This is a genomic window from Methylobacterium persicinum (assembly GCF_022179525.1).
GTDB classification, from domain to species: domain Bacteria; phylum Pseudomonadota; class Alphaproteobacteria; order Rhizobiales; family Beijerinckiaceae; genus Methylobacterium; species Methylobacterium persicinum.
The window spans coordinates 53,700-102,153 of the sequence record NZ_BPQX01000063.1; the positions used below are offsets into that span (position 1 = coordinate 53,700).

General features: G+C 67.9%; 44 protein-coding genes and 1 tRNA gene (1 of these 45 running past the window's edge). 21 read left to right on the plus strand and 24 right to left on the minus strand.

What is annotated here, in order from left to right; translation table 11 throughout:
- The 3 genes from MFF22_RS22615 to MFF22_RS22625 form a co-directional block, all read left to right on the plus strand.
- Positions 1–933, plus strand: partial view of a DUF3987 domain-containing protein gene (locus tag MFF22_RS22615; RefSeq protein WP_238252894.1) — the end only. 1,656 nt of this gene lie to the left of the window's left edge; only the last 933 of its 2,589 coding nucleotides appear in the window; the start codon falls outside the window, past its left edge; the stop codon is at positions 931–933.
- 216 nt (positions 934–1,149) lie between these two features.
- The gene (locus MFF22_RS22620; RefSeq protein ID WP_238252896.1) at positions 1,150–1,743 is read left to right on the plus strand and encodes an HGGxSTG domain-containing protein; all 594 of its coding nucleotides are present in this window, start codon (positions 1,150–1,152) and stop codon (positions 1,741–1,743) included.
- A 10-nt stretch (positions 1,744–1,753) separates the two neighbouring features.
- Complete coding sequence (locus MFF22_RS22625; RefSeq protein WP_238252898.1) at positions 1,754–2,125, plus strand: hypothetical protein; 372 nt, start codon at positions 1,754–1,756, stop codon at positions 2,123–2,125.
- A gap of 11 nt (positions 2,126–2,136) precedes the next feature.
- On the opposite strand, the gene MFF22_RS22630 is transcribed toward MFF22_RS22625, so the two are convergent.
- From MFF22_RS22630 to MFF22_RS22640, 3 genes are all read right to left on the minus strand, one after another.
- Positions 2,137–2,337, minus strand: coding sequence for a hypothetical protein (locus MFF22_RS22630; RefSeq protein WP_238252900.1), 201 nt, complete (start codon positions 2,335–2,337; stop codon positions 2,137–2,139).
- Complete coding sequence (locus MFF22_RS22635) at positions 2,334–3,047, minus strand: recombinase family protein (protein ID WP_238252901.1); 714 nt, start codon at positions 3,045–3,047, stop codon at positions 2,334–2,336. Before MFF22_RS22635 ends, MFF22_RS22630 begins: the two co-directional genes overlap by 4 nt.
- Before the next feature lie 63 nt (positions 3,048–3,110).
- Entirely contained in the window at positions 3,111–3,392 is a 282-nt protein-coding gene (locus tag MFF22_RS22640) for a hypothetical protein (protein WP_238252903.1), read from the minus strand.
- Positions 3,393–3,861: 469 nt separating this feature from the next.
- On the opposite strand from MFF22_RS22640, the gene MFF22_RS22645 reads away from it, so the two are divergent.
- The 6 genes from MFF22_RS22645 to MFF22_RS22670 all read left to right on the plus strand — a co-directional run bounded on the left by MFF22_RS22645 (position 3,862) and on the right by MFF22_RS22670 (position 9,201).
- The gene (locus MFF22_RS22645; RefSeq protein ID WP_238252905.1) at positions 3,862–4,380 is read left to right on the plus strand and encodes a hypothetical protein; all 519 of its coding nucleotides are present in this window, start codon (positions 3,862–3,864) and stop codon (positions 4,378–4,380) included.
- 13 nt (positions 4,381–4,393) lie between these two features.
- The gene (locus MFF22_RS22650) at positions 4,394–5,014 is read left to right on the plus strand and encodes a hypothetical protein (protein ID WP_238252906.1); all 621 of its coding nucleotides are present in this window, start codon (positions 4,394–4,396) and stop codon (positions 5,012–5,014) included.
- Between the two features lie 78 nt (positions 5,015–5,092).
- The gene (locus MFF22_RS22655; protein ID WP_238252907.1) at positions 5,093–5,788 is read left to right on the plus strand and encodes a hypothetical protein; all 696 of its coding nucleotides are present in this window, start codon (positions 5,093–5,095) and stop codon (positions 5,786–5,788) included.
- A 520-nt stretch (positions 5,789–6,308) separates the two neighbouring features.
- Positions 6,309–6,716, plus strand: a complete 408-nt coding sequence (locus MFF22_RS22660; RefSeq protein WP_238252908.1) for a Ros/MucR family transcriptional regulator — start codon at positions 6,309–6,311, stop codon at positions 6,714–6,716.
- A gap of 196 nt (positions 6,717–6,912) precedes the next feature.
- A complete protein-coding gene (locus MFF22_RS22665; protein ID WP_238252909.1) occupies positions 6,913–7,182 on the plus strand; it encodes a hypothetical protein in 270 nt (89 codons plus the stop codon).
- Between the two features lie 207 nt (positions 7,183–7,389).
- On the plus strand, positions 7,390–9,201 hold the full coding sequence (locus tag MFF22_RS22670) for an RNA-binding domain-containing protein (RefSeq protein ID WP_238252910.1): 1,812 nt from the start codon (positions 7,390–7,392) through the stop codon (positions 9,199–9,201).
- 372 nt (positions 9,202–9,573) lie between these two features.
- Here MFF22_RS22670 and MFF22_RS22675 read toward each other — a convergent pair.
- A tRNA-Arg gene (locus tag MFF22_RS22675) sits at positions 9,574–9,650 on the minus strand.
- A 309-nt stretch (positions 9,651–9,959) separates the two neighbouring features.
- Here MFF22_RS22675 and MFF22_RS22680 point away from each other — a divergent pair.
- Entirely contained in the window at positions 9,960–10,658 is a 699-nt protein-coding gene (locus MFF22_RS22680; RefSeq protein ID WP_238252911.1) for a glutathione S-transferase family protein, read from the plus strand.
- Between the two features lie 55 nt (positions 10,659–10,713).
- Here MFF22_RS22680 and MFF22_RS22685 read toward each other — a convergent pair whose 3' ends face one another.
- Complete coding sequence (locus tag MFF22_RS22685) at positions 10,714–11,733, minus strand: zinc-binding alcohol dehydrogenase family protein (RefSeq protein ID WP_238252912.1); 1,020 nt, start codon at positions 11,731–11,733, stop codon at positions 10,714–10,716.
- A 106-nt stretch (positions 11,734–11,839) separates the two neighbouring features.
- Here MFF22_RS22685 and MFF22_RS22690 point away from each other — a divergent pair, with 106 nt between their 5' ends.
- The 3 genes from MFF22_RS22690 to MFF22_RS22700 all read left to right on the plus strand — a co-directional run bounded on the left by MFF22_RS22690 (position 11,840) and on the right by MFF22_RS22700 (position 14,895).
- Entirely contained in the window at positions 11,840–12,124 is a 285-nt protein-coding gene (locus tag MFF22_RS22690; RefSeq protein ID WP_238252913.1) for a hypothetical protein, read from the plus strand.
- Positions 12,125–12,413: 289 nt separating this feature from the next.
- Positions 12,414–14,057, plus strand: coding sequence for an acyltransferase family protein (locus tag MFF22_RS22695; protein ID WP_238252914.1), 1,644 nt, complete (start codon positions 12,414–12,416; stop codon positions 14,055–14,057).
- Between the two features lie 106 nt (positions 14,058–14,163).
- A complete protein-coding gene (locus MFF22_RS22700) occupies positions 14,164–14,895 on the plus strand; it encodes a DUF3750 domain-containing protein (protein ID WP_238252915.1) in 732 nt (243 codons plus the stop codon).
- Between the two features lie 20 nt (positions 14,896–14,915).
- Here the strand turns inward: MFF22_RS22700 and MFF22_RS22705 are convergent, their stop codons facing one another.
- Positions 14,916–15,839, minus strand: a complete 924-nt coding sequence (locus tag MFF22_RS22705) for a beta-1,6-N-acetylglucosaminyltransferase (RefSeq protein WP_238252916.1) — start codon at positions 15,837–15,839, stop codon at positions 14,916–14,918.
- A gap of 295 nt (positions 15,840–16,134) precedes the next feature.
- Positions 16,135–17,082, minus strand: a complete 948-nt coding sequence (locus tag MFF22_RS22710) for a glycoside hydrolase family 16 protein (protein ID WP_238252917.1) — start codon at positions 17,080–17,082, stop codon at positions 16,135–16,137.
- Between the two features lie 582 nt (positions 17,083–17,664).
- Here MFF22_RS22710 and MFF22_RS22715 point away from each other — a divergent pair.
- Complete coding sequence (locus MFF22_RS22715; protein ID WP_238252918.1) at positions 17,665–18,729, plus strand: glycosyltransferase family 4 protein; 1,065 nt, start codon at positions 17,665–17,667, stop codon at positions 18,727–18,729.
- A gap of 165 nt (positions 18,730–18,894) precedes the next feature.
- Here the strand turns inward: MFF22_RS22715 and MFF22_RS22720 are convergent, their stop codons facing one another.
- The 8 genes from MFF22_RS22720 to MFF22_RS22755 form a co-directional block, all read right to left on the minus strand.
- Complete coding sequence (locus MFF22_RS22720; protein ID WP_238252919.1) at positions 18,895–20,604, minus strand: tyrosine-protein kinase domain-containing protein; 1,710 nt, start codon at positions 20,602–20,604, stop codon at positions 18,895–18,897.
- Positions 20,601–21,509 carry a glycosyltransferase family 2 protein gene (locus MFF22_RS22725; RefSeq protein ID WP_238252920.1) on the minus strand — a complete coding sequence of 303 codons (909 nt, stop codon included), beginning with the start codon at positions 21,507–21,509 and terminating at the stop codon, positions 20,601–20,603. Before MFF22_RS22725 ends, MFF22_RS22720 begins: the two co-directional genes overlap by 4 nt.
- Positions 21,510–21,623: 114 nt before the next feature.
- Positions 21,624–22,778, minus strand: a complete 1,155-nt coding sequence (locus MFF22_RS22730) for a glycosyltransferase family 4 protein (protein ID WP_238252921.1) — start codon at positions 22,776–22,778, stop codon at positions 21,624–21,626.
- Positions 22,775–24,190 carry a hypothetical protein gene (locus MFF22_RS22735; RefSeq protein ID WP_238252923.1) on the minus strand — a complete coding sequence of 472 codons (1,416 nt, stop codon included), beginning with the start codon at positions 24,188–24,190 and terminating at the stop codon, positions 22,775–22,777. Before MFF22_RS22735 ends, MFF22_RS22730 begins: the two co-directional genes overlap by 4 nt.
- A 7-nt stretch (positions 24,191–24,197) precedes the next feature.
- Positions 24,198–25,508: a polysaccharide biosynthesis/export family protein gene (locus MFF22_RS22740; RefSeq protein WP_238252925.1), complete on the minus strand. Its 1,311-nt coding sequence runs from the start codon at positions 25,506–25,508 to the stop codon at positions 24,198–24,200.
- A gap of 7 nt (positions 25,509–25,515) precedes the next feature.
- The gene (locus MFF22_RS22745; protein ID WP_238252927.1) at positions 25,516–26,469 is read right to left on the minus strand and encodes a Wzz/FepE/Etk N-terminal domain-containing protein; all 954 of its coding nucleotides are present in this window, start codon (positions 26,467–26,469) and stop codon (positions 25,516–25,518) included.
- A 30-nt stretch (positions 26,470–26,499) separates the two neighbouring features.
- Complete coding sequence (locus MFF22_RS22750) at positions 26,500–27,672, minus strand: glycosyltransferase (RefSeq protein ID WP_238252929.1); 1,173 nt, start codon at positions 27,670–27,672, stop codon at positions 26,500–26,502.
- A gap of 197 nt (positions 27,673–27,869) precedes the next feature.
- The gene (locus MFF22_RS22755; protein WP_238252931.1) at positions 27,870–28,574 is read right to left on the minus strand and encodes a sugar transferase; all 705 of its coding nucleotides are present in this window, start codon (positions 28,572–28,574) and stop codon (positions 27,870–27,872) included.
- Positions 28,575–29,123: 549 nt separating this feature from the next.
- Here MFF22_RS22755 and MFF22_RS22760 point away from each other — a divergent pair.
- The 3 genes from MFF22_RS22760 (at position 29,124) to gspD (ending at position 34,910) form a co-directional block, all read left to right on the plus strand.
- Positions 29,124–30,854, plus strand: coding sequence for a type I secretion system permease/ATPase (locus MFF22_RS22760; protein WP_370877605.1), 1,731 nt, complete (start codon positions 29,124–29,126; stop codon positions 30,852–30,854).
- Entirely contained in the window at positions 30,854–32,209 is a 1,356-nt protein-coding gene (locus tag MFF22_RS22765) for an HlyD family type I secretion periplasmic adaptor subunit (protein ID WP_238252933.1), read from the plus strand. Before MFF22_RS22760 ends, MFF22_RS22765 begins: the two co-directional genes overlap by 1 nt.
- A gap of 244 nt (positions 32,210–32,453) precedes the next feature.
- Positions 32,454–34,910 carry a type II secretion system secretin GspD gene (gspD, locus tag MFF22_RS22770; protein WP_238252934.1) on the plus strand — a complete coding sequence of 819 codons (2,457 nt, stop codon included), beginning with the start codon at positions 32,454–32,456 and terminating at the stop codon, positions 34,908–34,910.
- A 142-nt stretch (positions 34,911–35,052) separates the two neighbouring features.
- Here the strand turns inward: gspD and MFF22_RS22775 are convergent, their stop codons facing one another.
- The 4 genes from MFF22_RS22775 to MFF22_RS22790 all read right to left on the minus strand — a co-directional run bounded on the left by MFF22_RS22775 (position 35,053) and on the right by MFF22_RS22790 (position 38,587).
- The gene (locus tag MFF22_RS22775; protein ID WP_238252935.1) at positions 35,053–36,012 is read right to left on the minus strand and encodes a DMT family transporter; all 960 of its coding nucleotides are present in this window, start codon (positions 36,010–36,012) and stop codon (positions 35,053–35,055) included.
- A 468-nt stretch (positions 36,013–36,480) separates the two neighbouring features.
- Entirely contained in the window at positions 36,481–36,981 is a 501-nt protein-coding gene (locus tag MFF22_RS22780; RefSeq protein ID WP_238252936.1) for a hypothetical protein, read from the minus strand.
- On the minus strand, positions 36,978–37,508 hold the full coding sequence (locus tag MFF22_RS22785) for a type II secretion system protein M (protein ID WP_238252937.1): 531 nt from the start codon (positions 37,506–37,508) through the stop codon (positions 36,978–36,980). The genes MFF22_RS22780 and MFF22_RS22785 overlap by 4 nt, the downstream gene beginning before the upstream one ends.
- Positions 37,505–38,587, minus strand: coding sequence for a hypothetical protein (locus tag MFF22_RS22790; protein ID WP_238252938.1), 1,083 nt, complete (start codon positions 38,585–38,587; stop codon positions 37,505–37,507). Before MFF22_RS22790 ends, MFF22_RS22785 begins: the two co-directional genes overlap by 4 nt.
- Before the next feature lie 130 nt (positions 38,588–38,717).
- On the opposite strand from MFF22_RS22790, the gene MFF22_RS22795 reads away from it, so the two are divergent.
- Both MFF22_RS22795 and MFF22_RS22800 read left to right on the plus strand, forming a co-directional pair.
- A complete protein-coding gene (locus MFF22_RS22795) occupies positions 38,718–40,448 on the plus strand; it encodes a GspE/PulE family protein (protein WP_238252939.1) in 1,731 nt (576 codons plus the stop codon).
- Positions 40,448–41,662, plus strand: coding sequence for a type II secretion system F family protein (locus MFF22_RS22800; RefSeq protein WP_238252940.1), 1,215 nt, complete (start codon positions 40,448–40,450; stop codon positions 41,660–41,662). Before MFF22_RS22795 ends, MFF22_RS22800 begins: the two co-directional genes overlap by 1 nt.
- Positions 41,663–41,742: 80 nt before the next feature.
- Here the strand turns inward: MFF22_RS22800 and MFF22_RS22805 are convergent, their stop codons facing one another.
- Positions 41,743–42,237, minus strand: coding sequence for a prepilin peptidase (locus MFF22_RS22805; RefSeq protein ID WP_238252942.1), 495 nt, complete (start codon positions 42,235–42,237; stop codon positions 41,743–41,745).
- 5 nt (positions 42,238–42,242) lie between these two features.
- Entirely contained in the window at positions 42,243–42,968 is a 726-nt protein-coding gene (locus MFF22_RS22810) for a hypothetical protein (protein WP_238252944.1), read from the minus strand.
- Positions 42,969–43,259: 291 nt separating this feature from the next.
- Here MFF22_RS22810 and gspG point away from each other — a divergent pair, with 291 nt between their 5' ends.
- Positions 43,260–43,715: a type II secretion system major pseudopilin GspG gene (gene gspG / locus MFF22_RS22815; RefSeq protein WP_238252946.1), complete on the plus strand. Its 456-nt coding sequence runs from the start codon at positions 43,260–43,262 to the stop codon at positions 43,713–43,715.
- Positions 43,716–44,023: 308 nt separating this feature from the next.
- On the opposite strand, the gene MFF22_RS22820 is transcribed toward gspG, so the two are convergent.
- Positions 44,024–44,587, minus strand: a complete 564-nt coding sequence (locus MFF22_RS22820; RefSeq protein ID WP_238252948.1) for a winged helix-turn-helix domain-containing protein — start codon at positions 44,585–44,587, stop codon at positions 44,024–44,026.
- An 82-nt stretch (positions 44,588–44,669) separates the two neighbouring features.
- Positions 44,670–45,782: a replication protein RepA gene (locus MFF22_RS22825; RefSeq protein ID WP_238252960.1), complete on the minus strand. Its 1,113-nt coding sequence runs from the start codon at positions 45,780–45,782 to the stop codon at positions 44,670–44,672.
- A 632-nt stretch (positions 45,783–46,414) separates the two neighbouring features.
- Between MFF22_RS22825 and MFF22_RS22830 the strand changes: the two genes are divergently transcribed.
- Positions 46,415–47,236, plus strand: a complete 822-nt coding sequence (locus MFF22_RS22830; protein WP_238252950.1) for a TrmH family RNA methyltransferase — start codon at positions 46,415–46,417, stop codon at positions 47,234–47,236.
- A gap of 189 nt (positions 47,237–47,425) precedes the next feature.
- On the opposite strand, the gene MFF22_RS22835 is transcribed toward MFF22_RS22830, so the two are convergent.
- A complete protein-coding gene (locus MFF22_RS22835; RefSeq protein WP_238252962.1) occupies positions 47,426–48,304 on the minus strand; it encodes a polysaccharide deacetylase family protein in 879 nt (292 codons plus the stop codon).
- Between the last annotated feature and the right edge of the window lie 150 nt (positions 48,305–48,454).

Genomic DNA, 48,454 nt, shown 5'->3' on the forward strand with positions numbered 1-48,454 from the left:
GGCGGGGGCGATCGAGGACTGCTATTGCGCATCCTCGACGGCGGCGCCGCGAGCCTGGAGCGCAAGTCCGGGTCGACGCACGCGGCGGGCGCGCCGACCGGCATGATCGCCACCACACAGCCTGACAAGATCCGTACCCTCACGCGGGACCTCGGGAGCGACGGGTTTCTGCAACGGCTCATCTTCATCGTGGACGACGGCGTCGAGCGCGAAGGGATCGACGCGCCGACCGACCCGGGGGCGGCGGCCGAGTACGAGCGCGCTGTACGCGGCATGTTCGATATCAGGCGCATTGCCGGCGGGACCGTGTACTTGTCGTCGGAGGCTCGGACAATCCTCACGGCAACATGGCGGCGAATCCGGGCGCTTCAGGCCCTCCCGGGCGCGTCGGCGGCGTGGGAGGGCCACGTGTCCAAATGGGAGGGCTTCCTATACCGGATCGCCCTGACCTTTCACGCGCTCGACACGTGGGCCGTGCTCGACAGCGTTCCGGCCGGGCCGGGCGTGCCGGTAACAGCCGAGACGGCGCGCCGGGCTTCACGGTTCGCTTTGGCCCTCGTAGGGCACGCGCTGCGGTTCTACGGCGAGTACTACGAGCCGGCCGAGCACAACGCCGAAGCCCGAGAGGTCGCCGGATACCTGCTCACGCGCCCGGACAAAACGTCCTTCACGCCGCGGGAGATCGAGAAGGCGCGGCGACCATTGCAGGGCAACCGACGCCTTACTCTCGCAGCGATGGGCGAATTGGAACGCTTCGGGTGGCTCTCCGTCGCCGAGCGCGCGGCTGAAGGTCCAGCGCGGTGGGCCGTCAATCCACGCATTCACGAGAGATTTGCAGAGCGCGCCGCGCGGGAAAAGCTGCATCGATCACAGCAACAAGCGCGTATCTCAGCGGCGTTGTCGGCACGGAGGGGTCTCAACGATGATCTGTAGTCCAATTCCGGGGTCGATTTCCGGCCAAGCGCCGACAACGCCGCTCGCGCGCGTCAGAGATAAATTTCTTTCCGTCCTCTCCTTCTATTACTTCCACACCCCCTACCCCCAATTCTATTCTCTTGCGCGCGTACGAGCGGCGTTGTCGGCGGCGGGCTGGGGCCCCGAAATGGGGGAGTGTGGTCGCCTCCTGTCGATAGTTCACGGGCGAAGCGCATGAGCGACCCATTTCCGCCTAGCCGCGCTTTCTCTGACCGCCGCCGCCCGACCGCCGCCGAGATCGGTACAGCGGCCCTTCACCGGTTCCGCGCGAACCTAACGCCGGACAAGTTGTGCGGCGCCAAGAAGCGGTCCACGGGCGAGCCGTGCCGCAACGTGCCGGCCAAGGGCCGCAATCGCTGTCGGCTGCACGGTGGTGCGACGCCGAAAGGCGACGGCCCGCTCGGCTGGCACACCCGGGCGGTTCCGACCGACAAGCTCCGCAGCGCTAAGATGAAGGCGGCAAAGCGCCGGAAGCAGCAGGCCCGCGTCGAGGCGATGACGCCGGAGGAACGTGCGCGCCACGACGAATGGCACCGCACCCATAAGCCCGGCAGCAAGTCCGCCCGTGCGCAGGGCCGGCAGAACCGCGACGCGCGCCGTTGGCTCGCTTCGCTCGGCCAAGACACGGCCGCTGCGCCAACGCCCGAGATCGCCGAACTACGCGAGGCGCGCGCCAAGATCAGCGCCGAAATCGCGCGCCTCGAAGCCGAGGGCACCGAAACCCCCACCCCCGGTGTGGACGAGCCGACCGGCGGGCTATTCGACTGAGGAGCAATTCATGTTGAACGATACGGACAAGGCGCAGGAGATCCAGCGCATCAGGGAAGCCGCAATGTACCGGCTTCGGACCGAGGGCGTAGCAGTCGCAGTCCAAACGCTCATCGAGATTTCCGGCGACCGCACTGCGCCGAAAAACGCTCGCGTCGTGGCATCCAGAACGCTCGGCGAAATGAACGGTCTCGGAGGCCTCGACGCGCTCGGTATCGAGAAGCCGCTTTCCGAGATGACCCGCGCCGAGCTATCGGCCGCGAAGGATCGGGCGATTGCCTATCTCGCCGAGCTTGAACGTCCGCCCGTGATTGAAGGGATCGCGATTGAGGTGCAGGACGGCGAAGCCGGCGAACCGCCTGAGCTCGGGTTGTTCGATTGAGGCTCGGTTGCTCACATGAAGCGCGCGAAGCCCGCCAGGAAGGCCGCTAGGCCCTGAAAGCCCTCGTCCGGGCCTTCGGGGCGTCTCGATCCACCCTGGCCGCCGGCGGCTGCGTGAGAGTGGCTTGCGCCCCATGCGAGCAATCGGCCGAACCCGAGGGCCGGCAGCGCGAAGAAGGCGCAGCCCGCCAGGAAGCCAAGAATCCAGATCATCGGGCGTTCTCCTTCTGCTGTGTGGCCGTGAGGCGGGCCCGGAGGCGGGCGACGGCGGTAGGGGTCCAGGTGCCGCGTCCGCTAGGCGTGGGAACGCCCTCGGCGATAAGCGCTGCGGCGACCGCCCGCAGCGAGCCGGCGCCGGTAGGGTCGAGGCGCGCCAGGATGGGCGCCAGGGCTTCGGCCTGCGCGTCGGCGTTGCGGCCTCGGGCAGCGCGGGCCTTCGCCGCGTCGTCTGCCGTGCCGGCCCGCCCGCGGAAGCCGCCGAGCGCCTTGCCTCGCGCCTTAGCGGCGGCAAGCGCGGCCTTCGTGCGGGCCGAGATCAGGCCTGCCTCAAGTTCCGCGACGGACATCATCTGCTGCAGCAGGAAGCGGCCGGTCGGGCCTTCAATCTGCGGGAGATCGCAGAAGCGGACATCGACACCTGCAGCGAGAAGGTTCGAGAGGAACGCCTGCGAGCGAGCGAGGCGGTCTACCTTTGCCACGACAAGGGCGGCGCGGTGAGCACGGCACAGGGCTAAGGCGCTCGCCAATTCGGGGCGGTCGGCATTGCGCCCGCTCTCAACCTCGACAAATTCGGCGACGAGCGACCACGAGCCGCCGTTCAGGTAGTCCGTGACGGCGGCTCGTTGCGCTTCGAGGCCGAGACCCGACCGGCCCTGCCGGTCTGTGCTCACGCGCAGGTAGGAGACGAACCGACCGTTTGCCATGACAAGCACCGTATCGCTGTGTGCAGCGGACGTTGCAAACAATGATACGGCGCGGGTTCGACGTCAATAGCCTTTCGTTGACGGCGGCTGAAATGGCAGGACAGTATTGCTGCCGCCGCTTACCGCTTGGCTCGAGCGCTGCGCCGGAATGATCGAGACGTGAATGGGATCGAGGCGCTCAGCGACCTCGCAGACCTCTCTGTGGACTTTCGTGACCAGTGTGTGGATCGCGTCTCCGGCCTCGCCATCGAACACACCTGTCTGCCGCAAAAGCCGGTACAGGGCGTCGAGCAAGTCACCGGTCTCAGCGACGTCTTCGTGCAGCATGGCGATCGGGCGGGTCATGATTAGCCTCCACTTGAGCACCAACATCATAACACATTGATTTTAAAAGCCTAATCAGACAAACATCCGACTTGGCGCTCTGTGTCGCCTGACAGATAAGACGGCTCGCCCTTGCGAATGCCCACGCAGGGAGGGCGGCGGCGTTCACACGGCAGACGGATCAGACAACTTGTCCGCCCGCGGCTGCCGGTTGGCCCGGAGGGCCGGGTATAGGCCCCCGGTACACCCGAAACGCCGAACGCGAACACGCGGCGGGGCCTCATACAAAATTGCACCGCCACGACGAACCGGACATCTTGTCCGTAAATCATGCGCAAACAAGAGCATATCGAAAACACATCGTGCAGCGTCATCGAGAAATCATTGATACGCCACGCCTCGAATGCTTGTAGAAGGCGCGCGTCTGCTCTATCGTCCCGCCCATGCTGGCCGCGACGGCGGCCAAATCTTCCAGACGCGAGGGCTCCCGATGCGGGGCGAGACCACACCGGCAGGCGGCGAGGTCCCACAGGGGGATGTGGACGCCATCCTCGACGACTTCCAAGCGGCATCTGACGGCGAGGGGGCCGCGGAAGTGCTCCCGCCGCTCTGCCGTGCCCTCGCGGTGATCCTCGAAGGGTATCCCCACGCGACGCAGCTTTCACCGGAGGCCCGGCACGCCTTCGGGGCCGCGTTGTTCCGGGCGGAAGCAGCGGCCAAGGCGGTGCTTCAACCCCACTATTTCGACGAGCGTGGGCGCCACGGCTTCGTGGCCGCGTTCGGGTTGCTGAACCGATGGGCCGAAGCGCCGGGCTCGAACGCGCGCGCCGTAGCCTGCCCGGAAGAGCCCAAGGTGGTGCTCATCCTGCGGATCGTGGTGAACGACCTCGACACCTTCTGCGCTGCCGAGGCTCTGGCGCGGCTAGGCCTCGCCATTCGCCCGGAAGACATCCTGTTGACAGGCGGGTTGTCGAGGCCGCGGGCGACGCCTGCCGCCCGGATGAACTGAGGGGGCCGGCAGCATGTCGAAGAAGGACGGCGGCGCGAGCGCGCAGGCGAAGCAGGCCAGGGCCGACGAGGCGACCCGGCAGGCCGGTATCCGTGCGGGCACGGACCAGATCAACACGACCTTCGACAGCCAGTTCAACGACGGATTCTTCGACAAGCAGCGGCAGAACTATCTTAACTTTCAGCTTCCGCAACTCGACGATCAGTACGGCAACGCCCAGCGGTCGTTGACCTACGCGCTCGCCCGCGACGGCAATCTCGATTCCTCGACCCGGGGCTTCCAGACGGGCCAGTTGCAGAAGACCTACGACACGGCCCGGACGAACGTGGCGGACCAGGCGCAGAGCTATGCCAACACGGCGCGCTCGAACGTCGAGCAGGCCCGCGGCAACCTCATCTCGACGCTGAACGCCACCGGGGACGCGACGCAGGCGGCGAACAGCGCGACCTCGCAGGCGGCGATCCTGGCCCAGCCCGCGGCCTACTCGCCGCTTGCGGACGCCTTCTCGGCGTCGGCCTCGGCAATGACGCAGCAGGCCTTGCTCGAGCGCAATCAGGCGATCGGCGGAGCGGGTGGCGCCTACAATACCGGGCTGTTCGGTACGGCCCCGAGCGCCATCAAGACCACGCGATAGAGGAGTGCCCTGGCAACGTGCGACCCCATAACCATTGCCGGCGCCGCGCTCACCGCAGGCGGCATCGCCGCGAATTCCGTGGGCCAGTCCCAGGTCGCCGCGGCTAGCAACCGCGCGGCCGCGGCAGAGCGCGCCCGGCAGCAGCAGTTGCAGCAGCAGGCCGCCGCCGTGCAGCAGCACTCGAATGCCCTGTACGACGGCTTTGCCGGTAAGCAGCAGGCGCGAGCTACAGACCTCGCTGCTGCGCTCCGGTCGCCGCAGACGGGCGCCAGCGGGACTCCACCCCCTGTGGAAGCCCCGGCGACCGGCTCGAACATCACGACGCAAGGCGAGGCCGCGCAGCGCTCAAACGCCAGCGCCTACGGCGCTCAGCAGGCAGACGCCCTCGGCGCCCTGCGCTCATTCTCGGACCTGCTCGGAACGGACACCCGCCTTCAGGCCCGGGACGCGGGCCAGATCGGCCAGGTCGGCAACTTCATGCGCGGGTCCGCCTCCGTCCTGCCGATGGAGCTCAACGCCGCGAGCCACGCGGGCGACACCATGAAGACGCTCGGCGGTCTCGCGGGCGGCCTAGGCAAGGTCGGCGTGGTCGCCGGGCTCAGCGCCAAGCCGGACAGCGGCTTGCCGTCGCTTCCCGTGTTCACCGGCTTCGGCGGCTCACCCACAATCGAGGGTGTAGCCGCCTCGCAGCCCGCGCAGCCGCTCTCGCTGGCGAGTGCCTTCGGCTCGCTGCCGTCGTTCGCCGGCTCCAGCAACCCCTACCGCTCGTTCTGAAGCGCCATTCCTCTGCGCCGACTTTGCGGGACCCCGCAACGGGGTGCCGTGGCGGGCCCTGCTGAGATTGCTACGCTCCGGTTTCGCGCTTGCCCGGGATGTACGGTAAGGCGCCCGGTGTGGCGTGCATCACCCGACCTGCGCTTCCTGCCCTGAGGAGACCAGCTATGGCTCATTCATCGAAGAAGCACGCGCCCTCGCCCGAGGAGCTCGGAGCGAAGGTTACGGGCGATCACCGGAACGCGTCGCCAGGAGAGCGATAAAGTCTCTGCCAAGATCAACGAGGGCTACGAGAAGCTGGCTTCCAAACTGCGGGCCAAGGCGGACAACGCGAAAGCTTCTATGGAATCGAAGAAAGACGGCCCGAAACGCGCTCTACTGCTACGGCGCTTCGAATTGTATGCTGACGCTGCGAACGACATCGAAATACGGCTGGCCGACCGGAAGCGGTCGCTGACTGCTGATAGCGATTGAAGACGGCCAGAACTGCGGACAATGAACGTCTACAAACGGGGGTGGCATGACAAACGAATTCGAAGCACGCGAACGCGCAGTTGTAGACCTCGTGGCCGATATCGTGGCCGCCTATGTTTCGAGCAACAGCGTCGCTTCCGGTGACATGCCGGCGGTGATCGAGTGTGTGCAAGCTGCCATCGCCGGATTGGCGGATCGTCAACCGGTCATAGCCGCCACGCCTAAAGCGACGGGCGCTCAGATCCGTAGTTCAATCACGCATGACGCCCTGATAAGCTTCATCGACGGCAAGCCCTATAAAGCACTGAGACGGCATCTGACCGGACACAGGCTCGATCCTCAAACCTACCGCCAGCGGTACGGTTTGCCGGTTGACTACCCAATGGTGGCGCCGAGCTACAGCGCGCGACGGTCTGAGATTTCTCGGAGCTTCCACATCGGCAAGCGTGGGTAAACACCAAGGACGCGCTAAGCCGGCGTCGGCGCTCGCATTCTCCCACGCCGTCCACAGCGCTCCACTACAACCTGTGGGCGTATGGCCATATAGCTTGAAGCTGTCGGCTTCATCCGCTCTGTTCTCGATGTGTTCCACGGGGCGGACGGATGGCGGCTCAATCGATCAAACCTCATGTGGCCGACCCGGTGCGGTTATGACCGTCCGCCTGTGCGACCTGCGCGGCCGGCGGTTCGTGATCGTCTGCGAACCATGTGGACGGCGCGGCGTCTACAACCTCGACAGGCTGAGACAGCGCTACGGTGAGCACGTCGACCTTTACGACTTGTTCGTGACGCTCACGCAGTCCTGCCGGTATCAGCACCGGACATGGCAGCGGCGGCCGAACCAATACGGTCGAGCCTGCCGGGCTCACGCCGAGATTGAAGGCGCGGATCCCCGGGGCGGCCTGCTATCTCGAACTTGAGGCAGCGAACACGGAGGCGTAGGTCGCAGCCGTGCGGCTCGAGTGCCACGAGATCCGCATCATGCGGCGGTGGGCTGATCGCCTTGGGGGGCCAATGAGCGGCCCAAACGAACTCAGCCCCTTTGACAGCGCTTTGATTTTCTCGCCGTTTATGCAAACTCGTCAAAGAGACATCAAAGGGTAGTTTGACTGCGCTTTGATGCAAGCATGAAAAATGCAGTCGGATCAAAGCAGGATCAAACGGTGGCGCGCTTTACCTCGGAAGTTGATGTGGCATTGGCGCAGATCGCAGCAGGGGCATTGCCGAGTGCCTTCGAGACTGAGACGCTCGATTTTAAAGAGGAGAAGCAGAGTTCAGGCGATACGGAGCGTATGATCGCCGAAGCCGCCATATGTTTTGCTAACGCGGCCGGCGGTATAGTCGCGCTTGGCGTTGCAGATAAAATCAAAGGTAAAGAAGCTCTGATCGGAGCAAAGATTGATCCCGTTAGAGTGAAGCAACGTGTTTATGAATTAACTCGACCTCACCTAAATGTTGAGGCATTCCGACACGAAACACACCCCCAAGTTATAATAATAGTAGTTCCCCAAAGCTCGGATGTTCATTCAGATACGCAAGGCAGAACTACTCGACGAATAAACACGGACTGTCTGCCGATGAGCGCGGAGCAACAGCTCCGATTAAAGGAAGAACGCCGCGGATTCGACTGGTCCTCTGAACCAAGCAACCTAACCATAGCCGACATACCTGACGAAGCCTTTGCTCTAGCCCGCAAGATACTCAGCGGATTTAACGACGATCGGCGAAACCTAGTATCGCTAAGCAACCCGGATTTGCTTTCAGCTCTAGGACTGCTGACTGACCGCATCCGTCTTAACAGAGCCGGCGCGCTTTTGTTTGCGGGACCAGAACCCGGCCAAAGCGAACTTATAGTCTACCAGTATAGAGCGACTCCAGGCGGAGAGCCAACCGGAGTCGGTCGTCTCAACCCGCCTATGGTATTGGCGTTCAGCAGGTTGATGGACTTGGTGTCTGCACGGCAATCTCTAACGCCTGTCACATTGCCGAGTGGGCAGCAGATTGCAATTGAGGATTTTCCGCAGCTTGCGGTGCGAGAGGCGCTATCAAATGCAATGTGCCACCGCGATTACAATTTCAAAAAGCCTGTATTTGTCGACCACTCTCCAGCTGTATTTTTGGTCAACTCCGCAGGACCGCTGGTCTCGGGAGTAACAACTTCTAATATCTTAACAACCACCTCCAGGCCTCGTAACCCTTGCTTAGCTAAGGCTGCCCGCATTATGGGCTTCGCAGAGGAACTTGGGCGCGGCGTTGATAGAATGTACCGTGAAATGATTAGGTCCGGTAGACCATTACCGCGAATCGAAGCAGCGTACGACGAAGTTAAGGTCGCCCTCGTCGGAGGGGCGCCGGACACGAATATAGCTCGTTATGTTTTAACACTACCGGAAGAAGAGCAGAACGACACCGACACTATGCTAGTGTTATTTCGTCTTTGCAGCGTCCGAACCGTTACGGCAAATTCAATTGCTGGCTTCCTTCAGAAAAGCCCGCCCGAGGTTGAAACAATCTTGCGGCGCCTCGCTAGTGACCAAGTTGGCCTCTTAGAGATGACTCGACCCTCGTCAAAGAAATCCGCAAGCGTCTTCAGACTCAAAGCAGAAGCACTAAAGGGTCTCGGCGCGGTCGTGTCGTATCACCGCAAGTCCACTGGAGAAATCGACAAAAAGGTCATAGCTCATGTGCGAGAATACGGAAAACTAACAAATAAAACTCTACAAAATATATTCGATATTCACGTTTACAAGGCACGTGACATCATATCTGATTTAGTTCAGAGAGGCGTTCTCACCCGAGTGTCTGAGCAACAGCGTGGAACTCGGGTAGAGTGGGGCCCCGGTCCGAATTTTCCTTTAGTCCGCTCCGGCAAAGCGCGCTCGCCTAAGGGAGATCAGAGTCTAAGTCTCACACTCTGGGACCTCGACAAAGACGAGTAGGGTATAAATCAAATTCTCTGCTAGAAAACGCCAGATTTAGCTATAGCCGCGATCCGGCCCCCTGCTATTCTCCCTAATGAAGATGGAGCCGACGGCTTCAAGGGCGGATCAGGCACCACCCTCGAAGTGCGGAGGCTCGGTTCACGGCCTCAGTCGTTTAGAGCACTCAGGTTAGATCTTCCGCCATCGCCTCCGGCCATCTCGGCTTAGGCTCGGCCTGGTCGGCGACCAAGCTGTGCGACCGGTCGGCCAAGAGATCACTCAAACGTGAGCAAGGAGCTATCTCACGAGCAAATTTGCCTCGGTGCTTCCGCAGCGCTTCCGCGCCGAGTCGGGCATCTCGCAAACATGGCAACAAGTCATTGAATAGATTGGCGCACCCGACACGATTCGAACGTGTGACCTTTGCCTTCGGAGGGCAACGCTCTATCCAGCTGAGCTACGGGTGCTGACCGTGCCCTTCACGTAGCCCAAGCGCGCGGGGAGCGCAACGGTGGTGTGGGCTTGATCGAACGTCGTGTGAGGCCCAGCGCCACGGGTCATGAAGCGGGATCCTGGGGCCGGACTTCGGCTGCCGTCCGGGCGGTGCCGGCATCCGGGGCAAGGACGAGGGTACCGGTACGAGCCCCGTCTCCTCCCCTCCCCCCTTGCCGGACCGCGACCGCGCTCTTCCTTCTCGTGCAAGGATTCGAGCCGGAGCGGACCCACCGTGTCGGCCCTATCCCACCAGTCCGAATGGCCTCCAGCGGAGATGACTCTTGTCGACGAAAGCGCGCCTCTACACGTCGCCATCCGCCTTCCCCAACCCCCAGCGCCTGCGCCTCTTCCTCCACGAGAAGGGAATCGCGGACGCCTTCGAGGAGGTGATCTACGACATGGCCCCGGGGGGCGAGCAGCGAGGCTGGCGCCACCTCAAGATGAACCCGTGGGGCGAGACCCCGACGCTCGCCCTGCCCGACGGCTCCTACCTTACGGAATCGGCCGCGATCGTGCGCTACCTCGATGCCCTGCATGAGGGACGCAGGATCACCGGTGCGACGCCCCTGGAGCAGGGTTTCGATGCGATGTGGGACGATCGCATCTGGGTGCAGATCCTCTACCGGCTCACCACGCAGTTCCACGTCCTGCACCAGGGCCTCGGCCCAAAGCTCGAGCTGACGAGCAACCCGCAATGGGGCGAGCATTGCCGCAAGGAAGCCCTGTCCCACGCCGCCCTCGTCGACCGACATCTTGCGGATGGGCGCGATTGGATGCTGGGAGGAGACAGCCCGACCTTCGCCGACATCACCCTCTGCACCGCCATCGCCTTCTCGAAATTCGGTCCGGTCGCCACGCCGCTCGATGAGCGCTTCGAGCAGCTGGACCGCTTCTGGCAGCGGTGGAAGGCCCGTGACAGCTTCCGGAAGGCCTACGCCGATGGCGGCGGCCTCGAGGAACTGGCCGGGCTGGCCGGCTAGCAGCGGGCTCCCTCACGGCGGTCCCGGCCCGGCGCCGGGACCGCCTCCGGGATCGTCAGCCGCCGAAGCCTTCGAGCACGACCTTACCCTTCGCCCGGCCGCTTTCGATAAGCGCGTGGGCCCGCGTCAGGTTGGCGGCGTTGATCGGGCCGAACGTCTCGCTCACCGTCGTGCGGAGCTTGCCCCCGTCGATCAGTCGGGACACCTCGGTGAGGATCTCGTGCTGGCGCTCCATGTCGGCGGTCCGGAACAGCGAGCGGGTGAACATCAGCTCCCAGTGCAGCGACAGGCTCTTCGGCTTGAGCGGCATCACGTCCAGGGTCGCGGGGTCGTCGATCGGGCCGAGGCGCCCCTGCGGCGCGAGGAGTTCGATGATCTCCGGGAGATGGGCCCCCGTGCCCGTCGTCGCGAACACGAAGCCCGGCGCACCGAGCCCCAACGCGGCGACCTCGGCGGCCAGGGGCTTGCCATGATCGACGACGTGGTGGGCCCCGAGATCCCGGCACCACTGCGCGGTCTCGGGACGCGAGGCGGTGGCGATCACCGTCAGGCCGGTGAGCTGCCGGGCGAGCTGGATGGCGATCGAGCCCACGCCCCCTCCGCCGCCGACGATCAGGATCGCGGGCGCCGCGCCGGGCACGGGCCTGCCCACGTCGAGCCGGTCGAACAGCATCTCCCAGGCGGTCAACGCCGTCAGGGGAAGGGCCGCGGACGCGGCGAAATCCAGGCTGCCGGGCTTGGGGCCGACGAGACGCTCGTCGACACATTGCAACGCCGCGTTGCTTCCCGGCCTATCGAGGGCGCCGGCATAGAACACCGCATCGCCCGGCTTGAACAGGCGCGCCTCCGGGCCGACGGCGGTCACGGTCCCGGCGGCGTCCCAGCCGAGAACCTTCGGCTCGCATCCCTGCTTGTAGGCGCCCTGCCGCACCTTGGTGTCGATCGGGTTCACCGAGACGGCCTGCACCTGCACCAGCAGATCGCGGCCGCCGGCGACGGGATCGGGGAAGCTCGTGTCCACGAGCGCGCCGGGCGCATCGATCGGTGAGCCTTCGGTGTAGGTGACGGCGCGCATGGTGTTCCCGGAAGGTTCGCTTCGCTCTCGCCCGAAGGCGCATGGCTTTCGAACCGCACCATATAGGCGAAGGGCGGGATCGGATCAGGGTACGGAGACCGGCGCGATGGAGGTGACGATGCAGGCCCTCGACTGGTTCTTCCGTGATCGCACCAGCGGACGCATCGTCATCGGCCAATGGCCGAACCTGTCCCTTTGGGCCTTCGGCCTCGCGGAGGCCGTCGCCTGGATCGCCGGCCCATCCGGCACGGTCGGGTGGTGGGCAACGCTCGTCTCCACGATCGCCCTCGTCGTCTGGGCCGGCGACGAGGTGATCCGCGGGGTCAATCCCTGGCGGCGCTGCCTCGGCGGGGCCGTACTCGCCGGGATGGCGATCCTGCGGATCGGCTGACATGCCGGTCCGATCCACCCGCTGACGTCGCCGTGTGGCCGGAGGACGTTCGGAGGGGCGCTGCCGTTCGGCATCTGCAACACCTCCGGGCGCCCGTCCCGCGCCGGACAGGATGTGTGGACGAAATCAGTCCATCTGGCCTGTGGCTCAATCGCAAGCCTCACGCGAGTTCTCGCCATCCGCGCCGAATGAAATCCCGCCCGTCCTCTCCCGGCCGTATTTCCCGATATTGCTGGAAGGATCCGCGCACGGTGACGCCCCGTGCGCAGCGCCGTTCGACATGTCAGCGATGCCCGTTCGCCTCCATCGAGACCTCCCCTGGATCACCGCGCCACGCCGCGCACTGGAGAGGCCTGTCACGACGACCGTCGGCATCGCCCGGGCGGGCGGCGAACTCACGAACCTGCAGATCCTGCGCGCCCTCGCGGCGAGCCTCGTCCTCGTCCATCACGTCGCCGGCCATGCGCAAGCCCTGCGCGGGGCGGATCGGCCCTTTCCCGCCGTCGACGGCATGTTGGGTGTCTGGGGGGTGGCCCTCTTCTTCGCGCTATCCGGGTTCCTGATGGCGCGGCTCGTGACCCGCGATGCCCCCGTCGTCTTCCTGACGCACCGGGTGAGCCGCATCTTCCCGACCTACTTCGCGGTGGTGGCCCTGTTCGCCGGGCTGTTGCATGCCGTGGGCCTCGAATTCGGCGGCGTCTCGATGCTGTCCCTCTCCCTCGCCCCCGGGGGGCAGCGGAGCTATCCCCTCAACGTGGAATGGACCCTCACCCTGGAGGTGAGCTTCTACGTCGCCCTGTTCGGCCTCGCCGCCGCAGGGCTTGCCCGGCGCCTCGTGCCCTTCGCCGCCGGCTGGCTCGTCCTCCTCGCGGTCGCCTGGCCGCTCCTGCCGCCGGGCAGCCGCAACCTGATGCCGCCGCCCCTCTATCTCGTACCGGTCACGCTGGCCTGCATGCCGTTCGCGGGGGGCCTCCTGCTGCCCCGGATGATCGCCGCCGGGTGGATCCGTCCCGGCGCCGCGCTCCTCGCCCTCCCCTTCGCGGCCGCCTGCTTCGCCGTGGACACGGCCTCCGCCCGCGGGATCGGAGGCATCGCCGCGGTGCTCCTCGTCGGCGCCGCCGTCACGGCGCCCCAGATCCGCCGGAAGGGCCCCGCGGCGCGGGGGCTGATCGCCCTGGGGGATTGGAGCTACGTCCTCTATCTCGTTCACCCGCCGGTGCTGGCGCTGGCGGCCCGGTTCTGCCCGCCCCATTGGTCGGGGCTCGCCTATGGGAGCGTCGCCATCGCGGGGGCGCTGGCCGCGACCGCCCTCCTCGGCCCCCTCGACGTGGCGTTCTATCGGCGCCTGCGCGGGCGGATCGACGCCGTGAGACCGGCGACCCTGCGAGGCATCGCGGCCGCCTTCCTCGTCGTCTTTGCAGGCTGCGCCGTCTGGGGCAGCGCGGAGACGGCGCGCGACGACTGGGCGGAGGCAACGGCCCGGCGCACCTTCGCCACCCTGCCCGCCGGCACATGGACCTCCCCCGGGGAGGCACGCGCCGCCATCGCCGGGCGACACATCGCCCTGCCTGCGACCATGATGGCGGCCGTCGAGACGGTGCAGCGCCTGTCGGCGACGGAACTCCTGGTCAGCGCCTACGCCTTCGATCCGGCCCAAAAGAGCCGGCACATGGAGATCGCCCTGTTCTGCGGCGGGCACCTCGTCGTCCTCGACAAGCCGCGGCGCCTGCGGCCGGACCTCGCCGGACGGCCGGGCTTCGAGGCCGTGGGCAAACGGCGGATCGGCTACCGCGTCAGGGTCCCGGCCGACGCCTGCGGCCCGGACACGATCATCCCGGCGGTCATCGACGGGGACGGCCTGATGGCGGTTCTCCCCGTCGCGCCGCCTGCGGCTTCGCCGGGGACCGCCGGCGGCCAACCGGGGGCCCCGTGACGGATCGGAGGCGGGCGCAAGGGAGATCCCGCCAGGACGGATCGCCTCGGTGACAAGCGCGGGCCGCGTCCATACTTCAGGCTCACCCCCGCCGGATGAGCGTCCCTTGCTTCGCGCCACCCTCCTCGTTCTCGTCGTCGTGTTCCTCGCGCCGATCGCCGTGTCGGCAGCGCGCTACTACCTCCTCGGCGACATCCGCGACTGGCGTTCGGCCGACCGGTCGAGCGCCGGCCTGCTGCCCCCCGCGCGGCAGAAGCCGGAGGCGGTGGTGCGCGTCTTCTCAGCCCGGACCGTGAGCTGGCGGGGCATCGTCGCGACCCATAGCTGGATCGTCGTGAAGGACCGCGGCGCCCCCGCCTACCAGCGCTTCGATTACACTGCCTGGGGCAGGCCGATCTGGGTCGATCGCTTCGTGCCGGATGGGCGCTGGTTCGGCAGCGTGCCGGAGGTGGTCTTCGCCGCCGATGGCGAGGAGGCCGCCTCCATGCTGCCGCGGATCCGCGCAGCCATCGCCGGCTACCGCTATGCCCGGATCGGCGATTACCGCCTCTGGCCCGGGCCGAACTCCAACACCTTCGTGGCGACGGTGATGGGCGCCGTGCCCGAGATGCGGGCGAGCCTCCCGGCCACCGCCATCGGCAAGGACTTCCCCTATGACGGGCGCTGGTTCGGCCTCACCCCGTCCGGCACGGGGCTTCGGATCAACCTCGGCGGCTATCTCGGCGTGACCCTGGGCTGGTTCGAGGGGTTCGAGGTGAACCTCCTCGGCGCGGTGGCCGGGTTCGACCTGCGCCGGCCCGCCCTGAAACTCCCCGGCCTCGGCCGAATCGGACTCTGACCCGCGCCGTCGAGCCGCTGCTACCGGGCGGCACTCCGGCCATCGAGGTGGTCGTCGATCCGCGCGAGGGCATCCCGGGACAGGGTGCTGGAAAACTTCCGGGCGAACAGCATGGTGGGGTAGTCCCGCAGGATGGTCTCGGCCTCCTGTGCCCCCTCGATGGTCTTAATGGGGTTCAGGAAGTGCACGTTCCCGTACTTCCACGGACCGCCCAGTTCCGTCACGTCGAGATACGGCTCCAGCGGACCGGCCTGTTCCGCGAATTTGGAGTTGTGCACGATGGTATGGAAATAGATTTCATCCGTTGCAAAAGACGTGCGCATCAGCTTCGCCAGCTCCGGGTGACGCTCTGAATAATCGACACAATACTTTGCACAATCCCTCGTGAGGGCGATCCAGTTGGATCCCGATGCGAAGACCAGATTCTTCGGGACGCGCTTCGGCAGGAACCTCAGGAGGGTTTCGAACACGAAGAGCGGCTTGCGCTGCCATGTGAAGCGGTCGGCCAGCTCGCGGAAATGCCACCCGAGGACCCGCTGCCGCTGGCGATGGTCGCCGCAGCTGAGCAGATCGAACCGGCGGATGAACTCGTGCCGGGGATGGGCCGCGAAGCGTTCGAGGATCTCGTCGTTGGTGGCGATGGGATAATCCGCCCCCGACAGGACGACGAAGTGGCTGCAGGACCCGTCGGTGTGGGCGAGGGCCGTTCGGAAGGCGCGCAAGGTCGACTCGACCTGGGAAAAGGCAGCCCACATGACGCGGACGCGATCGTTCACGAACACCACGTTCGGGAACCCGCTTGCCGCCTTCTGAAAGGGTGCGAGGTCGGCTTTCGCATCGATATGGACGAAGAACGCGACGCGCGGATCGTTCAACCGCCGGATCAACCGCTCGAAGTGTGGGGCGTCCGAATGCGCCAGGATGATATAAGCCAGTTTTGGCATGCGGTCTTGCTTCACAGCCGGCTCTTTTCCCTCAGAGCATTTTCCGCCGAAGTCGACGCCGGTTCGGCTTTAGAAAATGCGGCACAATCAATGGTCCGGAGCGGGCTCTGTGATCCAAGGATTACAGAAGCCGCTCCGGATACGCAGGCGAATGAAAATACTCGCATTCATTTCGATAGGATGGGGCCGGGGGGCCGTCCAGCCGTCTCGACAGCGTAGACGGCCGGACCCGCCCACCCCGACGGCGGCACCGGGCCCCCATGTCTGACGAGGCTTTTCCGTCCGCAGCCCGCGCTCAGTGCGGGTCTTCCCACACCCGCACGTAATCGAAGACGGCATCGGCGTAGCCGGACGGCGGTACGTCGACCCCGCTGTCGGTGTGGATGGCATTGTCGAGCAGAACGAAGAATTTCCCCGCGGTCTTCGCCCGCGGCAGCTTGAGGCGCTGAACCTCCTTGCGGTCGAAATAGATGATGACCTCGGTGTCCGTGATCTGCACGCCGTACACGTGGAAATCGGCCGTCAGGTCTTCCTTCGTATTCGTCCACAACAACTGGCCCTTCTCGGCCTCGTTGCCTGTCTTCCCCGGCCAGTAGATAGCGCCAGAACTGAAGAATCCCACCGAATCGCCATAGAATTCGAGGGCATCGATCTCGATTCCCCCGGGATCGGTCGCCTTGGTCGGCTCAGTGTCGTTGCCCAGCATCCAGAAGGCGGGCCACGATCCCTTGTTCTTGGGAAATTTGGCGCGGGTTTCGATGTAACCCTTCCGGATCGCGGTGGGAGACGGCTTGCGCGGGAAGGCGGTGCTGACCTCACCGCTGTACCATGTCCGACCCCAGTTCTCGGGATCCTTGTAATTCGGATCATGGTGGGCCCGGAGCGTCAGCATCCCATCCTTCACGATGTAGACGCTCGTGAAACCGGTCTCGTGCGAGGTCACGAAGTGGGCGCCGCCCCACTGCCCGCCATCGGGCTTCGGCCCGGGGTACCATTTGGTGAGGTCGAGGCTGTCGCCGTCGAAATTCTCGTCGAACACGAGCTTCATCGAGTCGGTGATGAAGCCGGAGGGGCTTGTCTTGCCCGCTGTCGCCTCCGCCACATGGGCACTGCCGTCGGCGGGACCCGGCCGGGCCACGGCGGGGCCGGTTTCCCCCTGGGGGGACGCGGCCTTCGCGGCGCAGCAGAGGAGTGACGTGGCGCAGAGCGCAGCCGTCAGCGTTCGGAGTGATCCGATGATCATTACTATCCCTGGCTCTCACCGACCGAGACGGGCCGGGCCAAGCGGCCCGAAACCCCGGGCGCACATCGCACGCGCAGACGGCGTAGGTAGGGTCGGCCACACCATCGTGAAGCGATCCGCCACCCTAAAATTCCTTCCACGCCCGTTCGAAGGCCCCCTGGATCGGACGTCAGGGAGCCTTGTTTCCATGAAGTGAAACCGATCGGAGGGGTGAGACGCATCACCCGGTCCGCCATCCACGAACCACACCTTCTTCAGTCGGCTGATAAAGGGCATCGCCCTGGGTATCGCCTCTTGCCCTTTTTCGGTAGTAATTTGCTCGAAAGCAGGTTCGTTCCATCTCATCGAGATGGTATCATTTAGAGATCATCGCGCTGGCACAGATCCTGAAAATTTCAAGTCTACGTCCTGCGTGAACCGATCCAACTCGCAAAGCTTGTCCAATCGGTGCCATCCACGGATCGGCCTGTTGCCTACTGGAAACTGCCTGTGATTGCGAATTCTTCAGGAACGGACACGACCGCGCCGACGGCCAAGGGGACGACCAAGGGGGCTGAGACCTCGCGGCCGCTGAATGTCTTCGTGCATCTGGCTGCGGACAAGGACGCCGTCGCGTGGCGCGAGGCTTGGCTCGCCCGGACCCTGGTGGGCATCAACGACGAGACCCCCTACGGCTATGGCCGCGCGACGACCATGGGGTGCAGGGTCGTGTTTTCCCGGACGACGCCCGAGGCGCTTCCGGTGAAGGTCGTGCGACTCGGCCTGCGCGTCCTGACGGGGTTCGATGCGATCCATGCCTTCCGGCAGCGCCGGGCGATGGGCGAGGCGGACGTCGTCTGGACCCATACCGAATCGCAGTACCTCGCCGTGGCCGCGATCCTCGCCCTGTCCAAACGGCGGCCGAAGCTTCTCGGCCAGAGCGTCTGGCTCTTCGATCTGTGGAACAAGCTCACGCCGCTCCACAAGCTCCTGTATCGCCGGCTGATCCGCCACGTCGATGTCCTGACGGTCCACTCGTCCGAGAACTTCGCGGTGGCGAAGGCGCTGTTCCCGGGCAAGCGGATCGTCCTGGTTCCCTTCGGCATCCCGTCCGAGGAGATGACGGAGCCCGTCCCACGGGCCGGCAAGCCCTTCCGCATCCTGTCCATCGGCAACGATCGCCACCGGGATTGGACATGCCTCGCATCGGCCCTCGACGGGGTCGACGACGCGGAAGCAGTCATCCTGTCGGGGACCGCCCCCCGCTCCCTGACGCAGGGCCGGCCCAACCTGGAGATCAAGCAGGCCCGGACGAACGGCGAGCTCTTCGCCCAGTTCGCGCAGGCCAGCGTGGTCTGCGTCCCCCTGAAGCCGAACGGGCATGCCAGCGGCATCACCGTGATCCAGGAGGCTGTCCTGGCCGGCGTTCCGGTCATCGCGACCGCCACCGGGGGCCTCGAAGGCTATTTCGGCACGGATGCGGTGCGCTACGTCCCGCCGGGCGATCCCGATGCCCTGCGGGATGCCCTGCGGGAGATCGCCGGTGACCCGGAGGCCGCGCGCCAGCGGGCCGTCCGGGCGCAGCGGCACATGGTGGAGGCGGGGATCGGCGCGCAATCCTTCATCCGCCAGCACGTCGAACTCAGCCACGATCTGGTCGGACGGTAGAGCGTTTTCTGTAATCCTTGGATCACAGAAAACGCTCTAGACCATTGTTTTTGCCGCATTTTCTAACGCCGAACCGGCTTCCACTTCGGCGGAAAATGCTCCAGGCAGCGCGACCGGCCAGCGCGCCGCCGCCTGCGTCGGAGGGGTGCCCCCCCTCCTGATCGGTCAGGCGTGGCCCTCGGCCGAGATGGTCCCGCGGACCAGGCGGCGGTTCCTGCGGGGAAGGGGGTCGTTGAGCACGATCCCGAGGACCCGGCCATTGGCCGAGCGCAGGGCGCGGACAGCTTCCGCGAGCTGATCGAGCTTGGTCCGGTTGAGGGCCGCGACGAGCACGATGCCCGAGAGCATGCCGGCGATCGCCTGCGCATCCGACGACGCTTCCAGGGGAGGCAGGTCGAGGATGAGGTCCCGCGCCCCGTTGTACTGGGTCAGGGCCGCGCGCATCGCGTGGGTCCCGAGGAAGGCGTTGGGATCGGCCATCTGGTCCGACGCCACCGCGGGCACGAAGCCGAGGGAGGTCGTGAGCCTCACCTCGGGGAGGTCGATGCTCCCCGGCGACGAGTGGATGAAGTTGTCGAGACCGGCCTCGCTGTTGGGGGCGAAGCGCCGGGTCAGGTCGGGCTTGTGCAGGTTGGCATCGACGAGCACCACCCGGCTGTTCGAGGCCGCGAGCAAGCCGGAGAGGTTCGCGGTGAGCGCGCTGCAACCGTCGCCCTCCCGGCACGACACGAAGCCGATCGAGACCTGGTTGGCCTTCGTCCGCGCCGCGAAGAGGACGGTGCGCAGGAGGCGCAGGGACCGGGCGAAGTCCGATCCGGGCTGGTCCAGGGCGGTGGTATCCGACAGCCGCCCCGGCCGCAGGCGCGGGACGAACACAAGGCAATCGATCCCCAGGACGCGCCGGATCTGAGCCGGCGAGCGCACCGTCCGGTCGAAATTGTTCATGATCGCGATGAAGGCGACGCCGGTGACGAAGCCGAACAGGATCCCGAACAGGAGGTTGAGCTTCGTCTGCGGGTAGGCGGCGGCCAAGGGCCGGAGCGCCGCGCCGACGATGCGGGCATCGGAGTCGGGGAACTGGAAGTCGGTGATGACGCCGCTCGCGACGGCCTCGTCGGCCGCCTTCTTCTCGGCCTGGATCAGGGTGATCCGGCCCTGGAGGAACTCGGTCCCGCGCTGCTCCGAGACGCCGTGGACGAGCACTTGGTCGCGGATGTAGGCGGCGGCGATCGAGTTGGTGAGGCGGGCGGTCGCGTCGGGGTTGAGGCCGCGGAACGACACCTCGATCACGTAGGATTGGCCGAGCCGCCGGACCTGGACCCGGTCGGAGAAGTTCTGGAACGCGATCTCGCGGGCCTGGGCGGCCGCCTGTTCCGGGGTGGATGTCCCGCCACGCGAGAACGTCAGCAGACCCATGACGCCGCCGACGATCCGGCTGACGAACCCCGGGGGCTTGGGCGCGAAGGCCGGGTCGGCATTGAGGTTCAGGGTGTCGAACACGTAGCTCAGGTTGCGCACCGAGCGCACGATCTGAAGCTGGCTCTCGGCCTGCGCGCTGTCGAGGATCGGGGCGACCGCCGAGGCCGCCGTCGCCGCGTCGGCGCCGGGGGGAAGGCGCACCCTCGGCTCCAGGGCGATCTGCGCCGAGGAGACGTATTCGGGCTGCGCCATCAGGGTGTAGGCGAGGCTGGCCGCGAAGCAGAACAGGAGCCACAGGATCAGCAGGAGGCCCTGCCGCCGGACCGCGGCGACCAGGTCTCCGATCCAGGTGGCCCCGGGATCGTCCTCGGCAAAGCGCATATCGATATGCTCGAGGCCCGGAAGCGCATCCGGATGGGGCTCGTCCGCACGGACGATGGGGCTGGTGTAGGTCATAGGGAGGCAGCCCGTTCCGGGGTCAGGCGCAAGCGCACGAGGTCGAGGGCGGCGATCAGGTTGCCGCGGAGCCGGCCGCGCCGGTCCACATAGGGTTCCGGCCGGGCCGACTTGGCGATGTTGGCCATGACGTTGCGGCTGATCTGCCTGAGGGCTTCCCGCGTCGTCATGGTCCGCTTCCGGCTCAGATAGATGGGGTTCATGATCTGAGAATAGCCGAACTTGAGGCCCGACACCCTTCCGCCCTTGGTACCGAGATGGACGCCGTAGGCCTTGCCGATCTTGATCCGCCGGCCCCCGCGTTTCGCCAGCGCACCGCCGAAATCCCTGTCCTCCAACCACCCGTAGAGGACGAGCCTCTCGTCGAAGCGAAGCCCCTCGATGGCCGTCCGCCGGAAGGCCATGTTGCAGCCGTAGGGGCTCTCGTCCTCGACGACCCAATCGCTGCGGGACGGGTCGTGCGCGGCGATGCGGGCGAGGGCCTCCTCCCGGGTGAGGCCCGGCCCCATGATGCCGTCCGCGATCACGCAGCCGGTGATGCACGCGATCTTGGGATCGGACAGGAAGGTATCAGAGACCGTCTCGAGCCAGCGGGGGTCCGGGTAGAAGTCGTCGTCGAAGAAGACGAGCCAGTCGATGTCGTCGGGCACGACGTCCAGGATCCCGTTGCGCTGGCGCGGCAGGCCGGGCTCCCGGTAGATCACGGTAACGTCCGGATCCGAAGCGATGGCGCCGACATCCCGCGGCTCCGTGCAACAGACCACGATCGCGTGCGGCTTGAGACTCTGGCCGGCGAGGTTGGAAAGCATCGCCGCGACCTGGTCGGGCCGGCCCTTCGTCGCGATGCCCACGCAGACGCGGGCGCCGTTCGCCCCTGGCTCGCGACGGGCTTGTGTGATCGTCATCGTCCGCCTCCGCATCGTCCGTGTTGCGGGCCCGCGCAATCGGTTCTGTCCAAATCCATCCTCATCCGCGGCGAAGCCGATCCGAAACGACGTTCATGAGTATCCGCGAAGGCCTTACAGTCGATTGAGCAGATCGAGATAGGTCCGGGCCGAAGCACGCCAGGAGAAGTGCCCGACCCGCTCGCGGCCCCGGCCGCGCAGGTCGTCCTGCAGCGAGGGCGAGGCGGCGAGCCTGCGGAAACAGGCGAGCCACGCCTCACTCTCCTCCGGATCCGCCAGCAGGGCGGCATCGCCGCAGATCTCCGGCATGCAGGAGCGATCCGAGGAGACGACCGGGCACCCGAGCGCCATCGCTTCCACGATGGGGATGCCGAACCCTTCCGAAAGGGACGGAAAGGCGAGGCACAGGGCGTGCGCGTAGAGCCAGGCCAGATCGTCGTCCGAGACGTAGCCGAGACGGTGGATGTTCGTGGCCTCAACCGCCTGCATCTGCGCGAAGATCTGAGCGGATCCGCCCGCCACGACGAGGTCGAGGCCCATCGCGTCGAGGGCCGGGGCCTGCTTCAGGATGAAGGCCGCGTTCTTGTGCTTGGCCTGGCTGCCGAGGAGCAGCAGGAAGGGGCGGATGTCCCGGAGGCGCTGGCCGAGGTCGGAGGCGGCCCCGTTCCACCGGGAGGTGTGCTCGTGCCCGTTGGGCACGACCGTGATCGTCCCGGCGGGGATCCCGAGGTGGTGGGAGAGGCGCTGCGCCGACGTCTGCGACACCGAGGTGATCACCGCCGCCCGGCGGGCGAGGCCCGGCAGCAGGAGACGGTAGACGAGGCGGAAGGCGAGACTGTAGCTGTCGGGCTCGTCGAAGACGTTGGTGTCGTGCATGCACACGATCTGCCGCCGGACGGCGACGGGGCCCGTGTTGCACAGGTTGAGCAGGGGCGGCTTGGCGCGAAACGGCAGGATCGTCTGCTCCCAGGCATGCCCGGAGGCGCCCCCCGTGGCCAGCGGCGCGATGGCGGCAAGGCCCGGTCCTTCCGCCCCCGGCGGCAGGACCAGGGTCCCCCGCCCTGCCCCCTCGCCCAGCAAGCTGTCCATCTCCGAGACGATCTCGCGGGCATAGCGCTGCACGCCAGTCACGGGCTGGCCGTAGAACCGCCCGTTGATCGCGAAGGCCGCGCCCGTCGGGGAACGGTCCTGGCGTTCGACGGGGCGGGCGATCCGGCTCGTCGGATCCTCGGCGGCCTTCTTCAAAGGGACGAACTCCACACTGTTCATGCCCGCCCGCCCACCGGAACCGGAGAAGACGGAGAGGGTCCGGGCACGGGACGCGGGGCGGGCGTATGCGACGCGGCGATCAGGCCGAGGACCGAGGCAGCGCCGACGCCGATATCGGGAATGGTGGAGACGACGAGATACATCGAGAGGGTGGGCAGCAGGCTGAGCTTCAGCGCCGTGGAGAACACCGCCACGTCCTTCGGAGCCTCCCGGGGCATCGTCAGGAGTTGCTGGGCGATGAAGCCGAACATCATGAGTGCCCCGAACACGCCGGTGCTCCCCAGGATCGACACCGCCCAGTTCGACACGCGGATGGAGCCAAGGCCGGCCCCCATGCCGCCCGTATCGAGGAAGGCGTGCCAGCCGATCCGGGTCCACATGCTGCGCTCGGCATAGGAGGCCGACTTCGTCTTCTCGTAGAGGAGACCGTCGATCACCGAGTAGACCGGATCGAGGAGATTCGGCTTCATGACGATCCCCGCGAAGACCGCGAAGAGTGCCAGGAAGAGGACGGCGAGCTCGAAGTTGAGCCCGGCACGGCGCGGATTGTACGTATCGAAGATGCGGTAGACGAGGTCCGCCCCGTAGACGAGGCCCAGCACGCCGAGGCCCACCAAGCCGGTGGCCGACGTGGAGAGGATGGTCATCAGCCCGAGCAGCGCGATGGCGACCAGGACGGAGGTCTGCTCGGCGCCCTTCTCGTAGAGGGGCCTGAGATAGATGAGGGACGCCATCAGGCCCGCGCAGGCCGTCCCGAAGGTCGACGCCTCCGGCATCAGGCCGACCACGCGCTTGGCGCCCTCGGCCTCCACATCGACCAGGAAGGAGTAGGTCGCCGTGCGGAAGGGCTCGAGGACCGAGCCGATGTGGAGCGAGTAGGTGATGAGGTCGACGACGCCCGTGAGGAACAGGACGTAGGCCGCCCAGACCAGGGCGAGGCGGTAGTGCCGCCTCAGGGAGGCCGATTGGCCGATGATGGAGAAGGTCAGGGCCGTCCCGTAGGACAGCATGAGGTAGCAGGATTGCGTGTAGTTGCCCGAGCTCGGCCGCAGGATGTCGGTTCCGGAGATGGGCGCCGAGATCGGCACGACCTCCAGGAGGCCGAGGAAGGCCCGCGGCAGGATCACTGCCCCGAAGACCCCATAGCCGATGAAGGTCGTGAACAGGATCATCCGCTGGGGATCGAGGGCGGATTCGATCCCCCGGGTGATGTTGCCCCGCTGGACCAGCGCTTTGCACACGAACAGGGCGGCGCAGGCCGATTGGGGCAGCAGGTTCACGCCGCCGCTGAACGGCAGCATCTGCAGGCTGCCGAAGGCCCCGGTGATCATCAGCAGATAGAGAAGGCTGGGACCGCGCGAGAGCACCGCGGCGATCATCAGGACCCACAGGACGGCGGCGGGCCAGCTCACCGCCGCCTCAGAAGTCGTTCACGGGGCCACCCAGGGTGCGCGCGGTCTCGGCGCTCATCCCCGGAACCGAACCCTTGGCCGCGTCCGTGAGGTGAGGCTGGACGCGGACGACGTCGCCGGGCTGGAGAAGGTCGTTCTCGTCCGCCGAGATCTGCTCCGACTTGCCGTCGCGGCGGCGGAGGATCGTGTATTCCGGCTTGGAATAAGCCTCCGCGTTGGCGACGACCGTCGCCGGGGAACGGATCTCCGCCTGGTAGAGGAGGTTCCGGGCGGCTTCCAGCTTCGCCGTCGTCTCGTTCAGCCTGATGCGGGTCTCGGCCAGCTCCTGGAGGGCCGTGTTGCGGCGCTGGTCCTTCACGTCCAGGATGTCGCGGTCGGCCTTCGAGATGTCCTGCCGGGCGCGGATCACGGCGATCTGCGTGTCGAGACGGTTCGATTCGAGGGTTGCAATGGTCTGCGACGTCTCCACCTGCCGCGGCATCGCCGACAGGCCCCTGTTGACGAGGCCGGTCACGCGGGCCAGCTCGGTCTTCATGATCTCCAGCTGGTCGGCGGTCGTGGAGTCCTTTGACGAGAGCGAGGCGATCTGCTCCGTCAGGAAGTCCTTGGTCTGCTTGAGATTGGCGATCTGCGCGGTCAGCGACGCCCGGCGGGTGTCGAGGGCCATGCGCTCCTCGCGCATAATGCGCGCGACTTCCGGATCCTTGGAGCGGGATTCCAGCTCAGGCGGGAAGGTGAGGGGCGCATCCTTGATCTCGGCGTCGAGCCGGACCTGCTTCGCGATCAGGGCGAGACGGGTCGCGGCGAGCTGCTTGATCTCCCCCCGCGACTGGACGGCATCACGCACGAATTGCAGCAGGACGTCGGTGGGCACCCGCTGGATGCCCCCCGCGAGGCTGACGCCCTGAAGGACGGTGAGGTTCGGCCGGTACTCGTATCCGCCCGGCTTCTCGACGCTGCCCGTCACGTAGAAGGGGCGGAACTTGATGATCTGCACCGAGGCATCGGGCTTGGTGGCGAGCCCGGCCTTGGTCTTCAGGCGGTCGGCGATGTCCGCGGCGATGTCCGACGTCGTGCGCCCGCTCGCCTCGATCTCGCCGACCACGGGAAGGGAGACCCTGCCGGATGCGCCGACGGTGAACTCGCCGTTGAAGGCCTGCCATTGATAGGCTTCGCCCGTCCCGGCGCGCAGATCCGACACCTTGACCTGGAGCTGGTCCAGCGGTCCCAACCGGTAGGCGTCCTCCGCCCAGACCGCGCCGGCGCTGGCCAATAGGACGGCCCCCGCCAGATGCAGCGCTCGAAGACACGTCCTCATGCGATCCTCATGCCCTCTGGAAAGCTGCGGTGGCAGCCATCCGATTCGTATGCCGAACTGTCGTCCCACGCGATAGCAGGATGATCAGTAATCCGCTCGCCAAGCCAAGTCCGCCCATCATCATCACGAGCGGAACCATCTTCGGGTACGCGACCCCGACCGCCCGGCTGGCCGGCCCGAGGAGGCGTACGTCCGCGTCGGGCATGGCGTCCTCGGGGATGACGCCGAAGCGGCTCCCGGCCTCGGCGGCCATGACCTGCCCCATCAGGTTCGACAGGCGGCTTTCCAGGTAGACGCCGCGCCGCTGCTCGCGGGCGAGGACGCCGCGGAGCCGGTAGGCCGCGTAGGTCGACGCGATCGCGTTGACGATCCGGCTCGCCTGCTCGGCGCTCTGGGCCCGGTAGGAGATCTCGATCACGTAGGACAGGCCGAGCCGGCGTGCCCTCACGCGCCCGAGGAAGGCGTTGAACGCCTCGATAGATTGGGCGTCCTCGGCCGGGATCTGCCGGAAGCGGTCGATCCTGGCGCCGAGGAAGGCCCACAGGCCGTCGGACCCCGACCGGATCTCCGGCGCGTCGGCGAGGTTCTGGTTCTTGAACACCTGATAGAGCAGGCGCTGCGAACTCAGGATGCGCAATTCCGTCTCGCACTGATCGCTGTCGATCACGAGTTGGTAGAAGTGCCGCAGGTTCTCGGGTCCGTCGTTGACCACCATCTGCGGCTGAAGAAGGATCTGCGTGGACGCGATGAAATCGGGGTGCAGCAGCTTCGTGTAGACGGCGGCGGAGGCGACGAAGGCCATCACCCACACTACGAGGAAGACGATTCTCCGCCGCAGCAGGCGCAGGACGTCCGTCACGGTCGCGCTCGCGTCCGTCACGGACCGCTCACCGGTCCAGATCGACTGGCTCGTGGACGGGCCCATCGACTGGCCGCCCGCCGGGGCCTGGAGGTCCTTCATCGCGACCGACCCCGCCTGCCCTCGCGGCGGTCACCCATAGGCCGGCCGCCTGCGCTTGAGGAGGACCTTGCCGCCTTCGCCCGACGTGGCGGCAGCCGGCGGCTCCTGGCCGTAGGAGGCCGCCCAGGCGTCGGCGATGGCATCGCGCATCTGGCGCTCGAACCGGGCGGGATTGAACTGGCGCGCATGCAGGACGATGTCCGCGGAATCGATGTCCATGCGCTCCAGGCGTGCGATGGCATCGATCAGGGAATCCTGGCTCTGCTCGTCGAAGAAGACCCCCGTGCGCCCGTCCACCACCGTCTCGGTGGCGCCGCCCCGGCCATAGGCGACGACGGGCCGCCCGCTCGCCATCGCCTCCACCGGGACGATGCCGAAATCCTCTTCGCCGGGGAAGATGAGGCCCCGGGCCCTGGCGTAGTGGTGGCGCAGCTGCGCAAAGGGCTGCGCGCCGAGGATCTCGACGGTCGGCCCCGCCAAGGCACGCAGCTCGGACAGCATCTCGCCACCGCCGATCACGACGAGGCGGCGGCCCGTGGCGTTGAAGGCCCGCACGGCAATGTCCGGCCGCTTGTAGCGGACGAGTTCGCCCACCATCAGGTAATAGTCGCCCACCTCCTCCGGCCCGACCGGGGAGAAGGCGTCGATGTCGACGGGCGGGAACACGATGCCCGCATCCCGGCGGTAGTAGCGGCGGATGCGGGCCGCCACCGTGCCGGAATTGGCGACGAACCGGTCCACCCGGGCGGCCGAACTCTCGTCCCACATCCGCAGGTAATGGGTCAGCAGCGGCATCGACAGCCGCGTCAGGCGCCCCGCCCCCTCCCGGTAGTCGTGGTACATGTTCCAGATGTAACGCATCGGGGAATGGCAGTAGCAGACATGCACCGCCCCCTCCGGCGTCACGATACCCTTGGCCGGCCCGGATTCGCTGCTGATGATCAGGTCGTAGCCCCGCAGGTCCAGCTGCTCCAGCGCCAGCGGCATGAGCGGCAGGTAGGACTTGTACATCCGCGCGGCGCGCGGAAGCTTGGCGATGAACGACGTCTTGATCGTATGCCGGCGCAGGTCGTCGGACAGGATCTCCGGGACCACGACATGGGTGAAGATGTCGGCCTCGGGATACATGCGGCCGAGGGCTTCGAGAACCTTTTCGCCGCCACGCATCCCCACCAGCCAGTAGTGGATGATCGCAACGCGCATGAAGTCCTCCGGACCGGGTTCTCGGACAAAGCGCGCCGCGCCGCCGGTTTCGGGCGGAGGAAGCGCGCATACGATCGAAATGCGACGTCACGGCTGCGGTTCGGCCGCAGCCGTGACATGATCCTTCAGACTTACAGCATCCTAAGGATAGATCACAACAGTTCGTTCACACAAAATTACGGAGAGTTAATATCCGTTCAGTAAGAACCCTTCACCAGGAAGACAGCCGGGACCGTCCGCAGGATGATGACCATATCGCCGGCAAAGCTGCGCGATTCGACATACTGCCGATCGAGCCTGACCCGCTCGGCATAGCTCGTATCGGACCGGCCGCTCACCTGCCACATGCCGGTCAGGCCCGGACGGACCGCGAAATACGCAGAGGCCGCGTCGCCGTACTTCTCGACCTCGGCCTGGACGATCGGCCGGGGACCGACGAGGCTCATCTCGCCGCGGACGATGTTGATGAGCTGGGGGAGCTCGTCGAGGCTGGATTTCCGCAGGAGGTGGCCGACGAGGGTGACCCGCGGATCGTTCTTCAGCTTGTGGGTCTGCTCCCACTCCTCGCGGGCGGCGGGATTCGCGGCAAGGTGACGCCGCAGGATCTCGTCTCCATCGAGCCGCATGGAGCGGAACTTGAGGCAGCCGAAGGTCTTCCCGTTCCGCCCGAGCCGGCGATGGCTGTAGAACGGCGAGCCGCCATCGACGGCCGCGATCGCCACGCCCACCAGGGCGAAGAGCGGCAGGAGGAGGAACAGGCAGAGCAGGGCGACGCTGACGTCGAAGGCCCGCTTCAGGGCCTGATCGATGATTCGGGTCTGGCCGACCCTCTCATTCGTCAACGCGGTGCCCGCGATTCGTTTGAGCCGGTCTCCGGCAAGGGGCAAATTCAGGTGCCGCATGCCTCATCCCTCTCTGGCGCAATCAAGGTCACTAAATTTTACGAGATATTAAGATTTCAATGGCAGATTGCGCTGCACAACTCAAGCTGCAACTTGGGGCATTTTGCCTAATTTTTTCATCCTGAGGATGGAACCCTTTGCGCGGCTTGGGTTTTGAGGACAATAATCCTTCAATACTGGACCGTTCAGCAAGCTTAAGCCTGTGCCCCGACAACGCCCTTGCTGCGTTGCAATAATCCGCCGATTTGTACCCTCCGGGTGGCCGTCGGGCGGCGACGTAGCCTGGAAATAATCCTTCCCCTCTCCGGGCCGGCGAGTCGATTGCGGATTTCTGCGTAGGTGTTTTCCCGCCCCGCGGATCGCCTGGCGGGTGTGCCGCCGCCTCCGGGCGGCAGGATCGCTTGGCTACAGCTGAAGAATGTTATTAACCTATCTCAACCATGGTCGGACGATGCTTGTTTTCACTGGTTGAATTCACGGCATCAGACACATTTTCCAAGTTGTGTCTCCGTATTCGTTCCACCGCGTCGGCGCCGGCGAGTTGTCATGATGAAGACAGGCAGACCCTCAACGCTGGGCGCGGCCCTGGAGCGCTGCCGCATGGCCTTCGTCGGCGTGGCCTGCATGAGCGCGCTGGTCAACGTGCTCTACCTGACCGGTTCGTTCTTCATGCTCGAAGTCTACGACCGGGTCATCCCGAGCCGGTCGGTGCCGACCCTCGTCGGCCTGTGCGTGCTGGCAGTCATGCTCTACGGCATCCAGGGCCTGCTGGAGGCGATTCGCGCCCGGGTCCTGGTGCGAATCGGCATGGCCCTCGACGAATCGGTGAGCGGACGCGTGTTCGACGCCACGGTCCGCGGCCCGCTGAAGGGGGGGCTCGGCGGCGACGGGGGCACGCCCCTGCGCGACCTCGACCAGCTGCGGGCCTTCCTCTCGGGGGGCGGCCCGTCCGCCCTGTTCGACCTGCCGTGGATGCCGGTCTATCTCGCCATCTGCTTCCTGTTCCATCCGCTCATCGGCGTCGCGGCCATCGGCGGCATGCTGGTCCTGGTGGCGGTCACTTTCCTCAACGACCGGGCAACGCGCCGGCCCACCACCCTCACCGCCGTCCACGCCCAGCAGCGCAGCGCCCTGGCGGAGGTCTCCCGGCGCAACGCCGAGGCCCTGGCGGCCCTGGGCATGCAGGGCCGGCTCGGCCTGCGCTGGGCCCTGGTCAACCATGACTACGCCCTCGCCCAGCAGCGCGCCTCCGACGCGGTGGGGGGGTTCGGGGCTTTGTCGAAGGTGTTCCGCACCGCCCTGCAATCGGGGGTGCTGGCCCTGGGGGCGTGGCTGGTGATCCACAACGAGGCCACGGGCGGCATCATCATCGCGTCCTCGATCCTGGTCTCCCGGGCCCTCGCCCCGGCCGAGCTCGCCATCGCCCACTGGAAGAGCTTCGCGGCGGCCCGCCAGAGCTGGCACCGCCTCTCCGAATTGTTCGCCCGCCTGCCCGAGGCGCCCCAGCCGCACCCCCTCCCCGCCCCCGTCCGCACCCTGACGGTGGAGGCGATCACCGTCGGCCCGCCCGGCGCCCGGAGGATCGTGGTGCAGGATGCGAGCTTCGGCCTCACCGCCGGCCAGGGCCTGGGGGTGATCGGCCCCAGCGCGTCGGGCAAGTCCTCCCTGGCCCGGGCGCTGGTCGGCATCTGGACGCCCCTGCGCGGGCAGGTCCGCCTGGACGGGGCGGCCCTCGACCAATGGTCGAGCGAGGCGCTGGGGCCCCATCTCGGCTTCCTGCCGCAGGAGGTCGAGCTGTTCCCCGGCACGGTGGCCGAGAACATCGCCCGGTTCGAGGATGGGGCGGATCCCGGCCGGGTCATCGCCGCCGCCACGGCGGCCCGGGTACACGAGATGATCCTGCGGCTGCCGGAGGGGTACGACACGCGCATCGGCGAGAACGGCAGCGGCCTGTCCGCCGGCCAGCGCCAGCGCGTCGGGCTCGCCCGCGCCCTGTACGGCGACCCGTTCCTCGTGGTCCTCGACGAGCCCAACTCCAACCTCGACGCCGAGGGCGAGGCGGCCCTGACCGAGGCGATCGCCGGCGTGCGCCGCCGGGGCGGCATCTGCGTGGTGATCGCCCACCGCCCGAGCGCCCTCGCCGCCCTCGACCTCGTGCTGGTCCTGGCGGACGGTCGGGTCCAGTCCTTCGGCCCGAAGGACGAGGTCCTTAAGCACGTCCTGCGCGGCCCTGTTCCCGGCCAGCCCCCGGCCGTCCCCACCCTGCGTGAGAGCGCGTGATGCCCCAGGCCGCCATCCCCGCCATCGGCTCCCTCGGCGTCCCCCTGGCGCCCCCGGCCCCCGTCGCCATCCCCTCCATCCGGACCCATCTCGGCGTCGCCCTGGGCCTCGGCCTGCTCCTGCTGCCGGGCATCGGCGGCTGGGCCGCCTTCACCCGGATCTCGGCGGCGGTGATCGCCCCCGGCCAGCTCGTGGTCGAGTCGGACGTGAAGAAGGTGCAGCACCAGACCGGGGGCGTGATCGGCGAAATCCGGGTCCACGAGGGCAGCCGGGTCCAGGCCGGCGACGTGCTCGTCCGCCTCGACGGCACCCAGATCCGCACCAACCTCGACATCGTCCTGAGCGCCCTGGACGAACTCTCCGCCCGCCGCGCCCGGGACGAGGCCGAGCGCGACGGCGCCGGGGCGATCACCTTCCCCGCCGACCTTGCCGCCCGGGCCGGGACGAGCCCGGCCGTCGCCCACCTGATGGAGAGCGAGGCGCGGCTGTTCCAGTCCCGGGTCTCCGCCCGGGAGGGGCAGAAGGCTCAGCTCACCGAGCGCATCGCCCAGCTCCGCGAGGAGATCCGGGGTCTCGGGGAGCAGACCGACGCCAAGAACCGCGAGATCGCCCTGATCCAGCAGGAACTCGTGGGCGTGCGCGACCTCTACGCCAAGAACCTCGTGCCGCTGTCGCGGGTGACCGGGCTGGAACGCGACGCGGCGCGGCTGGAAGGCGAGCGCGGGCAATTGATCGCCACCACCGCCTCGTCCAAGGGCAAGATCGCCGAGACCGAGCTGCAGATCATCCAGATCGACAAGGACATGCGCCTGGAGGTCGGCAAGGACCTCGCCGAGATCCGCGGCAAGTGGGGGGAACTCGTCGAGAAGCGCGTGGCGGCGGAGGACCAGCTGATGCGCATCGACCTGCGCGCGCCCCAGGACGGCGTCGTCCACCAGCTCACCGTCCACACGGTGGGGGGCCTCGTCACCCCCAACGAACCAGCCATGCTCATCGTCCCGGAGGCGGATCAGCTCCTCGTCGAGGTGCGGGTGCAGCCCCAGGACATCGACAACGTCCGCCTCGGCCAGCCGGCGATGCTGCGCTTCTCCGCCTTCAACCTGCGCACCACGCCCGAGGTGGAGGGCGACGTGGTCCGCGTCTCCGCCGACGTCACCCAGGACCCCAAGACCGGCCTGACCTACTACACCGCCCGCATCCGCCTGAACGCCACCGCCAAGGAGGTGCTGGGCGCCCTGCGCCTCGTCCCCGGCATGCCGGTGGAGGCCTACATGCAGATCGGCGAACGCTCCGTCCTCTCCTATCTCACCAAGCCGCTCACCGATCAGATCGCGAAGGCCTGGAAGGAACGGTGAGCGTCCGATCGTCCCTTGGCCGGCGATGGTCGAACGGACGGATGCTTGTACCATCCATGAGAGCAACGACGTCAAATACCGGCTGACACCACGCTGACATCACCGGAAATTGCACTTCATCTTTAGTTCCGTGCTCGGTTTCAGCTCAAGTATACACGCATAGATTGTGTTTAAAGGTTTTATTAACCACGATCTCTTAGACGTAGCCCCGGGCGATACAGCCGGAACGGGGACCGTCGGTCGAATGAAGGGTCGCGCACAGTCCATCGGCGCGGCATTCCTGTGCGCCGCGGCCTCTGTCGCGACGGCGGCCGAACCCCTTGGCGACCCCCCGCTGGGCGCCTCTCAGGACGGCACGGGATTGCGGGGCGGCGCGGGCGTCGTCGTCCGGGGCAACGACCGGCTCACGGGAAGCGAGGCGGCCTCGCAGGAGGCCCTCCCCGGCGGGACCGTGAGCCTCAACCTCGTGGACGTCCCCCTCCCCGTCGCCGCGAAGGCCGTGCTCGCCGACACGATGGGCTGGGGCTACACCCTGGATGCCGCGGCCGGCGGCACGCTCACCTTGCAGACGGGCGGCCCGGTGGCCCGGGGGACTCTCCTCGCGATGTTCGAGGCGGCCCTCTCCAGCCGGGGCCTCGTCCTGCGGCGGCGGGGCCGGACGGCGCAGATCCTGCCGGCGGGGGGGACCACCCTGCAGCCCGTGCGCGGCGCCGGGGCCGAGGCGGGCGCGGTGGTGGTGCCCCTGCGCTGGATCTCGGCGGCGGAGATGCAGGCGATCCTCGCGGCAGTCGCCCCCCGGGACGTGGTGCTGCGGGCCGACCGGGCACGTAACGTGCTCATCCTCAACGGCGATGCCGGCCAGATCCGCACCCTGCGCCAGACCATCGAGGTGTTCGACGTCGACTGGATGCGCGGCATGTCGACGGCGATGCTGCCGGTGCGCAGTTCGAATCCCCGGGCCATCGCCCGGGACCTCACGCAGATCTTCGGGGGCGAGACGGCCGGGACCGGGGACGTCATCCGCTTCGTGCCGAACGAGGCCCTGAGCGCGGTGCTCGTGGTCACCTCCCGGGCCGTCTACCTCGACCGGGCACGGGTCTGGCTCGCGGAGCTGGAAACCCTCGCCGCCGACCGGGAGCGGCAACTCTTCGTCTACCGGATCCAGAACCGCTCGGCGAAGGAGCTGGCCGCCGTGCTCCAGGGCGTCGTGGCCGCCGAGACCGGCATCAACGTGAACGTCTCCTCCTCCGCCGGCTTCGGCGGGGCGCAAGGCGCCGGCTTTGGAGGAGCTCAAGGCGCCGGCTTTGGGGGGGCTCAAGGCGCCGGCCTGGGCGCCGGATTCGGAACCGGCCCGGATTCCTCCGGCCTGGGATCGGGCTTCGGGACGGGGGCGGGCTTCGGCTCATCCGGGTTCGGGGGCGATGCGTCGGGGCTTGGGTCCGGCCAGCCGGGCGGGGCGGGAAGCCTCTCCTCCACGGGCCCCCTCGGCGGAGGAGCCGCGGGCGCCGGGCTTGGCGCGGGCTCAAGTGGAATGGGAGCGGGATCCGGCGGGACTGCCGGGCTGGGGGCACCGGTCCTGGGCGCCGGCTACGGCGGGGGCTACGGCGGCGGGGGCGGCCTGCCCGGAGGGTACGGGACCGAGGGAAGTTACGGCTCGGGCTACGGCGCGAACCAGCGCCGGGATTTCATCGGCATCGTCGCCGACGAGGTCAACAACAGCCTCGTCGTTTCGGCCACCCGCAACCAGTACGACAAGATCCTGCGCATCCTCGGGCGCCTCGACGCGATGCCGACCCAGGTGCTCCTGGAGACCGTCATCGCCGAGGTGACGCTCAACGACCAGCTGCAGTTCGGCGTGCAGTGGTTCCTGCAGAACCGGGGGGACCGACTGAACCTGTCCACGAGCGCCACCGCGAACACCGCCGCCGGGGCGGTGCCCGTCACCGGCACCGGCACCGCCGTGAGCGGGACTGCGGCCATGATCAGCGCCGCCACCCGGGGCGTGCCTGGCTTCAACTACCTGATGAGCGCGACGAACTTCAACGTGGTGCTGAACGCCCTCCAGGGCATCACCCGGGTCCACGTCCTGTCCTCGCCCAACATCACCGTCCTCGACAACCGCACGGCCAAGCTGCAGATCGGCGATCAGGTGCCGATCGTGAAGCAGAGCGGCCAGAGCGCCCTGGCGGCCGGGGCGCCGATCCTCAACCAGATCGAGCTGAAGGACACGGGCGTTATCCTGTCGGTGACGCCGCGGGTGAACAAGAACGGCCTCGTGGTGCTCGACATCAACCAGGAGGTCAGCGACGTGGTGCCGACCACCACCTCGACCATCAACTCGCCGACGATCCGCCAGCGGCGGGTGGCGACGAGCGTGGCGGTGAACGACGGGCACACCCTGGCGCTGGGGGGCCTCGTGCAGGAGAAGTCGCAGCTCTCGAACGAGAGCCTGCCGATCCTGGGCGACCTGCCGCTCATCGGCCCCGCCTTCCGCAACCGCGACGACCAGCGGGTGCGCACGGAACTCATCGTCTTCATCCGCCCGAAGGTCATCCGCGGCACGGTCGAGGCCGACCGGATCGCCGACGACTTCCGGCAGCAGTTCAAGGCGATGATGCCGGTCCGCCCGGTTCCCCCGCCCCCGCCGATGGCCATGCCCCTGCCGGGCCCCGAGGGGCTCCTGCGGCGGATGATGGATTAGGGTCTGAACGCGATCAGCGTGATCGTTTGAAGGGCTGCTTGGGGTGGAATTCGGCTGGTCCGTTTCTGGGCGAGGGTGCATCGAAGCGGACACGATGCCCGCGCTTACACACCCTCCAGACGGCAAAGCGTCATCCTTCCGCTTAGATGTCCCGCCGTTGATACATCTCAGGCGGAATGCGCCGTCTTTGCTGGCTGAAAGCCCAGACGCGACCGTCAATGGCGGCAAGCCCGCACCCAATCAGCGCCATGCCGATAAAGTGTTGCGGAGCAAGGCGCTCTCCCAGCACCAATGCGCCCAGCAGGATGGCCGACACCGGGATTAGGAAGGTGACAAGCAGAAGGTTCGTCGCTCCAGCAGTCGCCAGGATACGAAAGTACAGCACATAGGCGAGCGCCGTAGACAGGACCGCAATACCGACGACTGCGCCCCACACCGATGCGCTCGGTAGCGGCAAGGTCCAAGGGCGGTCCGCGACGAGGACGAAGGGCAGAAGCATGAACGCAGAGGCCGTCACCTGTCCTGTCGCCGTTGCGAGCGGCGGAACGCCCATTCGCCGGAAGCGCCGCCCGAAGATACCGGCGAAGGCATAGGACAGGGCCGCGCCGAGCACGGCCACCTGTGCCAAGAGGTCGGTCCCGAGCCCCGCCAGAACGGCGGGTCCGACCATCACGGCGACGCCGACAAGCCCTATGAGCACGCCCACGAGCCGGTTGCCGGTCATTCTCTCGTCGGACGTGAAGACGTGGGCAGCGACGACCGTGAAGAGCGGTGTGGTCGCATTCAGGATGGCGGCAAGCCCTGACGCGATGTGGGTTTGGCCCCACACGATGAGGCAGAAGGGAATGGCGTTGTTGAGGAGGCCCATGCCGAAGAAGGCGGCCCATACCCGAACCGTGCGCGGCATCCTCAGGCCCAGGAGAGGCATGACAGCGTTCAGGATCAGAGCAGCGAGCCCGACCCGCAGGAGAACGAGGGTGAATGGCGGCAGGGCCGAGAGCGCCACACGTGTGAAGAAGAACGATCCTCCCCAGAGTACCGAGAGGCAGAGCAGCATCGCCCATTCGGACGCGGACATCGTGCGGTTCACGGGAGGCGGCATGGCGGACCTTTCGCGGGTTCGCCTCGTGCTACGATCTCGTCCCGGTGGTGCGCTTCCCGTTTCCTGCTCTCCAATTCTCTGTCCGCTCACTACCTAGCGCGTGACAAGCTAGGCAGCCGACAAATGGCCGCTTGTGGGATGCTCTGGCCGCCCTCGGGGCGACCGGATCGGGTCGAAAGCAGCCACCCACAAGGCCAAGCCGAGTGAGCTCAGACCCCAGGGCGTCTTCTATAAGACGGACTCCGTGCGGTCGCTTCTATCCGAGCCATTCGCCCCGCCGCGCTCCCACCCAACCGCCGTCATTGCGAGCACAGCGAAGCAATCCAGTCGGCGCCGCCTCGTCCGGACAAGTCGCGCCCTGGATGGCTTCGGATCCGCTCGCAATGACGGCATCGGGGGTGGGGACACGGAAGGGTGGACGGGCTGGCCCGATCCGATCGATCGCCGTCCGGCCCCCCTCACCTTCAGCTACCGCCGCAGGGCCGGGGGGGCGTCCGCGAAGGGGACCGGGCGCAGGATGGCGGGCTGGCCGAGGAACGCCGCCTCGAAGGAGCGGCCCCGCTGCGAGACCGTCACCCGGTCGGGGCCGATGGCGGCGATCCGCCAGTCGCCCCGCCCCTCCCCGCGGGTGAGCCACGCGAGGTCGCCGCTGCCGTCGTCGATGACGGTCAGGGCCTGACCCCCATCGAGGCGGATGCCCCGGAGCACCAGCACCGGCGCGGGGGGATCGGGCCGCAGGATGAGGTCGCGGCTGCCCTGGGCCGTCCAGGGCCGGCGGTCCGGGTCGAACAGGGGGCGCCTCACGGCCGATCCCTCGGGCGCGGCCACGGGGGGCGCCGCCTGCGGTTTCGGCGCGGCGCCGATATCGACGGGCAGGACCTGCACGGCCGTGGCCGCGAGACCGGCGACGGCGAAGGCGAGGCGGGCGGGCCAGCCGGTCGCGGCCAGGACCGTCGTCGGGGCTCTCATGGCGCCCTCCTCGGCTGGGCCGGTTTGCCCGTCACCACTCCCCTGGCGGCGAAGGCGAGGCGCATGAGCGTCGGGCGCCCGATCTCCGCATCGGCCGGACGCTCCACGGTGAGGTCGGCCTCCTCCACGGCCATGAGGGGCGAACCGGTCTCTACGGCGTGGGCCAGCCCATGCAGACCCTCGGCGGTGCCGCGCAGGGTCGCGCGCAGGCGCGGCAGGGCCGGCCGGGCCGGATCGGGTTCGATGAGGGTCCCGTCGATCACCACCGCCCCGGTCCCCGCGAGGGCCTCGAGGCGGGCGCGGAAGGCAGCCAGGAGGGCGTCCCCGTCGGCGGCGGTCAGGGGCGGGACCCCAGGTTGGCGGGCCGCCTGCTCCCGCGCCCGGTCGAGACGCGCCCGGGCTGCCTCGATCTCGCTGTCGGCATCGAGGCCGGAGAAAACCGGGCCGGCGCCCACGGCCCCCAGCAGGCCGAGGGCGACCAGGCGGGCGAGCATGGGCCGGATGGCGATGTGCGCGAATCCGATCACGGCCGACGGTCCTCCACCGCCCGGGGCAGGTTCAGGGTGAGGCGGCGGTTTCCCCCGGCCTCGTTCTCCGCGCCCTGCAGGACCGGCAGCCCGAAACCGGGCAGCCGGCCGAGGGCGGCTAGCGTCCCCGCCTCATCCCGGACGGAGAGGACGAGACGCATCCCCGTCCCGTCGAGGTGGAGGGCGGTGGCGGAAGCTCCGTCCGGCAACGCCGCCGCAAGGGCGTCCCATGTCCCCGCCAGGGGCGGAGCGCGGCTGGCCAGGATGGCCGCGAGACCCGCCTGGACCGGCGGCGGCACCGTCGCGGCCGAATGCCGGGCAGCGGCGAAGGCGTCGTCCAGGGCGGCCAGGGTCGCATCCTGGTGCGCCCGCCAGCCCCACACCGCCCCTGCCAGGAGCAGGGCCGCCCCGATCCACAGGGCGAGATCGCCCCTCCGCTCGCCCCCGAACAGGGCCGGAAGCGCCCGGTGCCCGTGGCTCAGGAGATCGACGGGCAGGGTCTGGTCCTCGGCCCGGCCGACGGCGACGGGCCCGGCGGGCAGTCCGGCCGCGGCCAGGGCATCGAGGAGCGGATCGAGCCGCGCCTTCTTCACCACCACATGCCGAACCCGCAGGGTGCGCGAGGCGACGTGCTCGCCCTCCACGAACCAGTCGCTGTAGACGGCGGCTGTGCGGAAGGGCGTGGCCGCCTCCAGTTCCTCCGCCAGGAGGTCGCGCATCCGCGGCAGCGCGGCGCTCGGCAGGTCGAGGCTGCGGATGAAGCAGGCGGACGGGTCGAGGATCACCTTCGCCCGCTGCCCGCCCCGGCCCCCCGCCACCGCCGCGATGCGCTCGGCGAGGTCGGCCGCCTCGGCCTCGAAGCGGTAGGTCCGTGCCTCCCCCTCGCGCCGGTCGGTGACGGTCACCGCCTCCCCCGGCGCCCCGAGGCGCACGGTCAGGGCGGCGGGGAGCCGGTCCGTCCGGGGCTCGGAGAAGCCGGCCAGATGCACCGCCGCGTCGAGGATCCGCCGCAGCCGCGCCGTCCGGATTCCGGCCGGGAGCAGGCGGATGACGGAAGGAACGGCGGAGGGGGCGCTCACGGTCGGGCTCCGGACTTCACAGAACGCCTCGTTAAGCCTCCGGTATTGCTAACCCTTTAAGGTTGTAGCCGAAGAGACAGACTCTCCTCGTCATAGGGGAGCGGGAAACCTTCGACAGGACGACCGGGCGATGCTGAACATCTGGGCCGCCAAGAGCCGCCCGCTGCGCTCCCAGCCGGATCGCCGGGGCGACCGGCGGGATCTTCGCGATGCCGCCCGGAGCTTCATCGCCTTCCTCGCGGAGCGGGAGGCGCTGGACGCCGCCGGGCATGAGCGGGCGCTCGCCGCCCTCGACCTGCCTGGCCGGCGCACCCTCCCGGTGCTCCTCGTGGAACTCGGCCTGATCCACGAGGCGACCCTCGTCACCGCCCTGTCGGAGGCGACGGGCCTGCCGATCCTCGACCCCGGGGAGGTGTCGGCGGCCCCCGTCCTGCCCGAGGCGATCGGCGCCGATTATTGCGCCCGGGCCCGGGTCCTGCCGGTGGCGGCCGCGGGGGATTGCCTGACGGTCGCCGTGGTCGATCCCTTCGACCCCGAGATCGCACCGGCCCTGGAGCACCTCGCCGACAGGACGGTGGAGCGGTGCCTCATCGGACCGGGCCATTTCGAGCGGGCCCACCGGGCAGTCTACGGCGACGCCGCGCCCGAGGAGGACGGGCCGGTGGACGACGACCTCGCCCGCCTTCAGGACGTGGCGAGCCAGGCGCCGATCGTGCGGCTGGCCGCCCGGCTCGTGCGCAAGGCGTTCGAACTGTCGGCCTCGGACATCCACCTGGAGGCCGAGGAGGCCGACATGCGGGTGCGCTACCGGGTCGACGGCGTCCTGGTCGAGGCGGAGCGGCTGGCGAAGTCGGTGCAGCTGGCGCTGACCACCCGCATCAAGATCCAGGCCGGGCTCAACATCGCCGAACGGCGCCTGCCCCAGGACGGGCGCATGAAGGCCCCCGACCGGGGTCAGGATGTCGACATCCGCGTCTCGACCCTGCCCACCGCACACGGGGAGAGCGTGGTGCTGCGCGTCCTCGACGGCTCCCGCCGGGTGGACGACTTCTCCGGCCTCGGCTTCGACGCCCCGGCCATCGCCCGGATCGAGGCGATGACGGCGAGGCCGAACGGCCTCGTCCTCGTCACCGGCCCCACCGGCTCGGGCAAGACCACCACCCTCTACGCCGCCCTGAAGCGCCTCAATGGGCCCCACCTCAAGGTCGTCACCGTGGAGGACCCGGTGGAGTACCGGATGGCGGGGGTGAACCAAGTGCAGGCCCATCCCGGCATCGGCCTCGACTTCGCCGCCGCCCTGCGCTCGATCCTGCGCCAGGACCCGGACGTGGTGATGGTGGGCGAGATCCGCGACGGCGAGACCGCGCGGATCGCCGTGCAGGCCTCGCTCACCGGCCACCTCGTGGTCTCGACCCTGCACACCAACTCCGCCGCCGCCGCGGTGACCCGGCTGATGGACATGGGCATCGAGCCCTACCTCATCGCCGCGACCCTCAACGGCGTCGTGGCCCAGCGCCTCGTCCGGCGCCTGTGCGACGACTGCGCCGGGGCGGTCCCCGGCACGGACCGGGACCGGATCGCCCTCGGCCTGCCGCCGGGAAGCCCCCTCACCCTGCGCCGGCCCTGCGGCTGCCCCGCCTGCAACGGCACCGGCTACCGGGGCCGGATGGTGGTGTCGGAGGTGATGCTCCTCGATGGCGCGTTGCGCGGGATGATCGCCGACCGGGCCGGGGAGCGGGCCATCGCCGAGCGGGCGCGGGCCGGCGGGATGGTCACCCTGTCCGAGAGCGGCCGGGCCCTGGCCCTTGCCGGCCGGACGAGCCTGGACGAGGTCGGCCGGGTGCTCGAGGGCGCCGCCTGATGGCCCACTATGCCTACAGGGCCTATGCCGCCGACGGGCGCACCCGGGCGGGCAAGGTGGAGGCGCAGACCCGCCAGCGGGCGGTGGCGCAGCTCCAGGCCGAGGGGCTGCGGGTCTTCTCCATCGCCCCCGCCGCCGCAGGGCCGGAGGCGTTCTGGAAGCGCGACCTGTTCGGCCGCGACCGGGTGAACGATGCCGGCCGAGTCGCCTTCCTGCGGGAATTCGGCACCCTCCTCGGGGCCGGGCTCACCGTCGACCGGGCCCTGCGCCTCACGGAGCGGCAGGCCTCCCGGGCGCTTCAGCCCGTCCTCGCCGACCTGCTGGAGCGGGTGGTGGGGGGCGCCTCCCTGTCCCGGGCGATGGCCGCCCATCCCCAGGCCTTCCCGCCGGACATGGTCGACATCGTCCGGGCCGGCGAGGCGACGGGCACCCTCGTGGACGTGATCGCCTCCCTCACCGCCTCCGTCGAACGCCGGGACGCGGTGCGCCGCCACCTCGCCTCGGCGATGATCTATCCCGGCCTGCTGGTGCTGATGGCCATCGGCACCGTGGCGATGATCGTCGGCGTGCTGGTGCCGGCGCTGGCGCCGATGTTCGAGGGAAGCGGACAGGCACCGCCCTTCGCGATCCGGGCCGCCGGGGCGCTCGGCGCCTTCGTCTCCTCGTGGTGGCCCCTCCTCCTCGGCGCGATCGTCCTCGCCGCCATCGCCCTCGTGCGCCTGTGGCCCGTTCCGGAATTCGCCGACGCGCGCTCCGCCCTGGCCCTGCGCCTGCCCCTGGTGCGGGAGGTGGTGATCGGAATCGAGCTGGCACGGATCTGCCGGGTGCTGGCGACCCTGATCCAGGCGGAGGTGCCGGTGCCGGACGCGGTGGCCGCCACGCGGCCCCTGGCCGGAAACCGGGTGTTCCGCCTCGCCCTCCACGAGGCCGGGCAGCGCCTCACCGAGGGCGGAAGCCTCGCCTCCGGCCTCGGGCGCCTGCGCCCCTACGCCCCCTCGACCCTCAACCTCATCGCCAGCGGCGAGCAGGTGAACCGCCTCGGCAGCGTGCTGGGCCACGCCGCGGAGATGCACGAGACCCAGACCCGCCAGCGCATCGACGGGATGCTCGCCCTGTTCACCCCCCTCGTCACCGTCGCCATCGGCGGACTGATCGGTGGGCTGATCGTCTCGGTGATGGGCGCGATCCTGAGCGTCGGGCAGTTGGCGCAATGAGCGAATAGCGAATAGCGAATAGAATTGTGCGCGACCGTCTGCGGGCGACAATCCCGAAACTATTCGCTATTCGCCACTCCCTATCCGCTCATCCCCCCAGTCAGCGCCAGGGCCACATGCAACCCGATGGCGAGGAACGGGCCGAAGGGCAGGTGCGTCGCCTGGTCGATCCGGCGGCCGGCCAGCGCCGCGACGCCGAGGGTTGCCAGGGCCGCGAGGCTCGCCACCAGGATCAGGAGCGGCACCTGCGCGAGACCGGTCCAGGCCGTCGCCGCACCGAGGAACTTCACGTCCCCGAGGCCCAGGCCGATCCGGCCCCGCAGGCGGGCATGGAGGCTCCGGACCGCCCAGAACAGGCCGAAGGCCGTCGCCGCCTCCGCGAGGCACAGGAGGACGGCCTGGGCGTCGGGCTCGCGGCACGCCACGAGCCCCAGTCCCGTCCCGACCAGGGCGAGGTTGAGCCCATCGGGGATGATCCGGCGGCGCAGGTCGATGACGGCCACCGGAATGGTCAGGGGCAGGGGGAGCAGGGCCGCCGCGAGATCCGGCAGGGGACCGAGAAGCGCATCCGGCACCGGCCTCAGACCCCGACACCGGCCACGGGCCCGACCCGGACGATCTGGCTCGCCGGGATGCGCCCGCTCCGCCTGCGGCCGAGGTCGGGGGCCGCCCCCCGGCCGGATTCGCCCCGGCGCAGGGCGCTCCACTCCCGCAGATGGAGCCAGAGCGTGTAGGCCCCCACGGAGGCCGCGGCGACGGCCGCGAGCCAAAGGCCGATCAGGACACCGTAGGAGACGGTGCCGTTCAGTTCCCGCATCAGGCCCAGGGCGAAGGCAGCATACCACGAGACCCCCGAGACCGCGCCGGAGACGAGGAACACCCCCGTGCGCTTGCCGGAGATGCCGTCGAGCATCGGGCGGCCGATGTCGCGCAGGATGCCGGGCAGGATGGCGCCGTGGATCACCAGCCCGTTCAGGGTGAGCACCACCACCACCGTGATCTTCGCCCACAGCTTCGGATTCTGGAGCTTCTCCGGCGCCTCCGCGGCGTAGATCGCCAGGAAGCCCAGCCCCGACAGCCAGAGCAGCCCGATACCCACCGTGCAGACCTTGCTGACGAACAGGAAGATCCGCCCGATCTCCGGCGGCAGGCCGCCCCAGCGCATCCAGCGCAGGATCCAGAAATCGAGCATCGTCGCGCCGCCGAGGCCGAAGCACAGCCCGATGAGATGAACGCCCACGAGGAGCGTCAGCACCCGCACCGGCGGCAGGAAGCCCGGAAGCGGGAGAGTCAGAGGAGCGGTCACAGGCAGAGTATGGGGTTCCGCCAAGGCGGGCCCGGACAGTAGGAGGAGTGCCAGGATTCCGCCCACGGGAAGAAGGGTGCTTGCGCGCAAGCCGTTCATCGTCTCTGCCGGCCCTGCCGGGCCCGTCCCTCAGGAATGCGACTGATTTGTCGCAGCCTTGCGTTAACAAAGGTAAAAACCTGCAGTCGTTTTAGACGCGAACACGTCGATCGTCGGTTGAAACGCCAGCGAAATCTTTAGGAAATCCGGCCATCCTGCACCCTATAGGTGTGACCATTGTCGGAGCCGGAGATGGACGGGGGCGAAAGCGGACGCAGGACGGCTGCGGAGGACAGCCGGCGGACGGGCGAGGCGGGCTTCTCCCTTGTGGAGCTTCTCGTGGTGCTGGCGATCATCGGCATGATCGCGACCATGGTGACGCCGCAGGTCCTCGGCTATCTTGGCCGCGCCAAGGGCGAGACCGCGCGCATCCAGGTGAAGAACATCGCCCAGGCCGTGGAGCTCTACTACCTCGACCTCGGGGGGTATCCGACTTCCGAGCAGGGCCTACAGGCCCTGGTGCAGCCCACCGGTTCCGGCTGGCGCGGACCCTACGTGCGCGACGCAAGGGGCCTCACGGACCCCTGGGGCCATCCCTACCTCTACCGCAGCCCCGGCCTCGGTGGTTCGCCCTACGAGGTCTACTCCCTGGGCAGCGACGGCAAGGTCGGCGGCACGGGCGATTCCGCCGACATCGCCAGCAACTGAAGCGTTTCCGTCAGACCTGGATCGGCGGGCTCAAACTCTGAACGTCCCCGCCTGCCCATCCCGTCCTTGCGAGCGCAGCGAAGCAATCCAGGGCAGCGGGACGCCGCAGAACGAAGCGGATGACGGTGAGGGTGTCCGACCGCATCCGACTTGCGAGTCGATCCCACGAGGGGAAGAGCCGAGAGCGCCGGTCCATCCAGCCTCGAACGAAACCGCCCCGGCGGGCGATATCGACAAGGCTGACGCCGCTTGTGACTTCGCAGCGCTCCGCCCTGCACCCGCAAAAGGGCCCGCCCTTTTGAAACCCCTCACTCCCCCGCGAGGCCGTAGACCGCCTCGCCATGCCGGCGCAGGGGACCGCCGCCGCCGGAGCGCTTCCAGAGCCGCGTATTGAGAGCCGCCACGGGATCCCGCCCGGGAATGGCGAAGCCGCGGGCGATCAGCGCGTCGTGGATCTCCCGCGCGTGAAGCGGCCGGCCTGCCCCGGCGATCACCTCGCAGGCCGCCTCCACCAGAGCCCGGCCATATTGGCGGGCGCCGGTCGGATCCTCCGCGAAGGCGACGGGCTCCGGCGCGGGGGGACGTCGGGAGGAAGGCGTCACATTCCCCATCGTCGGACCCGCAGGGGGGGCTGGCGGCGAGGAGGGAACCAAGGAAGACGGTGCCGGACTCACCCATTCCGGGCTGGCTGTGGGAATACCGGCCGGGGCGGGTTGTGGCTCGGGGGGAACCTGCGGCCGGGCCAGGCCGGCGTTCAGGCGGCGCCCCAGTTCCAGGTAGAGGACGAGGTCGGCGATCTCCCGATCCAGGGTCTCCCGCTGCCGCCGAAGGAATGCCAGCCGTTCCTCCGCCTCATGTTCCGTCAGGCTCATTCCGTTCCCACCGCCCCAATTCCGTCGAAGGAATAAGCCGCAGGAGAGATGAAAGCAAGGGAATGAAGAATATTCCGTCTGGTTATTCCGTTCCTTCCATTCCGCCGGCCATATTCTTTCTCTTCATTCCCTTCCGCGGCGGCACCAACAGGGCGGCCTCGTCGGCGGGGTAGAGAACGAGGCCGTTGTCGTCGAGACTCGCCGGCAGCTTCGGGAACACCTCCTGTAGGTGAGCGAGATCCGCCTTGAAGGCCTGGCGGAAGCTGCGGATCGAGGCGTTCTCCGCCCCGAACTGGAGGTGCAGGTTGTTCCATGTCAGGCGCAGGGGCCGGGGCAGGGCCCGCAGCCGGTAGCCGAGCCAGAACAACAGGTCGAGCTTGCGGGCGGAGCCGGAGAAGGCCTTGGCCGCCCGCATGTCGACGGGCAGGGCGTGGCGGATCAACGTCTCATAGAATTCCTGGTCGAAGCGCACGGTCCGTGCCCCGCCCTCGGCCTCCTCCCCCTCTCCGGAGCGGGCCCGCCAGAGCTCCAGGCTGCGGAAGGGCGGCACGTTGAGCGTCGTGGCGCTGTCGCGCCCGTCCCAGAGGCCGATCTGCATGGTACAGGCTGCGAGCCGGTTGAGCTGTTCCTTGAACTGCCGGATCGTGCCGCGCTCGCCGCCGGTGACAGCGAATCCCATCTCCCGCATGAAGCCGGAGAGGGTGTCGGCCACCTGCACCACGGCGCTGCGCTGGCGCACCGCTTCGGTGCACAGGTGCAGCAGCATCAGCCTCGCCTTCGGTCCATAGGGCAGGCCCTGGACCTCGAAGGCGCCCGTGGTCGGGTTCTTCAACCGGCCGGCGATGAGGTTCAGGGAATTGCGCCCGTAGGTGCGGGAGAACTCCCGCAGGGCCCCGGGATCCCGGTAGGGCAGGCCGCACAGGGCCAGCACCGAATGGATGTGCTGCAGGTTCTCGGGCAGGGCGGGCTCGTTCTCGATGACGAGGCGCACCGCATCCCGCCGCCGCTGGTCCCGCGACAGTTCCGCCCGGCGCGCTTCCTCCTGGCCCATGGCCGCGCGCGCGACATCCCGCTCCTTCTGCCGGTGATGCAGATGCGCGACGATCTGCGCGAACAGGAAGCCTCCCCGCGCCGCCTCCAGCTCCACCAGGAGGTCCGGATCGCGGATCTCTGCGATCGTCTCCTCGATCCCCATCGACACCCGTGCCCGATCCCCGGCGATCCCGGACGGGACTCACCTGTCTCCGGCATGACACGATTCGCCCGCCCCGCGATCAGGGGAGGCGGACTTGTCCCGGCAATCCACGCTCCCCTGCCACAGCCTCGTCACCCCCGGGCCGGATTGGCGCCGTTCATGGCCACGCAGAGTTCGATACGCCCGGTTCTCCCCGTTCTTCACAATCTTCCCTGTCAGGATGCGCTGAATCGCATACGCGATCACGCAGAATCCCATGCAACCCGGTGCCGGCCTCACGCAGAAACCCATACGCAAGGACGCAGAGTTCAATGCACATCCACGCAGAGTCGGATACCGAAACAGCCACCAACCCTCTGCGCACTATCGACAAATTGCGCCGGCATATAACCTTCCGAACTGACTCCTGAATATAGAGTGTTTGATATCTTTCCTAATGCGCGCGAGGATCGTCCGGCAAAAAGGACGCAAAGGCCCAAGGGAATAAACAGGTTTTGAAAGGAATAAACGGTGCTTGTCCACATGACCGCGTGAGAAGACGAGCGTGACGGGGCAACTTGACGAACCCCGGGGCGACCGGTTCAGGAAAGCTTCGCTCTCCGACAGACGGTCCGAAGGAGACCTTCCTCCCCGTGGCGCCACCCGAGACACGCAAATCCGGACGTCCATTCAGGCCTCGCCATTCCGGTCGCCCCGCCCATACCGGCGGACCCCCTCCCCGGGCTGCCGCCGACGATGCCGTTGTGCTCTATGGCTGGCATCCGGTCTCGGAGGCCCTTGGCAACGAGCGCCGCGGCCTGCGCCGGCTCCTGGCCAGCGAGAACGCCCTCCTCCGGCTTCAGGAGACGTTTGGAGAGACTCTCCGCATCACGCCGGAGGTGGTGCGTCCGTCAGAGATCGGCCGGCTGCTTGGAGCGGACGCGGTCCACCAGGGCCTATATCTCGAGGCGGACCCCCTCCCCGCTCCGGAACTCGACGCCATGCCGGCGGATGCGCTGCTTCTGGCCCTCGATCAGATCACCGACCCGCACAATGTCGGCGCCATCGTCCGCACCGCGGCCGCCTTCGGCGTGACGGGGATCCTCACGACGGTGCGGCACGCACCGGGCGCCACAGGAGTCCTGGCGAAATCTGCCTCGGGGGGGCTGGAGCACGTGCCGTTCATCACGGTGCGCAACCTCGCGGAGGCACTGATCACCCTCGGCGAGCGCGGCTTCACCCGGATCGGCCTCGATTCCGACGCGGAGGTCGAGCTCGGCGCCCTCGAGCCCAGGCGGCCCCTGGTCATTGTCCTCGGGGCCGAGGGCAAGGGCTTGCGGGAGCGCACCCGGAGTTGCTGCGATACGCTGGCGAAGATCCCATTCTCCGGGGCGATCCGCAGCCTCAACGTGTCGAACGCCGCGGCGATCACCCTTTATGCGTTGGGCAGGGAGCCGGTGTCGAAGGCTCCGTGACGCCGTCTTGGCGAAAAACACCCTAAAACGGTTTCGGGAATCCTTGGATCGCGTGCCTCCCGTCTTTGCGAGAGGAGCGAAGCAATCCAGGGCCGCGTGACATCTCAGAACTGAGCCGATCCCTGACTTGTTTCGCTTCGCTCGCAATCACCGTGGTGATGACGTGATCCAAGTGTCCCGGAACACGCTCTAGCCTTCGGGTATCCCCCGATCGACCACATGGGCCGCGATCTCGCCGGCCGTGGTGAGCCAGATCCGGTCGCGGTGGGCCGCGATATGGGCGAGGGCCGCCCGGAGGGGGCGCAGGCGGTGCGGTTGGCCGACGATGTAGGGGTGGAGGGCGATGCCCATCACCAGGGGGGCGGAGGCCGACTGCGCCAGCATCTCGTCGAAGCCATCGATGATCGCCTGTGCGAACTCCCAGCCGGTCTCCTTGCGCGCCACGATGGCCGGGATGTCGTTCAACTCCTGCGGGTACGGAAGGGCCAGGATCGGTTTTGTCCGGGTGGCGAACCAAGTCGGCTGGTCGTCGTGGCACCAATCGAGGAGATAGCGATAGCCAGCCTCTGCCAGGAGATCGGGGGTGACGGGGGATTGCGAGATCCACGGTCCAAGCCAGCCTGCGGGGGCCCTGCCCTCCTCTCGGGTCAGGATCTCCGTTGCCTCGGCGATCAGCCGTCGCTCGGCGGCCTCGTCGAGGTCGCCCTGGCGTTCGGCATTGGTGCGCCCGTGGGCGACGATCTCGTCGCCCCGCGACCGGAAGGCCTCGATGAGACCCGGGCAATCGCCGTAGAGGCGGCTGTTGGCTAGCACGCTGGCGGGCAGGCGCAGGGACTCGAACAGGTCCCGCAGGCGCCATGCGCCGACGCGGTTGCCCCAGTCGCGCCACGCGTAGTTGAGCACGTCCGGTTGTGGACCCCCGGGTGCCAGTTCCGCCCCTAGGCCGGAGCCGAAATCGAAGGTCTCGAGATTCAGGGCGATATAGACAGCCAAGCGCCGTCCCCCGTGCCAGTCATAGACGGGCCTGTGTGGGAGGGAGCTGTAGGGGTAGCGGGCGTGCTGGGGCATGCCGGGGGAGATAGCGCGGCCGGTGTGGGGTTTCCAAAGGGCCGTGCCCTTTGGCGGGTGCAGGGCGGCGCCCTGCGTGTCCGCGGCGCAAACGAAAAACCCGCCCGCGTCTTGCGACGGGGCGGGTGATTCGATGTGCTGGTTGCGGGG

Excerpts from the sequence above, each read along its gene's own strand:
- MFF22_RS22620 (WP_238252896.1), top strand. The coding sequence starts at position 1,150 with ATGAGCGACCCATTTCCGCCTAGCCGCGCTTTCTCTGACCGCCGCCGC.
- MFF22_RS22625 (WP_238252898.1), top strand. The coding sequence starts at position 1,754 with ATGTTGAACGATACGGACAAGGCGCAGGAGATCCAGCGCATCAGGGAA.
- MFF22_RS22630 (WP_238252900.1), bottom strand. The coding sequence starts at position 2,337 with ATGATCTGGATTCTTGGCTTCCTGGCGGGCTGCGCCTTCTTCGCGCTG.
- MFF22_RS22635 (WP_238252901.1), bottom strand. The coding sequence starts at position 3,047 with ATGGCAAACGGTCGGTTCGTCTCCTACCTGCGCGTGAGCACAGACCGG.
- MFF22_RS22640 (WP_238252903.1), bottom strand. The coding sequence starts at position 3,392 with ATGACCCGCCCGATCGCCATGCTGCACGAAGACGTCGCTGAGACCGGT.
- MFF22_RS22645 (WP_238252905.1), top strand. The coding sequence starts at position 3,862 with ATGCGGGGCGAGACCACACCGGCAGGCGGCGAGGTCCCACAGGGGGAT.
- MFF22_RS22650 (WP_238252906.1), top strand. The coding sequence starts at position 4,394 with ATGTCGAAGAAGGACGGCGGCGCGAGCGCGCAGGCGAAGCAGGCCAGG.
- MFF22_RS22660 (WP_238252908.1), top strand. The coding sequence starts at position 6,309 with ATGACAAACGAATTCGAAGCACGCGAACGCGCAGTTGTAGACCTCGTG.
- MFF22_RS22665 (WP_238252909.1), top strand. The coding sequence starts at position 6,913 with ATGACCGTCCGCCTGTGCGACCTGCGCGGCCGGCGGTTCGTGATCGTC.
- MFF22_RS22670 (WP_238252910.1), top strand. The coding sequence starts at position 7,390 with ATGAAAAATGCAGTCGGATCAAAGCAGGATCAAACGGTGGCGCGCTTT.
- MFF22_RS22685 (WP_238252912.1), bottom strand. The coding sequence starts at position 11,733 with ATGCGCGCCGTCACCTACACCGAAGGCTCACCGATCGATGCGCCCGGC.
- MFF22_RS22690 (WP_238252913.1), top strand. The coding sequence starts at position 11,840 with ATGGAGGTGACGATGCAGGCCCTCGACTGGTTCTTCCGTGATCGCACC.
- MFF22_RS22695 (WP_238252914.1), top strand. The coding sequence starts at position 12,414 with ATGCCCGTTCGCCTCCATCGAGACCTCCCCTGGATCACCGCGCCACGC.
- MFF22_RS22705 (WP_238252916.1), bottom strand. The coding sequence starts at position 15,839 with ATGCCAAAACTGGCTTATATCATCCTGGCGCATTCGGACGCCCCACAC.
- MFF22_RS22710 (WP_238252917.1), bottom strand. The coding sequence starts at position 17,082 with ATGATCATCGGATCACTCCGAACGCTGACGGCTGCGCTCTGCGCCACG.
- MFF22_RS22720 (WP_238252919.1), bottom strand. The coding sequence starts at position 20,604 with ATGACCTACACCAGCCCCATCGTCCGTGCGGACGAGCCCCATCCGGAT.
- MFF22_RS22725 (WP_238252920.1), bottom strand. The coding sequence starts at position 21,509 with ATGACGATCACACAAGCCCGTCGCGAGCCAGGGGCGAACGGCGCCCGC.
- MFF22_RS22730 (WP_238252921.1), bottom strand. The coding sequence starts at position 22,778 with ATGAACAGTGTGGAGTTCGTCCCTTTGAAGAAGGCCGCCGAGGATCCG.
- MFF22_RS22740 (WP_238252925.1), bottom strand. The coding sequence starts at position 25,508 with ATGAGGACGTGTCTTCGAGCGCTGCATCTGGCGGGGGCCGTCCTATTG.
- MFF22_RS22745 (WP_238252927.1), bottom strand. The coding sequence starts at position 26,469 with ATGAAGGACCTCCAGGCCCCGGCGGGCGGCCAGTCGATGGGCCCGTCC.
- MFF22_RS22750 (WP_238252929.1), bottom strand. The coding sequence starts at position 27,672 with ATGCGCGTTGCGATCATCCACTACTGGCTGGTGGGGATGCGTGGCGGC.
- MFF22_RS22755 (WP_238252931.1), bottom strand. The coding sequence starts at position 28,574 with ATGCGGCACCTGAATTTGCCCCTTGCCGGAGACCGGCTCAAACGAATC.
- MFF22_RS22760 (WP_370877605.1), top strand. The coding sequence starts at position 29,124 with ATGAAGACAGGCAGACCCTCAACGCTGGGCGCGGCCCTGGAGCGCTGC.
- MFF22_RS22765 (WP_238252933.1), top strand. The coding sequence starts at position 30,854 with ATGCCCCAGGCCGCCATCCCCGCCATCGGCTCCCTCGGCGTCCCCCTG.
- gspD (WP_238252934.1), top strand. The coding sequence starts at position 32,454 with ATGAAGGGTCGCGCACAGTCCATCGGCGCGGCATTCCTGTGCGCCGCG.
- MFF22_RS22775 (WP_238252935.1), bottom strand. The coding sequence starts at position 36,012 with ATGCCGCCTCCCGTGAACCGCACGATGTCCGCGTCCGAATGGGCGATG.
- MFF22_RS22780 (WP_238252936.1), bottom strand. The coding sequence starts at position 36,981 with ATGAGAGCCCCGACGACGGTCCTGGCCGCGACCGGCTGGCCCGCCCGC.
- MFF22_RS22795 (WP_238252939.1), top strand. The coding sequence starts at position 38,718 with ATGCTGAACATCTGGGCCGCCAAGAGCCGCCCGCTGCGCTCCCAGCCG.
- MFF22_RS22800 (WP_238252940.1), top strand. The coding sequence starts at position 40,448 with ATGGCCCACTATGCCTACAGGGCCTATGCCGCCGACGGGCGCACCCGG.
- gspG (WP_238252946.1), top strand. The coding sequence starts at position 43,260 with ATGGACGGGGGCGAAAGCGGACGCAGGACGGCTGCGGAGGACAGCCGG.
- MFF22_RS22820 (WP_238252948.1), bottom strand. The coding sequence starts at position 44,587 with ATGAGCCTGACGGAACATGAGGCGGAGGAACGGCTGGCATTCCTTCGG.
- MFF22_RS22825 (WP_238252960.1), bottom strand. The coding sequence starts at position 45,782 with ATGGGGATCGAGGAGACGATCGCAGAGATCCGCGATCCGGACCTCCTG.
- MFF22_RS22835 (WP_238252962.1), bottom strand. The coding sequence starts at position 48,304 with ATGCCCCAGCACGCCCGCTACCCCTACAGCTCCCTCCCACACAGGCCC.